This window comes from Streptomyces sp. TRM64462, from assembly GCF_013362995.1.
Taxonomy (GTDB): domain Bacteria; phylum Actinomycetota; class Actinomycetes; order Streptomycetales; family Streptomycetaceae; genus Streptomyces.
Genome location: NZ_JABWDV010000011.1, coordinates 1 through 57,507 on the forward strand (window position 1 = coordinate 1; position 57,507 = coordinate 57,507).

A 57,507-nucleotide genomic window follows, 5' to 3' on the forward strand; every position below is an offset into this window, starting at 1 on the left:
GGTGGCGGGAGCCGGAGCGGAAGCCGGCCATCCGCCAGATGCGCACCTCACGCACCAGCCCGGGTGCCTCCCTGACGAGGATCGCCAGCATGAGGCCGCCCAGCAGAGCCGCCTCGGCGATCAGCACGTTTCTGGCCGTCAACATCGCTGTCTCTCCTCGCTGTCGGTCGTGTCCGCCGCTCCCGCGCGGCTCATCCCGGCGGGATGTTGGGCATGATGCCCATGATCGCGTTGTGCCGTCTGACGTGGATGCCGGTGGACCGGCGAGCGTCGGCGGTGCCGTCCTTGTGGTGGCCCGGCTGCTTGTCATACGGGCCCTTGTTGCCCTGGTGGAGGCCGGCCACATGGCTCGGCGTATCGGGCTTCACCTGGGGCCTGCCCACTCTGATCCTGCCCATCGTCCGCTCCTCTCGTCCGCTCCTCATGTGCGTTCGGTCAGTTCCGCGAAGAACCGCTCGACGGCCGGCCACACCGTGCCGCCGCCGGACAGTCCCCGCCACTCCCGGCGGACGACCGCGACCATCCGGAAGCAGTCGTCGACCGGGGTGATCCAGTGGTGCCGCCCGCCGCGCGCCGTGTTGACGAGCAGCGCCTCGACGTCGGGGGCGAGGGTGCCGAGCGGCGGGCAGGCCGCCACCACGTCCTGCCAGGCCCCGGGGTCGGTCTCCCAGCGGGTCGCGCCCGCGGGGCTGGGGTAGTGCGCGGTGACCGTGCCGTCGGTGTGCGGCACGAAGAAGGCCAGCCCGACGGGGACGCCGAGCGGCGTCGTGTCGACCGGCGGCAGCCTGACCCGGCGGCGGGGCACCAGCCGGTAGTGGCCATCGCCGGCCTTTCCCCGCACGAAGAGCAGGGAGCAGGGGCGGCATGCGCACAGCACCTCGTCCCTCTCCGTGTCGTACAGGTGCCGGTGCTCGCCGGGCGCGCACTCGGCGGGCGTGTCCTCGACGGGCAGTTCCTCACCGCACAGCTCGCAGCGCTCGCCGCCGCCGGGCCGGCGGCGGTCGCCGGCCGCCTCGCCGATGATCCGGGCGAGCGCGCCGGGGGTCACGCCGGCTCCCCGGACCGGGCGGCGCGGTGCGTGAGCGCGTCGAGCGGGACGAACGCGGGGGGCCGCGCATCGGCGGGCGCCTGGGCCCGTTCGACACCGGACAGTTCGGGGGCGGCGGCGAGCAGTGTCTCGCGGACGGCGTCCTCGACGCCGGCCCACGTCGAGCCGCAGCCCGTGGTCGTGAGGCTGACACGTGCCACGCCCCCGTCGACGCCGTCCAGCGCGATGTCGCCGCCGCGTTCCCTCAGCACGGGCCGCAGCCCGTCGACGGCGCGGGCGACCCTGCGCTCCACCGGCTCGGGGTGGAGGCCGTGCAGCACCAGGAGGTGGCCGACGAGGTCGTCGTCGGCCATACGGGCGGTCAGTTCGCCGTCCGCGTGGTCCAGGACGCGGGCGAGCGCCTCTCCGTAGAGCGCGGTCAGGTCGCGCACCGCCTCGATCGCCGCCCGTGCGGTGGGTCCGGGCGCGGCCTCGACCTGTTCGAGGAGTTCGTCGGCGCGGGACAGGTGTGCGGCGACCGCCGCGTCGTCGAGCCGCGTGCTGCCGTCAGCCATGGCCGGCTCCGTACGTCGGGGTGTGGAACGTCTGGAGGGTGTTGCCGGGGCCGAGGTACATGTGCACGCCGCAGGGCAGGCACGGGTCGAAGCTGCGGACGGTGCGCATGATGTCGACGCCCTTGAAGTCGTCGGGCCCGTTCTCCTCGAAGACGGGCTGGCCCTGGACTGCGTCCTCGTACGGTCCGGGGGTGCCGTAGCTGTCGCGGGGGCTGGCGTTCCAGGGGGTGGGCGGGTAGGGGTGGTAGTTCGCGATCTTCTTGTCCTTGATGACCAGGTGGTGGGAGAGGACACCGCGGACCGCCTCGTGGAAGCCGCAGCCGATCGCCTCGTCGGGGACCTCGTAGTTCTCGAAGATCTTGGTGTCGCCGGCCCGCACCAGTCCCATGGCCTTCTCGGCGAACTCCAGGGCCATGGCGGCCGCGTAGGCGACGAAGTAGGGGCGGGCGCGGTCCCGTTCGATGGTGTTGCTCCACCGGGGGATGTGCCATTCCAGCGTGGTCTCGGGCAGCTTCTCGCTCCTCGGCAGGGTGATCCGCACGCTGCGGCCGGTGGCCTTGACGTAGGAGGTGTCGACGCGTCCGTTGAGGGCGGTTGACCACAGCCGGGCGAGGGGGCCGCCGCCGGTGTCGAGTGCCAGGTGGTCGCCGCTGGTCTTGTCGTACCAGCGGGGGCTCATCACCCAGCTGTACTTGGCGTCGAACTCCCGCTTCTGCGGCACGGGCACGGTGGTCTGGTTCCAGGGGTGCCGCATGTCGACGGGGTTGCCGAGCGGGTCGTGGGTGACGAAGGGCTCCTCGGTGGCCCAGTCCTCGTAGAACGAACTGCCCAGCAGGATGCGCATGCCGAGGTTGATGTCGACGAGGTCGTCGGTGACGAGCTCGCCGTCCACGATGACGCCGGGGGTGACGTACATGGCCCTGCCCCAGTCGCCCATCGTCTCGTAGCGGTAGTCGCATACGTCGGGGTCCTGCCAGGAGCCCCAGCAGCCGAGCAGGACACGGCGGCGGCCGACCTCCTCGTAGCCGGGCAGGGCTTCGTAGAAGAAGTCGAAGACGTCGTCGTTCATCGCCACGGACTGTTTGACGAAGTCGAGGATCCTCATCAGGCGGGACAGGTAGTCGGTGAACGCGGTCGGGCTGGGCATGGTGCCGACGCCGCCGGGATACATCGTGGAGGGGTGGACGTGGCGGCCCTCCATCAGGCAGAACATCTCGCGCGTGATCCGGCTGACCTTGAGGGCGCGCTTGTACACCTCCCCCTCGAAGGGGTTGAAACCGCGCATGATGTCGGCGATGGTGCGGTAGCCGTGGATGTCCCCGCGGGGTGCCGGGGTGCGCTCCGCCCTGGCCAGGACGCCGGGGTTGGTGGCCTTGACCATGGCCTCGCAGAAGTCGACGAACACCATGTTGTCCTGGAAGATGGTGTGGTCGAACATGTACTCGGCCGCTTCGCCGAGGTTGACGATGTGTTCGGCGAGGGGCGGCGGCTTGACGCCGTAGGCCATCTGCTGCGCGTAGTCGGAGCAGGTGGTGTGGTTGTCCCCGCAGATGCCGCAGATCCGTGAGGTGATGAAGCCCGCGTCGCGCGGGTCCTTGCCCTTCATGAACACGGAGTAGCCGCGGAAGAGCGACGAGGTGCTGTGGCACTCGGCCACTTCGCGGTTGGCGAAGTCGATCTTCGTGTAGATGCCGAGGTTGCCGATGATCCGGGTGATCGGGTCCCAGGACATGTCCACGAGCTGCGCGGGTTTGCGCTCCGTGGTGCCGGCCCGGTCCTCGGTGTACGTCATGTGGGGTCCCTGTCTCGGTGCTCGCTGCGGTCGCGGTCGGGTGTCTCAGGGGCGCCAGTACGGGTCGTAACCGCTGGTCAGCTCCGGTTTGTTGTGGTGCCACCGGGGTTCGCGGTTGACCGCGACGTTGGTGATGGCGCGCATCCGGCGGATGAAGCCGCCGTACGGCCGGATGAGCATCGACGACAGCCGGCCGCCGGTGGGTTCGTCCATGAACGGCATGAAGGAGTCGGGGAAGCCGGGCATGGTGCAGCCGATGCAGATGCCGCCGACGTTCGGGCAGCCGCCCACGCCGGACATCCAGCCGCGCTTGGGCACGTTGCAGTTGACGACCGGGCCCCAGCAGCCGACCTTCACCTGGCACTTGGGAGAGTTGTAGTCCTTGGCGAAGTCGCCCTGCTCGTAGTAGGCGGCGCGGTCGCAGCCCTCGTGCACGGTCTTGCCGAAGAGCCACTGGGGGCGCAGCATGTGGTCCAGCGGCGGCGGTGGTGCCGACCCGGCCGCGTGGTACAGCACCCACAGCAGGGTCTCCATGAAGTTCTCGGGCTGGATGGGGCAGCCCGGCACGTTGACGACCGGGAGCGCGCCCTGGGACTTGAAGTCCCAGCCCAGGTAGTCGGCGAGGCCCATGGATCCGGTGGGGTTCCCGGCCATCGCGTGGATGCCGCCGTAGGCGGCGCAGGTGCCGGCCGCGACCACGGCCCACGCCTTGGGGGCGAGGCGGTCGATCCACCAGTTGAGCGTGAGGGGTTCGCCGGTGTCCGGGTCGTTGCCGAAGGACGTCCAGTAGCCGTCGCCCTCGATGATGTTCTGATTGGGGACGGAGCCCTCGATGACGAGGATGAACGGCGCCAGTTCCCCGCGCGCCGCCGCGCGATAGGGGGCGAGGAAGTCCTCGCCGCCCTCGCTGGGCGAGAGCACCTTGTTGTGGAGGTGGATCTTCGGTACGCCGGGGACGAGCCCCAGCACGAGGTCCTCGAGGGCGGGCTGGTCGGCGGCCGTCAGGGAGACGGTGTCGCCGTCGCAGCTCATGCCCTCGGAGATCCAGAGGATGTGGATCTCGTCGAAGCCGTTCCGCGGGGGGCGTTCGGGCGCTCGCGCCTCGTCCTCGGTGCCGCTGTCGATGGTCATGTCTTCGGCCTCCGTTGCAGTCGGTCGCGGAGTCGGTCGTAGGCCGCCGCGAGCGGCGCGGCGAGGGCGAGGGCGGGCGGCTCGTCGGGGGCGTGCGGGTGGGGCCGGGTGGGTGCCGTCTGCTTGGCCTTGTCGAGGAGCCGCCCGAGCTCGTCCAGGTCCTGCTGCGGGACCGCGTCGCGCAGGCGGGGCAGCAGGTCGTCCTCGTCGTCCTGCACGTGCTGTTCCACCTCGTGGCGCAGCTCGTCCATGAGTCGGTCGGCCCGCTCGTCGCCCGGCGGCAGCCGGTCCAGTTCCAGGAGCGTCTTCTTGACGGCCGTGTGCGCGCCGAGACGGTCGTCGATGTCCTCGCTGCCGTCCGGCAGGACGCGCTTGGCCAGCGGGTAGACCATCAGCTCCTCCAGGGCCGCGTGCTTGGACAGCTCGCGGACCATGACCTCGACCACCGCCCGGCGCTGGTCCACGGAGGCCGCCGCGTGGTAGTCGCGGAAGAGCTGCTCCACCATCCGGTGGTCATGCGTCAGCAGTTCGAGGGCGTCCATCGCACCTTTCCTCGTCCGGGTGGCCGTCCAGCGGCTGGAGTTCGTCGGGGCGGAAGTAGAGGAACCGGCCGTACCAGCTGTTCAGCTCGGCCGCGGGGTCGTCGTCGAGCGTGACCGCGAGGTGCACGCTGCCGTCGACGTCGTGGAAGACGGCCTCCACCAGGGCGTCGCGTCCGGTGAGGAACATGTCCTGGGCGTCGGCGCCACGGCCGCGCGGCCGCAGCCGTACCCGGCTGCCGCCCGCCACGGGCACGCCGTCGACGAGGACGGCGTCCGTCGTGGGCGACAGCCCGTCGTCGCCGCCCTCCCGCCACCAGGGGGCGGCGGGCCGCGGTGTGGCAGGCCGCGCGGCGGTGCCGTCGGCGGTTGCGGGCACGTACGTCGGCGGCTCGGGCCCCGGTTCCGGGGAGCGGAGGGTGCCGTGCAGCCGGGCGAAGACCTCCGGCGGCATGGTCTCGACGCGGTCGATGATCTCGGCGGCGCGCCGGTCGGTCGCCCGCGCCTCGCGCTTCTCCCGGTCGGTCAGGAGCAGGGTCCGCAGGGTGAGGATCTCGTCGATCTCGGCGGCGTCGTGCAGGTCCCCCGGGCTCTCCGGCGCCACCTGCGGGTGGTCGGACAGGATGATCGGCGACGACAGCACCGTGTCGCCGGAGCCCGGCGCGCCCGCCAGCACGGGGAAGGTGTACAGGTTGCGGCACCCCCGGGCGTGTTCCGCGCAGTCGTCCGGCGGGTCGATGAGCGAGAGGAACTCCAGGCCGTCGCCGCCGACGAGGGTGTGCGTGGCGATGAGCGCCGAGCGCAGCGCCTCGTCGCGTGAGGCCCCGGCGGCGGTGTCGCCGGTGTTGCGGGTGTGCACCCGGAGCCGGTGCAGGCCGGGGACGCCGGGGAGTTCCTCGGCCCGTAGCGCCGTCTCCGCCTCGACCGGCCACCGGCTGCGTACGGCCCGGACCGTGCCGTCGCCGAGCGGTTCGGTCTCCGCGCCGCCGGGGCTGCCCACCGGGAAGGAGCGTTCGCCCGCGAGCAGGTCCGCGAGCGGGACGACGAGGTCGGCTTCGCGGGGCACCGCCTCGTCGAAGCTCAGGTGCACGGTGCCGCCGGTCTCGGCGGACTCCACGGGCACGTGGCCGGCTCCGGGCTCGTGCCGCTCCAGTTGCTTGCGCTGCGCCTGGAGGTACCGCACCCGCACGTGCACCGTCGCGGTGGGCCGAGCCTGTACCAGGCACTCGGTCTGCTGGTACCAGGAGTCCACGGACCCGGAGAGCCCGGGCGGCACGGGGCCGTCGGCCTCGGCCCAGGGCCGGGGCGTGAGCACGCCGAACTGCCAGCGCACCCGGTTCTTCGGGGAGGACCTGCGGTACGGGTACAGGAGGTAGCCCTCGTACAGGATCGCGTCGGCCACCGCCCGTACCTGCCCGAAGGCGCGGCCGGAACCCGGTGTGCCGCCGCTGCGCGGGTGGCCCGGATCGTCCCGCATCGGTTCTCCTCACCTGGAGGGTCGTGGGTACGTGCTCCCTTCCACCAGGCTCACACCGCTCAAGCACCCTCGCCCCCTCACCAGCGGGTGCGAGCCGCGCCCCGGCCCTGTGGCCTGCGCAGACGGGCGGTGGGGGCCACGGGGCGGCGGGCATTCGGGGGAAAACGCGGGCCACGCACGGCGGGAGCCCGCGCGGGTGACGGCCGGTCCGGGCACCGGCCGCGTACGCTGACGGCCCCCATCACCGTCCCGAACTGCGGTGCGTCATGCTCCAGGGCCATCTGACACGCGGTCTCCGGGCCTCCCTGCGCAACAACGGGCAGGCTTACGGGTTCTCCGTGTCCATCACCGCCGGCATGGCGGTGCTCAACACGGAGACGGACGTCTCCGCGGGTGCCGCCGTCCTCTTCTTCGCCCTCGGCGCGGCGGCCGCCTTCAGCGTCCTGGAGGCGGTGGCGTCGCACGGCTTCCGCAAGCCCATGGACGAGGAGCCGAGCACGGTCACCGCGCTCGGCATCTCGCTGAGTCTCGTCTCTGTCGGGACGGCCAGCGGGCTGGCGTGGGTCATCGCCCATTTCGTGGGCGGCACGGTGGCCTGGCCCCTGACGGGTTTCGTGGTCTCGACCGTGTACCCCCTGGCCGCGGGGGTGGAACTCGCCATCGCGCAGCAGGCGAGGGAGTCGTCGGAGTCGGAGACGTCCGAGGAGAAGAAGCAGGAGGAGAAGGACGAGAAGGAGGAGAAGGAGAAGGGGAAGGAGGAGGAGTAGGGGCTCACCCGCCGGCCGGGAGCCCGGGCGCGGTCGGAAGTCCCGTCGCGGTCGGCGTCGGCGTCGGCGTCGGCGTCGGCGTCGGCGTCGGCGGGACGGTGTCGGCGCGGCGGGCGCGGGGTGGCGCCGGCGGGGCGGTGGCGGGTACGCCGGCGGGCACCGCCGTCTTGCGGACGAACGCCGCACGCAGGGCGTGGTAGGGCGCCTCGGGGTCGAAGAAGATGCGGCGCATGTGCTCCAGCTCGGCCTGCCGGTACTCCGCGAGGGACCGCTCGGCCTCGTCACGCGCCCGGGCCGCCCGCTTGGCGGCGATCCGCTCCCGCAGCGCCCACGCGCCGGCGAGTTCGCCCGCCATCCGGCCGGCCTCACGGGCGAACCCCTGCGCCGGGGCGGCGACCAGCCGGTCGGCCAGGCCCATGCGGCAGGCCGCGGCGGCGCTCACCGGCCGGGCCTCCTCCACGAGCCGCTCAGCGGCGGCGGCGCCGATACGGCGGGGCAGGGTGTACGTCCAGAACTCGGAGCCGTACAGGCCCATACGCCGGTAGTGCGGGTTCAGCACGGCACCGGTGCGGCACCAGACCTCGTCGGCGGCGAGGGCCAGCATCACGCCGCCCGCGGCCGCGTTGCCGCCGAGCGCGGCCACGACCAGGCGGTCGTCGGTGCGCAGGACGGCCTCGACGAGGTCGTCCATGGCGTTGATGTTCGCCCAGGACTCGGCGGCCGGGTCCGGGGAGCCCTCGATGACGTTCAGGTGGATGCCGTTCGAGAAGAAGTCGCGGCGCCCGCCCAGGACGAGCACCTTGGTGGGCCGCTCCAGCGCGTAGCGGTAGGCCTCCAGGACACGGCGGCACTGGGCGGTGCTCATGGCGCCGCCGGGGAAGCCGAACTCGACGAACCCGACGCCACCCTCCTGGCGGTACCGGATGTCGCTCCAGGTGTGCTTCTGGTCGTCGGCCTCCAGGGGGGCGGGAATCTCCGGGACCCCGGCGAGCCGCTCCCCCAGGACGTCCGCCGCCGGCAGCCGGAAGGTGGGCGGCGCCCCGGGGCGGCGGCGTTCCCGCAGCTCGGGGATCCACACGGCGCCGTCCTGGGTGGCGCGGCAGATCGCCCCCGCCCGCCGGGCGACGACCTCGCCGGGGCGGCCGCGCAGCTCGCCCTCCGGGTGGCCGCCGTGCAGGAACACCTCGGCGCCGAGTACCTCGTCGCGCACGCCGGGCCGGGAGTCGGCGGCGCGCAGCTTGCGCAGCACGGTCTCCGTGGTGTCGTGCGCCCAGTCGACGCGCCGCCGCTCCTGCCGCAGGGCGTTGCGCCACACGACGCGTACCCCGGGGTCCTGCTGCGACCGCGGCGCGTATCCGCCGGCGGCGAAGCGCTCGACGGCCCGGTGCACGGCGGCCGCCGCCGCGTCGGACACCTCGTTGCGGTAGAGGTCGCTCTTGCCGACGGGTGCCACCGGGAAGGCGGCGGAGGCCCAGATGGGGCCCGCGTCCATGGCGGCCTCGGCCTGGAGGACCGTCACGCCCCATTCGGCGGTGCCGGAGTCGATCGCCCAGTCGAGGGACGACGGGCCGCGGTCGCCGGGCGGGCCGGGATGGACGACGAGGCAGGTGTACGCCGACCAGATGTCCTCCGGGACGGCGGTTCTGAGCATGGGCGCGACGATCAGGCCGGGGCGTCTCGCGTGCACCGCGCGCCGTACGTCCTCGTCGTCACCTCCGGCGGCGACGACGATGTCCACGCGGTGCCCGGCGTCGGTCAGTTCGGCGTGGAGGCGCTGGGAGAGGCTGTTGTAGGCGCTGGCGAGCAGCAGGATGTCCATGGGGGTTCCTCTCTATGGGACGAGGCGTGCGGCCGACGCGTAGCGGCAGGCTGTACGTGACCGGTGAACGGCCGTCAGGTCCGCTCCTAGGTCCGGAGGGAGTCGCGCAGCAGGATGCAGAATGGCGCGGCGCCGGTGAGGTGCGACGCGTTTTCGGCGAACTGGTCGACGCGGCCGCGCCGGGCGGGATGCTGGACGGTCATGCCGTGTGCCGTACCCGCCGGCCGGCGCTCGGGCCCGCTCGGCGGCGCCGCGTCACCGGATGGGGCGCCCGGGGTGTGGGCCGTGCGGACGGCGCCCCTGATCTGCCTAATGGCCGGTACCCGTGTGTACGGCGGCCGATAGTGCCGTAGACACCGGCGACACCGTCGACACCGGCGAAGAGGGAGCGTGCGGATGCTGTTCCGGAAGCGGAGGGAGCACCTCAGGGAGCGGGCGCGGAGGGCGGCCGTCGGGGGGTACGTCGCCGTCGACCGGCGGGCGCCGCTCTCCGAGGCCGGCCGGGAGCTGCTGCGCAAGGCGTTCCCGGACCACTGGTCCTTCCTGCTCGGTGAGCTGGCCCTGTACAGCTTCGTGGTGCTCGTCCTGACGGGCAGCTATCTGACGCTGTTCTTCGACCCGGGCATGGACATCGCCCCGTACGACGGCTCGTACGCGCCGCTCCGCGGGGTTCCGGTGTCGGACGCGTACGCGTCGACGCTGCGGCTCAGCTTCGACGTGCGCGGCGGTCTTCTGATCCGCCAGGTCCACCACTGGGCGGCGCTGGTGTTCGTGGCGGCGCTGGCCGTGCACATGCTGCGGGTGTTCTTCACGGGCGCGTTCCGGCGGCCGCGCGAGCTGAACTGGATGATCGGCGTGACGCTGTTCATGCTGGCGATGCTGGAGGGCTTCGCCGGCTACTCGCTCCCGGACGACCTGCTGTCGGGTACGGGGCTGCGGACGGCCAACTCGATCGTTCAGTCGGTGCCGGTCGTCGGCACGTATCTGAGCTGGTTCGTGTGGGGCGGCGAGTACCCGGGCGACATCATCATCCCGCGGCTGTACATCGTGCACGTGCTGTTCGTGCCGGGGCTGCTGATCGCGCTGATCACGGTGCATCTGCTGATGGTGGTGTATCTGAAGCACACCCATTGGGCGGTGCCGGGCAGGACCAACAGGAACGCCGTGGGGCAGCCGATGTTCCCGCACTTCGTCACCAAGACGACGGGCCTGATGCTGCTGGTGTCCGCCGTGCTCGTGCTGATGGGCGCGATCGCCCAGATCAACCCGGTGTGGGCCTTCGGCCCGTACCGCGCCGACCAGGTGTCCACGGACGTGCAGCCCGACTGGTACGTGGGGTTCCTGGAGGGTGCGCTGCGGCTGATGCCGCCGTGGGAGGACGTCGTGGCGGGCCACACCCTCATGTGGAACGTGTTCCTCCCCACGATCGTGCTGCCGGGGCTGCTCTTCATGGTGCTGTACGTGTATCCGTACGCCGAGAAGTGGATCACCGGGGACCTGGCGGAGCACCATCTGTGCGACCGGCCGCGTGACCGGCCGGTGCGCACCGGGCTCGGGGTGGCGGCGATCGTGTTCTACGCGGTGCTGCTGGCGGCCGGCGGCAACGATGTGATGGCCCTGGTGTTCCGGGTGTCGGTGGAGGCGCTGACCTGGACGTTCCGGGTGGCGCTGATCGTGGGCCCGGTGCTGGCGTTCTTCGTGACGAAGCGGATCTGCCTGGGCCTCCAGGCGCACGACCGGCGGCTGCTGGAGGAGGGCGAGGAGACCGGCGACGTGAGCCAGAGCGTGTCCGGCGGGCTCGGCGAGAGCCACCGGCCGCTGGACCCCGAGCGGCGGTACCGGCTGCTCGTCAAGGACGTCCCGCGGCCCCTGGAGCGCCCGCCGGGTGACGCGCCGCTGCGGCACCGGGCGCGGGCGGCGCTGAACTCCTGGTTCTACGGCGACCGGGTGGACCTCCCGGCCACGGAGGCGGAACGCCGCCACATCGAGGCCCGGACGCTGGACCCGGCGACGGCGGCGGAGCAGGAGGAGCAGCGGGCGGAGGGGGCGGAGGGGCAGACGGAGGGGCGGGCCGGGGCCGGGCCGGCGCCGCGCAGGAAGGCGGCGCCCGACCGTCAGTCGTGACGCCCGGCGAACTCGAACACCATGCCGAACACGCCGGCCGCCAGCACCCCCACCCCGATCAGCGCGAGCCACAGCCCGAACACGACCCCCACGGCGAGCACGGTCGCGCCGAGCGCGACCATCGGCGGGTACGGGCTGTGCGGCGGGAAGAAGTCGACGGGGCCGCTGCGCTCACGGATCTCGGAGTCCTTGCGGTCCTCGGGGCGCGACCCCTTGCGGCGCTGGTTCACCGCGCAGAAGAACGCGATGAGGGCGGACATCAGGAACGACACGGTGAGAGCGGCCGCCCCGGCCGGCTCGCGCGCGAACCAGATGTAGGCCACGTCCGTGACGAGGAAGAACGCGGCCACGCCGGCGAACAGATACGCCTCGGTCTTCACCGGCGCACCTCCGGGCGATGCAGGTCGAGGGCGGGCGAGTCGGAGCGGATACGGGGCAGGGCGTGGAAGTTGTGCCGCGGCGGCGGGCAGGAGGTGGCCCACTCCAGGGACCTGCCGAACCCCCACGGGTCGTCGACCTCGACCTTCTTCCCGTACCGCGCGGTCTTCCAGACGTTGTAGAGGAACGGCAGCGTGGACGCGCCGAGCAGGAACGAGCCGATGGACGACAGGGCGTTGAGGACGGTGAAGCCGTCGGCGGCGAGGTAGTCGGCGTACCGCCGCGGCATGCCCGCCTCGCCGAGCCAGTGGTGGACGAGGAACGTCAGCTGGAAGCCGACGAAGAGCGTCCAGAAGTGGATCTTCCCGAGCCGTTCGTCGAGCAGCTTGCCCGTCAGCTTCGGCCACCACAGGTAGAACCCGCCGAACATGGCGAACACGATGGTGCCGAACAGGACGTAGTGGAGATGGGCCACGACGAAGTACGAGTCGGTGAGGTGGAAGTCCAGCGGCGGTGAGGCGACGAGGACCCCGCTGAGCCCGCCGAGCAGGAAGGTGACGAGGAAGCCGATCGCCCAGACCATCGGCGTCTCGAAGGAGATGCTGCCGCGCCACATGGTGCCGATCCAGTTGAAGAACTTCACCCCCGTGGGCACGGCGATCAGGAAGGACATGAAGGAGAAGAACGGCAGCAGGACGGCGCCGGTGGCGAACATGTGGTGCGCCCAGACGACCGCCGACAGCATGGTGATGGCGATGGTCGCGCCGACCATCCCGATGTACCCGAAGACGGGTCTGCGGCTGAAGATCGTGATGATCTCGGTGACGATGCCGAAGAACGGCAGGGCGACGATGTACACCTCGGGGTGGCCGAAGAACCAGAACATGTGCTGCCACAGCAGCGCGCCGCCGTTGGCCGGGTCGTACACGTGCGCACCGAACTTCCGGTCCGCCTCCAGGGCCAGCAGCGCCGCCGTCAGGACGGGGAAGGCGAGCAGCGCGAGGATGGAGGTGAACAGGATGTTCCAGGTGAACATCGGCATGCGGAACATGGTCATGCCGGGGGCGCGCAGGCAGATGATGGTGGCGATGAAGTTGACCGAGCCGAGCGTGGTGCTGAGCCCGGCCACGACAAGACCCATGGCCCACAGGTCGCCGCCGGCGCCGGGCGAGTGCACGGACCCGTTGAGCGGCGCGTAGGCGAACCACCCGAAGGCCGCGGCGCCTCCGGGCAGGAGCAGCCCGGAGACCACGACCAGGCCGCCGAACAGGAACAGCCAGTACGTGAGGGCGTTCAGCCGCGGGAACGCGACGTCGGGCGCCCCGATCTGCAGCGGCATGATGGCGTTGGCGAACCCGGCGAACGTGGGCGTCGCGAACAGCAGCATCATCACGGTGCCGTGGATCGTGAGGAACTGGTTGTACTGGTGGTTGCCGAAGATCTGGGTACCCGGCTGCGCCAGCTCCGCCCGCATCAGCATCGCGAGCACCCCGCCGAGCAGGAAGAACGCGAACGCGGTCGCCAGGTACATGTTGCCGATCGTCTTGTGATCGGTCGTGGTCAGATAGTTCCGGAGCCGGCTGCCTGCCTGGACGCGCGGGTTGTCGGGGGGTTCCTGCGGTTGTGGGCGCTGGCGCTGCCCCAGCTGCGGCATGGGCCCCTCCGGAGCGCTGAAGGCGGATGCGCGTGTTTCGTCCGGCCACGCGCGTCCTGTGTAGCCCTCCGAAGGGAGCGCCAAACCTCCCTTACGCCCGTTCGGCGGCCCGTGCACGCCGCAACCGGTGGGGCGTACGGGACGTCTTCGTCTGCGTCCGGCCGCCCGCACCCGGACGGCACCATGGAAGAGAAGAACGGAAAAGAGGAAGCACTGTGCGCTTTTCGTCTGTACGGCCCTCCCGCCGCGCCTTACTGACCACCGGAGGCGCCGCCGCCCTGGCCGCCGTCGCGGCCGGTGCCGGTACCGCACACGCGGCGGCCGCCGCGGCGGCGCGCTCGCGCGGGGACCGTGTCACCCGGGAGTTGCGCACGCTGGAGCGGGAGCACGGGGCGCGGCTCGGGGTGTTCGCCCTCGACACCGGGACGGGCCGGACCGTCGCGCACCGCGCGGACGAGCGCTTCCCCATGTGCTCGGTGTTCAAGACCCTCGCCGTGGCCGCCGTCCTGCGCGACCTCGACCGGAACGGCGAGTTCCTCTCGCGGCGCCTGCGCTACTCCGAGGCGTACGTCGAGAAGTCCGGCTACTCCCCCGTCACCGAGCTACGCGAGAACCTCCGCCACGGCATGACGGTCGCCGCCCTGTCCGACGCGGCCATCCGCCACAGCGACAACACGGCCGCCAACCTGCTGCTGCGCGAGCTGGGCGGGCCCACCGCCGTCACCCGGTTCTGCCGCTCCGTCGGCGACGGCGTGACCCGCCTCGACCGCTGGGAGCCCGAGCTGAACTCGGCGGAGCCCTGGCGCGAGACCGACACCACCACGCCCGGCGCCATCGGCAGGACCTACGGGCGTCTGGTCCTGGGCAACGCCCTGGCCCCGCACGACCGCGAGCGGCTGACCGGCTGGCTCCTCGGCAACACCACGAGCACCGAGCGCTTCCGCAAGGGGCTGCCCGCGGACTGGGTCCTCGCGGACAAGACGGGCGGCGGCGCGTACGGAAGCAACAACGACGTCGGCATCGCCTGGCCGCCCGGCCGGCCGCCCGTCGTCCTGGCCGTCCTGACGACGAAGCCCGCACCCGACGCGCCCGCCGACAACCCGCTCATCGCGAGGACGGCCGAAGTCCTGGCGGCCGCCCTGACCTGACCCGGCGCCCGGAGACGGGAGGCGGGTTCGTGGGGGCGGGCTCGTGGGGGGGGGTTGGTGGTTACTCCGCCGGCTCCACGCCCGGTGGCAGCGGTTCGGGCTCGTCGGGGTGGGCGCGGAGTCGCAGGATGGCCGCGCACAGCCCGCCCCACACGATCGCGATGGCGATGATCATCATGACGACGGCGCCCGCGGACATCACGGCTCCTTCCGGTCGGCGGCCCGTTCTGCCGGGGCCTCCATGTCGAGGTCGATGTCCTCGCCCCCCGCCTTCCACGGCAACAGGCTGAGGAGGATGCCCACGAGCAGCGCGAAGATCGCGACGCCCCAGCCGGACACGAGGAGGAAGCCCGTCGAGTAGCCCTCGTAGTTCTCGTCGAACTCCGCGCGCAGGCTGTCCACCATCATCCAGCCCAGCACCAGCGGTGTGATGACGCCGAGGCAGATGCGCCACCAGTGTCCGAGCCGGATCGCGGACGTCTCGTCCGCGTGCGCCTGGAGCCCGGGCAGCGCCCGCAGGAACCAGGCGATGACGACGAGGGCGACCAGCGCGGCGAGGGCGATGCCGTACTGGTTGATGAAGTGGTCGGAGGCGTCCAGCAGATAGAGCCCGCCGTCCGTCGGGTAGAGCAGGATCGACACGATCGCGACCAGGCCGCCGACGCCGAACACGGCCGGGAGGCGGCGCATGCCCGTACGGTCCTGCACGGCGGACACGACGACCTGCACGATGGAGATGAGCGACGACAGGCCGGCGATCACCAGCGACACGAAGAACACCACACCGAACAGACCGCCGAGCGGCATCTGCGAGATGACCGTCGGGAAGGCGACGAACGCCAGGCCGAGCCCGGAGGTGGCGACCTCGCCGACCGGGACGCCGGCGCTGGTGGCCATGAAGCCGAGCGTCGCGAAGACCCCGATGCCCGCCAGGATCTCGAACGAGCTGTTCGCGAAGCCCGCGACCATCGCCGACCCGGTGAGGTCGGCGCGCCGCCGCAGGTAGGAGGCGTAGGTGACCATGATGCCGAAGCCGATGGACAGCGAGAAGAAGATCTGCCCGTAGGCCGCCACCCACACACTGCCGTTGCCCAGTTCGGACCAGTCCGGCGAGAACAGCGCGTCCAGGCCCGCGCTCGCCCCGTCGAGGGTGAGGGAGCGGATCACCAGGGCGGTGAAGAACACCACGAGCAGCGGGATGAAGATCTTGTTGGCGCGTTCGATGCCGCGCCGGATGCCGAAGGCGAGGATGACGAGGACGACGGCCCACACGGCGATCAGCGGCCACAGCACCCCCGGCACGTACGAGGAGACGGTCCCGGGCGACGGCGCGACCTTGAGGAACGTGCCGAACAGGAAGCCCTCAGGGTCGTCGCCCCACTGCTGGCCGACCGAGAAGCCGACGTACCGCACGGCCCAGGCGAGGATGACGGCGTAGTACGTGGCGATGACGAAGCTCACCATGACCTGCCACCAGCCGAGCGCCTCGGCGGGGCGGGCCATGCGGCGCAGCGCCGCCGGCGGTGACATGCGGTACTTGCGGCCGATCGTGTACTCCATGATCAGCAGCGGGATGCCCGCGGTGAGCAGGGCGACCAGATACGGCAGGAGGAACGCGCCGCCGCCGTTCTCGAAGGCGACGGCGGGGAAGCGCCAGATGTTGCCGAGTCCGATGGCGGAACCGATCGCGGCCAGCAGGAATCCGGCGCGGGTGGCCCACTGCTCGCGGGGCTGCTCGGTCATGTCGTGTCCTTGGGGTCGCAGAACTGACCTGATGGCACGTTAGCGCGGGAAGCCGTACCCGGCGCGGCGGGAGACGACTCCCGGGCGCCGGGCGGGTGGCCGAAAGCGGACGGGTAGGGTGACCGGAACGCAGTTGGTCCCCGGGGAGGGTTCCGCGGCGGGGTGTCCGCTACATTGCCGGGTCGCGGCAGCATGCGGACCGGGCCCCGGTCGGCGGGCCGCGTGAGAACCGTCTTCGCTGATCGGGGGATGTCCCACCCATGGTGCTGGTCGCTGTCTTCGGTGCCGCACTGCTCATCGCGGTGCTGTTGTCCGGGCTCGCCGCCCGGACCGTTCTGTCCACGTCCTTCCTGTTCCTCGTCGGTGGCGCGCTCGTCAGCGACGGGTTCCTCGGGCTGATCCACATCACCCCGGACAGCGACATCGTGCGCGTGACCGCCGATCTGGCGCTGTTCGCGGTGCTGTTCACGGACGGCATGCACGTGTCGTTCCCGAAGCTGCGGGAGAACTGGAGGAACCCGGCACGCGCCCTGGGGCTCGGGATGCCGCTGGCGCTGGTCGGCATGGCGCTGATCACGCACTACGTGGTGGGTCTCGACTGGACGACGTCGTTCCTCGTCGGTGCGGTGCTGGCGCCCACCGACCCGGTGTTCGCCTCGGCGATCATCGGCAAGAAGGAGGTGCCGTCGAAGCTGCGGCAGCTCCTCAACGTGGAGAGCGGTATCAACGACGGCCTCGCGCTGCCGGTGGTGCTGGTGCTCATCGCCGCCGCCGGGCCGACGGCGGGCGGGCACACGGACACGTCGTACGGGGCGATCGCCCTGGAGCTCGGGCTCGGACTGGCGTTCGGTGTGCTGGTGCCGCTGCTGGTCAACGGGCTCGTACGGTTCCGGCTGCTGGGCGCGGAGCCGAAGCTGCAGCCGCTGCTGCCGCTGGCCATCGGCGTCATCCTCTACGCGGGCTGCCATCTGACGCACGCCAACCCGTACCTGGCGGCGTTTTCGGCGGGCGCGGTGCTCACGGCGGTGTCGCCGGAGGCGAAGAACGCGTTCGAGCCGCTGGGCGAGGCGCTGGCGGAACTGGCGAAGTTCGCGGCGCTGCTGGTGTTCGGGGCGCTGCTGACGCCGCAGCTGTTCGGCGACTTGTCGTTCGGCGGGTATGTGGCGGTGGTCCTGGCGATCGTGCTGATCCGGCCCGCGTCCATGCTGATCTCGCTGATCGGTACGCGGTTCGACCGGCGCGAGCGGCTGGTGGCGGCGTGGTTCGGGCCGAAGGGCTTCGCGTCGGTGGTGTACGGACTGCTGGTCCTCCAGGCAGGCATCCCGCAGGGGCAGGAGGCGTACACGCTGATCGCCGTGTGCATCGCCTTCTCGATCATCGCCCACAGCAGCACGGACGTCCCGATCGCCAAGGTCTTCCACGTGGAGAGGCTCGCGGGCATCCCGACGGACGAGGACGAGCACGCGGCCGCCGACCGCGACACCGCTGTTCCGGCCGGCCCGGCCGGGGGCGGCGACGCCTCCGTCGCGGCCAACGCGGTCGGCGCCCGGAGGGACGCCTGACGGCGTACGCGCCGTGCCCCTCATGGCCCTCCCGGCCCACCCCCCGGGGCCTGCCCGGGCCATGATGGACGGTGGAGCCCGGCGCGACGCCCGCCGCACGGTGTGACCCGGAGGTTTCCGGGCACCCGGGCGGGCGACGACGGAAGGAGACGCCGCCATGGACCCACGCACGGCCCGCAGCACGGTGGTACCCGCGCTGCGGGCCGTGCGCGCTGTCGTCCTCGACACCGACGGCGTCGTCACCGACTCGGCCCGGCTCCACGCGGCGGCCTGGAAGGCGGCGTTCGACGCCTACCTGCGGGACCTCGCCGCGACGACCGCCGAGGGCGGAGGGATCGCCTGGGCCGGCGGGGTCGGCGGGACCGGCACGGCGGGCGTGACCGGTGCGGTCGGCGAGGACGGCGGGACCGGCGAGGACGCCGGGACCGGTGGAACCATCAAGGACGGCGGGACCGGTGGGACCGGTGCGGTCGGCGCGGACGGCGGGATCGGCGAGGACACCGGGACCGGTGGCGACGGCGGGACCGGCGGCGACGGCGGGACCGGCGGCGACCGCGGGACCGGCGGCGACCGCGGGACCGGTGGCGACGGCCGGACTGGTGGCGACGGCGGGACCGGCGGCGACCGCCGGACCGGTGGCGGCCGCGAGATCGGTGGCGACCGCGAGATCGGTGGCGACCGCGGGGTGGAGCGGGACCTCGGGGCTGAGCGGGATGCGGCGTGGGCGCGGCCGTTTGACGAGGTGGATGACTATCTGCGGTACGTGGACGGGCGGTCGCGGCTGGACGGGGCCGCCGGGTTCCTGGCCTCGCGGGGGCTGCCCGCGACGGAGCGCGTGGTGGCGGCGGTCGCGGCCGACAAGGAGCGGCGGTTCACGGAGCGGCTCCGGGAGCGGGGCGTCGACGCGTACCCGGGGACGGTGCGGCTGCTGCGTGCCCTGCGCGGCGCGGGGGTGCCGCTGGCGGCGGCCTCGGCGTCGCGGCATGCGCGGGAGCTGCTGGAACGGGCCGAGGTACTGGACATGTTCGACGCGCTCGTGGACGGCGACGAGGCGGCGCGGCTGCGGCTGCCCGGGAAGCCGGACCCCGCCCTGTTCCTGGAGGCCGCGCGGCGGCTCGCCGAGCCACCGGAGGCGTGCGCGGTGGTCGAGGACGCCCTCGCGGGGGTGGAGGCGGGGCGGCGCGGGGGCTTCGGGCTCGTCGTGGGCGTCGACCGGACCGGCGGGCCGGGCACCGGGGACGCACTGCGGCGGCACGGCGCCGACGTCGTCGTACGGGATCTGGCCGAGCTGATCGCCGACACCGGCATCGGCGCCGCCGAGGGAGGGCCGTCGTGAGCGACTGGACGTGGGAGTTCGAGGGGTACGCACCCGAACGGGAGAGTCTGCGCGAGGCGCTGTCCACGCTCGGCAACGGCTACTTCGCGACGCGCGGCGCCCTGCCCGAGTGCCGGGCCGACGGCACGCACTACCCGGGCACGTACCAGGCGGGCTGCTACAACCGGCTGGCGTCGGAGGTGGCGGGCCGCCGGGTCGAGAACGAGGACATGGTGAACCTGCCCAACTGGCTGCCGGTGCGCTACCGCGTGGTGCCCGAGGGCCCGGAGGGCGGCCCGGCGCCGGAGCCGGGGCCGTGGCTGACGCCCGCGCACGAGTTCCTCACCGACCACTCCGGCACCCTCGACCTGCGCGGCGGCACGCTGGAGCGCCGCTCCCGGTACGAGGACGACGACGGGCGGCGGCTCGCGGTTCGGCAGCTGCGGCTGGTCCACATGGGTGACCCGCACCTGGCGGCGCTGCGTACCGAGTTCACGGCCGAGAACTGGGCGGGGACGCTGGAGGTGGAGGCCGAGCTGGACGGCTCGGTCGCCAACACGGGCGTGGCCCGCTACCGGCAGCTGTCGTCGCGGCATCTGGTGCAGCTCGGCACGGGCGAGGCGACGGACGGACGCGTGTGGCTGTTCTGCCGGACGTCGACGTCGGAGATCCGGATCGCGATGGCGGCGCGGACCACGGTCCCGGAGGACACCGAGGTGGTCCACGCCGAGCGACGCGTGACACAGCGGTTCCGGCTGACGCTGCTGCCGGGCGCGACGGTCACGGTCGACAAGACGGTGGCGCTGCACACCTCGCACGACCCGGCGATCTCCGATCCGCTGCACGCGGCCGTGGACCGCGTCGGCCGGGCGCCCGGCTTCGACACGCTGCTGGCCTCGCACCGTACGGCGTGGCAGCAGCTCTGGCGGCGGGCCGAGCTGGAGGTGCCGAACGAGGCGGGCCGTATCCTGCGGCTGCACCTGTTCCACGTGCTGCAGACGCTGTCGCCGCACACGGCGGACCTCGATGTGGGCGTGCCGGCGCGCGGGCTGCACGGCGAGGCGTACCGGGGCCACATCTTCTGGGACGAGCTGTTCGTCCTGCCGTACCTCAACCTGCACTTCCCTGAGGTGTCACGGGCGCTGCTCACCTACCGTCACCGGCGCCTGGAGCGTGCCCGTTTCTCGGCGCGTGACATCGGCAGGTCGGGCGCGCTCTATCCGTGGCAGAGCGGCAGCGACGGCCGCGAGGAGGCCCAGCAGCTGCATCTGAACCCGCGGTCGGGCCGCTGGCTGCCGGACCACTCGCACCTCCAGCACCACGTGGGCTCGGCCGTCGCGTACAACGTGTGGCGGTACTGGGAGGCGACCGGGGACGACGAGTTCCTGCACACCAAGGGCGCGGAGATGCTGCTGGAGATCGCCCGGTTCTGGGCGGACTCGGCGGCGTACGACGATGCGATCGACCGCTACCGGATCCGCGGTGTGATGGGCCCGGACGAGTACCACGACGCGTACCGGGGGGCGCGGCGGCCCGGCCTGGACGACAACGCGTACACGAACGTGACGGCGGCGTGGGTGCTGGCGCGGGCGCTGGAGCTGATGCGGGCGCTGCCGGAGCCGCGCCGCCGGGAGCTGGAGGAGCGCATCGGGCTGCACCACGCCGAGCTGGCGCTGTGGGAGGACGTGTCGCGCAGGCTGTACGTACCGTTCCACGAGGGCGTGATCAGCCAGTTCCACGGATACGGGGAGCTGGCCGAGCTGGACTGGGACGGGCTGCGCCACAAGTACGGGGACATCAGGCGGCTCGACCGGATCCTGGAGGCGGAGGGCGACACGGTCAACCGGTACCAGGCGTCCAAACAGGCGGACGTGCTGATGCTGGGCTACCTGTTCTCGCCGGGCGAGCTGCGCGGGCTGTTCCAGCGGCTGGGGCACGCGCTGGACGACGAGACGTGGTGGCGGACCGTCGACTACTACCTGCGGCGCACCAGCCACGGTTCGACGCTGAGCGTCCTGGCGCACGGGTGGGTGCTGGCGCGGGTACGGCGGTCGGAGGCGTGGGAGTTCTGCCAGGAGGCCCTGGCGGCGGACATCGCGGACGTGCACGGCGGCACGACCGCCGAGGGCATCCATCTGGGGGCGATGGCGGGCACCCTGGACCTGGTGCAGCGGGGGCTGACGGGGCTCGACACGCGGGGCGGGGTGCTGCGGCTCGACCCGGTGCCGCTGCCGGAGCTGTCCGAGTACGACCTCACGCTGCGCTTCCACGGGCACTGGGGGGTGCGGCTGCGGATGAAGCCGGGGAGCCTGCACGTCTCAGTGCCGGACTCGGGTGTGCTGCCGCTCGACATCGAGCTGCCGGGGCGCGCCGTGTCGATCGAGCCGGGGCGCGCGGCGGAGCTGCCGCTCCCGGACTGAGGCACCGCCCGGGCGGGCGGCCCGGATGTCGGCGGAACCGCCGGGTGGACAGGCGTTCGCGCGGGGTACAGATGTACGTGACACGGCACCACTCCACCGTCGAACCGGGCGTGAGGGGGCGTAACCAGGGGCGTACGGCGCACAGTTGGCGACCACGGAGCGGATCACCACTCCCCGACCTCGCTGATCTGATGGAAGGTCAGGCCAGCCTGACTTCTCGTGGGCCGGTGGTGAGCACCCTCACCGGGCGCCTGCTGTGCACGCGCCTCATGCGCCACCCTCCGCAACACGACCGAAGGGCATCCGCCATGCCGAACGGTGCGCTGCGCGCCGAGCTTCTGGAGCGCCAGGAGCGACGCGAGTCCTCCGCCCGTACCTACGCCAGCTCCCTGCCAGTCGCGCCCGTCCACGCCGCCGGCGCGGTCGTCACCGGCGCCGACGGTCGCACCTATCTGGACTGCCTGTCCGGCGCGGGCACCCTGGTACTCGGCCACAACCACCCGGCCACCATCGCGGCACTCCAGGCGGTCCTCGCGTCCGGCGCACCGCTGCACACCCTCGACATGATCACCCCTCAGAAGGACGCGTTCTCGGGCGAGTTGCTCCGCCGGCTGCCCGGCACCCTGCGGGGCGACGCGCGGCTGCACTTCTGCAGCCCGGCCGGTACGGACGCGGTCGAGGCCGCGCTCAAACTGGCCCGGCACGCCACGGGGCGGCGCGGCGTCGTCGCCTTCACGGGCGCGTACCACGGGATGACCCTCGGGGCGTCCGCCGTGTCCGGGCCGCCGCGGATGAGCGGCACGGTCGGCGCGGACGGTGTTCCGGTGACCCGGCTGCCCTACCCGTACGGGCTGCGCTGCCCGTTCGGGACCGGGAGCGGCGAGCGGTCGGGGGAGCTGTCGGCGCGGCTGCTGGAGAGCCTGGTCACCGACCCGAGCAGCGGCGTGGGGCTCCCGGCGGCCGTCATCCTGGAGGTCGTGCAGGGCGAGGGCGGCGTCGTGGAGGGCCCGGACGCGTGGCTGCGCGAGATCCGCCGGATCACCGCCGAGCACGGCATCGTCCTCGTCGTCGACGAGGTGCAGACCGGAGTGGGCCGCACCGGCCACTACTGGGCATGCGAACGCGCCGGCGTCACCCCGGACGTGCTGGTCACATCGAAGGCGGTCGGCGGCGGGCTGCCGCTCGCCCTCATCGCGTACCGCCCCGACCTCGACACCTGGCTCCCCGGCCACCACACCGGGACGTTCCGCGGCAACACGCTCGCCATGGTCGCCGGGGAGATCGCCCTGCGGACCGTCGCCGACGAGCAGCTCACCGAACGGGCCCTGAAACTGGGCGAGCGGCTGCGGCGCGGGCTGCGGGACATCGCCGCCCACCGGCCGGAGTTCGGCGAGGTACGGGGACGGGGTCTGATGACCGGCGTCGAACTCGTCGACCCGGACGGCACCCCGGACCGCGACGGCGTACCGCCCGGCCACCCCGCACTCGCCCACGCCCTGCGCGCGGCCTGCCTGGACCGCGGCCTCCTCCTCGAACTGGGCGGCCGCGACGACACGGTGCTGCGGCTGCTGCCGCCGCTGGTCCTCACCGACGACCAGGCCGACTCGGTCGTCGAACGCATCGCCGCGGCGCTGGAAGCCGCCCTGGAGGCCGCCCTGGAGACCGGCCGGTGAGCCCCGACGACAGCCTGGCGGGCGGCGCCGAAGGACCGGACGCGCTCGGCAAGCTGACCTCCGTCGTCCTCGACGCGCTCGCCGAGGGCGCCGCCGCGCGCGGCGGCCCGCTCCCGGCGGGCGGCCCCGACGCGGTGGCCGAGCGGGTGCGAGCGGCCTGCCGCCCCGTGCTCCCCGAGTACGGCACGGGCGCCGATGAGGCCCTGCGCACCGTCGTACGCGCCGTCACGGAGGGCGCCGCCGACCCGGCCGACCCGCGCTGCACGGCGCACCTCCACTGCCCGCCCCTGGCGGTGGCCGCCGCCGCCGACCTGGCGGCCGCCGCGCTGAACCCGTCCCTGGACTCCTGGGACCAGGCGCCCGCGGCGACGGCGCTGGAAGCGGAGGTGACGGCCGCGCTGGCGGCGCTGGTGTTCCCGTCCTGGACCGCCACCCGCTCCGCCGTTCCCTCCGACGCGCCCGGGGCGCCCGGTGCAGAGCCCTCGGGCCGGGTGGCCGTCCCGGCTGTGCCCACCCTCCCCCAAGCTCTCGACTCCGCTCGAGCAGGGGGCACCCCCATCGGCCCAGCGGAACGCCTGCCCACAGCCGGGACGGCGGACGCGCTCGTCACCACCGGTGGGACCGAGTCGAACCTCGTCGCGCTGCTGCTGGCCCGCGAGCGGGCCCGCGCCGCCGGGGCCGCCACCGTGCAGGTCGTCTGCGGCGACAACGCCCACCACAGCGTCCGCCGCGCCGCCTGGGTGCTGGGGCTCCCGGCCCCCGTCACCGTCCCGTGCCGGGACGGCCGCATGGACCCGGACGCCCTGGACAGGGCCCTGGCCGGCGTCGCCGCCCCGGCCCTGGTCGTCGCCACGGCGGGCACCACCGACGAGGGCGCCGTCGACCCGCTCCCCGCCCTCGCGGACGTGGCCGACCGCCACGGCGCCGCACTCCACGTCGACGCCGCCTACGGCGGGCCCCTCCTCTTCAGCGACCGCCTCGCCCCCCGGCTCGACGGGCTGTCACGTGCCGTCTCCGTCACCCTCGACCTGCACAAGCTCGGCTGGCAGCCGGTCGCCGCCGGACTCCTCGCCGTCCCCGACAGCTCCCTCCTCGCCCCGCTCGCCCTCCGCGCCGACTACCTGAACGCCGACGACGACACCGAGGCGGGCCTGCCCGACCTGCTCGGCCGCTCCCTCCGTACGACCCGCCGCCCCGACGTGCTCAAGATCGCCGCGACCCTGCGCGCCCTCGGCCGCACCGGCATCGGCGCCCTCGTCGAGCACTGTGTGGACACCGCCAAGGAGTTCGCCGCGCTCGTCGACGCCCACCCGGCGCTGCGCCGCCGCCCCGGCGAACCCGGCATCAGCACCGTGCTGTTCCGGCCCCTGGCCGCCGACGCGCTCCCGCCCGGCGACGGCGACGCCCTCGTCGCGGACGTGCGGCGCCGGCTGCTCACCACCGGCGAAGCGGTCGTCGGCCGGGCCGCCGCTGAGGACGCCGACGGCACCCGGCGGCTCTGGCTCAAGGCCACCCTGCTGCACCCCGGGGCGGCGGCCGCCGACCTGGCCGCACTGCTCGACCTGGCCGCCCGGGCCACCGCCGACGCGGCGGCGCCCACGGCGGTCACGGCTCCCACGGCGGCCGCACCGGCGCCGGTACCGCCGCCCCTCATACGCACCGCGAGCGACCCGGAAGGACCACGATGACCGACCACACCGCCGAGGACCCGCAGAACGCGACCCCGATCGTCGATCTGCTCGGCGTGGGCATCGGCCCGTTCAACCTGTCCCTCGCCGCCCTCGCGGACGGCGTGCCCGGGCTCGACGCCGTCTTCCTGGAGCAGCGCGCCGCGTTCCGCTGGCACCCGGGCCTCCTCATCGACGGGGCGACGCTCCAAGTGCCGTTCCTGGCCGACCTGGTGAGCCTCGTCGACCCGACCAGCCGCTGGTCGTTCCTCAACTACATCCGGTCCCAGGAGCGGCTGTTCCCGTTCTACTTCGCGGAGCGGTTCCACATCCCGCGCGCCGAGTACGACGCGTACTGCCGCTGGGTCAGCGAGGAGCTGCCGTCCTGCCGGTTCGGCCACCGCGTCGACACCGTCCACTGGGACGAGGTCCACCAGGCGTACGAGGTGGAGTTCAGCCGCGTCGACGAGCACGGCACCGCCGTCGCCCCGGGCCGCGTCCTGGCCCGGCACCTCGCCCTGGGCCTCGGCACGGCCCCGTACGTTCCGGAGCCGCTGCGCGCCCTGACGGACGACCCGGACGTGCCGGTGCTGCACTCCGCCGACTACCTCACCCACCGGGAGCGGCTGCTGACGGCCGGGCACGTCACGGTCGTCGGCGCCGGCCAGTCGGGCGCCGAGGTGCTGCTCGACCTGCTGCGGGCGCGGCCCCAGGGGCGCGAGGGGCTGACGTGGCTCGCCCGCAGCCCGGCGTTCGCGCCCATGGAGTACAGCAAGCTGGGCCTGGAGCACTTCACTCCCGACTACACGCGCTACTTCCACGACCTGCCGGAGGACGCCCGCGACCGGCTGCTGCCGGGGCAGTGGCAGCTCTACAAGGGCATCAGCGCGGACACGCTCGGCGAGATCCACGACGAGCTGTACCGGCGGGTCCTGCCCGGCGGCTGGCCCGACGTCACGCTCACGCCCGGTGTCGCGGTCACCGGGGCGGAGCGCCGCGACGGGCGCCTCGCGCTGGCCCTTGAGCACACCGAGGAGGGTTCCACGGCCCGGCTGCGCACCGACGCGGTGGTCCTCGCCACCGGGTACGCCGAGCGGCCGGTCGACGCGCTGCTGGAGCCGCTGAGCGAGCACCTCGCCCGTGACGCGGCGGGCCGTCCCCTGGTCGACCGGGACCAGCGGCTCGCCCTGGACGAGAAGGTCGGCGGCTCGGTGTTCGTGCAGAACGCCGAGCGCCACACCCACGGCGTGGGCACCCCGGACCTCGGGCTCGCGGCCTGGCGATCGGCGGTGATCCTCAACGCGCTCACCGGCCGGGAGCCCTACCCGCTGCCCGGCCGCACCGCCTTCACGACCTTCGGCCTGGCGGACACACCCCGCTGAGCCCCGCCGAGTCTCCGGTCGAGCCCCGCTGCCCCACCGCTCCGTACGCCGCTCACGCCTACGAAGAAGGAAGACCGCATGAGCATGACCCAGGAACCGGAACCGCCCCTCGCGGTCGCCGATCGTGCCGCCGTCGACAACCTGCTGCGCTGCTGGGTGCGGGAGACCGGGGTGGAGCGCCCCGCCGACGGGGTGCTGCGCCTGGAGCTTCCCTCGTCCGGTACGGGGATCGAGGCGCCCGTCCTGTACTGGTCGCCGGTCGGCTGGCACCGCTTCGGGCCCGCCCGGCTGCGCTCCGGGGCGCCGGCGTCCGCGACGGTGGTCGCCGCGCTGCTCGGCGTGGAGGCGGCCGACGGCGACCCGGAGTCGGTCGCGGACCTGACCGCGCGGGTCACCGACTCCGTACGGCGGGTCGCGGAGTTCGTACGGGCGCGTTCCGCCGCGCCCGAGGACCCGGAGGGCACGACCGCGTTCCTGGCCGCCGAGCAGGCCCTGATCACCGGGCATCCGCTGCACCCGACGCCGAAGAGCCGCGAGGGCCTGACCGAGACCGAGGCGGCCCGCTACTCGCCCGAGACGCGCGGCGGCTTCCCGCTGCACTGGTTCGCCGCCGACCCGTCCGTCGTCCAGGCCGACTCGTCGCTCGACCGGCCGGCGCAGGACCTCATCGCGTCGTTCGCGGGCGACGCGGTGCAGCCGCCGCCCGGCACGGTCCTGGTGCCGGCGCACCCCTGGCAGGCGCGGGACGCCGTCCACCGGCCGGCCGTGCGGGCGCTGCTGGACGCGGGGCTGCTGCACGACCTGGGCCCCGGGGGCCCCGACTGGTCGCCGACGTCGTCGGTGCGGACGCTGTACCGGGCGGACGCGCCGGTGATGCTGAAGTTCTCGCTGGGCCTGCGGATCACCAACTCGCGGCGCGAGAACACGCGGTCCGAGCTGCACCGGGGCCTGGCCGTGGACCGGCTGCTGACGGCGGGCCTGGGCCGGGCGCTGCACGCCGCGCACCCGGGGTTCGCCGTGGTGCGGGACCCGGCGTGGCTGGCGGTCGACGCGTCGCCCGACGGCGGCGGCGACGGCGACGGCAGCGGCAGCGGCAGCGGCGAAAGCTGCGACAGCGGCCTGGACGTGGTCGTGCGCGCCAACCCGTTCGGGGCGGGCGCCGTGACGCAGGCCGTGTGCGTGGCCGGGCTCGTCGCGCCGCGCCCCGACCTGCCGGGCGGCCGCTCGCATCTGGCGCGGCTGGTGCACGGGCTCGCCGAGCGCACCGGGCGGCCGGTCGCGGAGGCCGGCGAGGAGTGGTTCGCGCGGTACGCGGAGCAGGTGGTCGCGCCGGTGCTGTGGCTGTACGCGACGTACGGGCTCGGTCTGGAGGCGCACCAGCAGAACACGCTCGTCGTGCTCGACGCGGACGGACGGCCGGCCGGCGGGCGGTACCGCGACAACCAGGGCTACTACTTCTCGCCCGCCCGCAGCGGGGCCCTGTACGGCTGGGTGCCGGGCGTCGGCCGGGACCTGGGCACGTACGTCGCGGACGAGGTCATCGACGAGCGGCTCGTCTACTACGTCGGCATCAACAACCTGCTGGGCGTGGCCGGTGCGCTCGGCTCGCAGGGCCTGGCGGACGAGACGCGGCTGCTGCGGCACGCGGACGGGTTTCTGGCGCGGCTCGCCGCCGAGCACGGCGACCGGCTGCGGGTGGCCGCGCTGCTGCGGGACGAGCCGGTCCTGCGCTGCAAGGCGAACCTGCTGACGCGGGTGCGGGGCATGGACGAGCTGAGGGGACCGCTGGAGGCGCAGTCGGTGTACGTGGACATCGCCAACCCGATCGCGGAGGTGCGCAAGTGACGGGCGATGCTCCCCTGTCGGCTGTGTTTCCCGCTCGGCCCGCGGTGGTGGCCGAGACACACCTGGATGTGGGGACGTTCGCGCTGCGCGCGGTCGACCCGGACGGTGACGCGAAGCTGGTGCACGGGTGGATGAACGACCCCGAGGTCGCCGAGTACTGGGAGCTCGCCCAGCCGGTGGAGCGGATCGCCGCCTACCTGCGGGAGCAGATCGCGAGCGCGCACTCCACGCCGTACGTCGGCTGTGTCGACGGCACGCCGATGAGCTACTGGGAGCTGTACCGCGCCGACCTGGACCCGCTGCGGCACCACTACCCGGCCCTGCCCCGGGACGCGGGCGTGCACCTGCTGCTCGGCCCGTCCGCGTACCGGGGGCGGGGGCTCGGGGCGCGGCTGCTGCGTGCCGTGTCGGACTGGCAGATGCGCGCCGACCCGTACGCGCGGCGTGTCGTGGCGGAGCCGGACGTGCGCAACGTCCGCTCGGTGCGGGCGTTCGAGCGGGCCGGGTTCCGGCTGGTCCGGCAGCTCGACCTGCCGGTGAAGCAGGCCGCGTTGATGGTGCGCGTGCGCGACACGACGACGGGGACGCACGGACGCCCGGTGCCGCCGCGTGAAAATCCGGGCGAGTGAGCAGCATCAGGGCGCCACGACCGGCACGACGACCATGACCGGCACCACGAACACCACCACGACGACCAGCACCGCGAACACCACACGCACGGCACCTGCTCCCGCTCTCCAGAAAGGCGTCGCCCGTATGACTGACGAGCGTCATCCCCTCCCCGCCCTCGCCGACCTGTCCCCCGAGTCCTGGCGGGAGGCCAACCGCCGGGTCCTCGCCAAGGCGCTCTCCGAGTTCGCGTTCGAGGCGCTGCTCATACCGGAGCCTCTGGGCCGGGAGGACGGACGGTACCGGGTCGACCTCGACAGCGGGGTCTCCTACGTCTTCTCCGCCGACCGGGGCGCGTTCGGCTCGTGGCGGGTCGACCGGGAGTCCGTCACCCGGGGCGCGACCGGGCAGCCCGGCGACGAGATCGCGAGCCCCGCCTGGGACGCCCAGCAGTTCATGGTGGACTGCGCCGGCACGATCGGCACCGACGCGCCCACCCTCGGCATGTACCTCACCGAGCTGTCCGCGACCCTCGCCGCCGACGCCGCCCGCATCGAGCACGGCGGGCCGAGCGCTGCCGCACTGCGCGAGCTGGGCCACGCCGAGCTGGAGTGCGCCATGACCGGTCACCCCACCCTGGTCGCCAACAAGGGCCGTATGGGCTTCTCCCCGGCCGACGTACGGGCGTACGCACCGGAGTCGCACCAGCCGGTCACCCTCCAGTGGGTGGCCGTGCACCGGGGCCTCGCGGAGTTCCGGGGAACCCCCTCCCTGAGCGAACAGGCGATGCTGGAGCACGAGCTGGACGCCGGGGCGCGAGCCGCCTTCCGGGCGCGCGTCGAAGAGGCGGGCGGTGACCCGGACGCGTACGTGTGGCTGCCGGTCCACCCCTGGCAGTGGGACCACTCGGTGCAGGTGATGTTCGCGGGCGAGATCGCCCGGCGGCGGATCATCCCGCTCGGGCGGAGCGCCGACGCGTACTCGCCGCAGCAGTCCGTACGGACCATGACGAACGTCTCCGTGCGCGACCGGTACGACGTCAAGCTCCCCTTGAAGATCGTCAACACGCTGATCTGGCGCGGCATCCCGCCGCACTGCACCGAGGGTGCCCCGCTCACCACCCAGTGGCTGACGGGCCTGCTGGGCCGGGACCCGCTCCTGCGGGACGAGCTGCGCACCGTGTTCCTGGGCGAGATCGCCTCCGTGACGGTCCGTCACCCTCTGCTGGATCGCGTGTCGGAGATGCCGTACCAGCATCTGGAGACGCTCGGCTGCATCTGGCGCGAGTCGGTGTCGTCGCGGAAGGACCCGGGTGAGCGGGTCCGCACGTTCGCGTCGCTGCTGCACGTCGACGAGCGCGGCAGGTCCTTCGTGGCCGAACTCGCCCGCACCTCCGGGCTGTCCGCCGAGGAGTGGCTGTCGCGGCTGTTCGAGACGGTCATGCACCCGGTGCTGCACGTGATGTACACGTACGGCATCACCTTCAACCCGCACGGCGAGAACACGCTCATCGGATACGACGAGCACGACGTGCCCCGCAGGCTGTTCCTCAAGGACTTCGTGGACGACGCGTGCATGTCGCACACCCCTGTGCCCGAGCGCGAGCCCGAGCCCGACGGCCACGACCACGTGCTGCTCCGCAAGCACCCGGTGGTCATCCGCCAGCACGTCGTCGACGCGTTGCTCGTGGGCCACTTCCGCTATCTGGCGCCGCTGGCCGCCGAGCAGCTCGGCGTGCCGGAGGTGCGGTTCTGGCGCCTGGTGCGGCAGGCGGTCCTGTCGTACCAGAACCGGTTCCCGGAGAAGAAGGAGAGGTTCGCGGAGTACGACATGCTCGCACCGGAGTTCCCGCGCTACGGGCTCAACACCGACCGGCTGGTCGTCACCCGCTATGCCGACCGGTCCGACCGGCAGGTGGTGACCCCGAACGGCACCCTCCCCAACCCGCTGACATGAGTATCGAGATCAGCGCCTCGCCGGCTGGGCACTGTGGGGCGTACAGCTGCGCCGCGGCCACCGGAGCCGACCGGCCGCCGGACATCGGACTCAGAACACGGACAGGCCCGTCAGGGTCGTGAAGCGGTCGAGCGCGGCGACTCCCGCCACCGAGTTGCCGCGCTCGTCCAGGCCGGGGCTCCACACGCACAGGGTGCAGTGGCCGGGGACGACCGCGATGATGCCGCCGCCGACGCCGCTCTTGCCGGGCAGCCCGACGCGGTACGCGAAGTCGCCGGCCGCGTCGTACGTCCCGCACGTCAGCATGACGGCGTTGACCTGCTTGGCCTGGCTGCGCGTGAGCAGCGACGAGCCGTCGGCGCGGATGCCGTGCCGGGCGAGGAACCCGGCCGCGAGGGCCAGGTCCGCGCAGGACGCCTCCAGGGAGCACTGCCGGAAGTACTGGTCGAGGAGGTCCGGCACGGCGTTGCCGATGTTCCGGTACGAGGCCATGAAGTAGCCCAGGGCGGCGTTGCGGTCCCCGTGCGCGGCCTCGGACGCGGCGACCTTCTCGTCGAAGTCCAGGCCGGGGTTGCCGCTCTCGGCGCGCAGGAACTCGCGCAGCGCACCCGACGCGTCACCGGTCAGGGTGTGGAGCCGGTCGGTGACGACGAGGGCGCCCGCGTTGATGAACGGGTTGCGGGGGATGCCGTTCTCGTACTCGAGCTGCACCAGGGAGTTGAACGGGTTGCCCGAGGGCTCCCGGCCCACGTGCTCCCACAGGGCGTCGCCCTCCAGGGAGAGTGCGAGGGCCAGCGTGAACGCCTTGGTGATGGACTGCGCCGAGAACGGCTGCCGCCAGTCGCCCACGCCGTAGACCGTGCCGTCGAGCTCCGCGACGGCCATGCCGAAGCTGCGCGGGTCGGCTTCCGCGAGCGCCGGGATGTAGTCGGCGGGGCGGCCCCGGCCCGGGCGGGCGGCGATGTCGGCCGCGATCTGGTCGAGTACGGACTGGAAGGCGGCGGCCACGGGCGTGCTCACTCCGTCGTGTGCGATGGTGCGTTCGAACGCCCCCATTGTGCACGCTGCGCGCACCCGCGTGGGGGCTCCGCCCCCGGTGTCCTACAGGGCGGGCAGGACCCGGTCCGGGGTGAGGGGCAGCTCGCGGAAGCGGACGCCCGTGGCGTGGTGGACGGCGTTGCCGACCGCCGCGGCCGCGCCGACGATGCCGAGCTCGCCGATGCCCTTGCTGCCCATGGGGTTGAGGAGGCTGTCGTGCTCGTCGATCCAGTGCGCCTCGACGGCGGGCACGTCGGCGTGGACGGGCACGTGGTAGGAGGCGAGGTCGCTCGCCGCGAAGTCGCCGTGGGCGGCGTCCATGGGGCCGTCCTCGGTGAGGGCCATGCCGAGGCCCATGATCATGCCGCCGGTGAGCTGGGAGCGCGCGGTGCGCGGGTTCAGGATGTGCCCGGCGGCGAACACACCGAGCATGCGCCGGACCCGCACTTCGCCGGTGACCGTGTCGACCTGGACCTCCGCGAACTGGGCGCCGAAGGCGTGCCGGGCGTACGGGGGTGTGCGGCGGGCCTCGTCGGTGGTGTCGGCGGCGGCCGTGAGCCCGTCGTCCGGGAGGGGGCCCTCGTGCTTGGCGACGGCGGTCGTCAGGTCGGTGCAGGCCTGGTGGACGGCCCAGCCCCAGGACGCGGTGCCGGACGAGCCGCCGGCGAGCGGGGCGCGCGGCAGCCGGGTGCTGCCGATCTCGATGCGTACGGCGTCGAGGGGCACCTCCAGTGCCTGGGCGGCGATCTGGGCGAGCACGGTGCGGGCGCCGGTGCCGATGTCGGTGGCGTTGACGCGGACGGTGTACGTGCCGTCGGGGTACGCGGTGGCGGTCGCCGTGGAGGGCGACACGTACGCGGGGTAGGTGGCGGCTGCGACGCCGGTGCCGACGAGGAGGGGGCCGTCGCGGTGGGCCCCGGGGCGCGGGTCGCGGTGGTGCCAGCCGAAGCGGCGGGCGCCCTCGCGGAGGCAGTCGACGAGGTGGCGGCTGCTGAAGGGGCGGCCGCTGTCGGGTTCGGCGGCGGGTTCGTTGCGGACGCGCAGTTCGACCGGGTCCATGCCGACGGCGTCGGCCAGTTCGTCCATGGCCGATTCGAGTACGTACATGCCGGGGGTCTCGCCGGGGGCGCGCATCCAGGACGGGCTGGGCACGTCGAGGGGGACGACGCGGTGGGTGGTGAGGCTGTGCGGGGACGCGTACATGACGCGGGCGGGGACGGCGGCCTGCTCGACGAACTCGGTGATGCGGGAGGTGTGCGTGGTGACCTCGTGGCTGACGGAGATGAGGGTGCCGTCGTGTTCGGCGCCGAGCCGCAGCCGGTGGAGGGTGGGGGCGCGGTGCCCGGTGACGGCGGGGAGGTGGCGGCGGGGCAGGGCGAGTTTGACGGGGCGGCCGGTGTGGATGGCGGCCATGGCGGCGAGCACGACGTGCGGGCGCGGGGTGCCCTTGCAGCCGAAGCCGCCGCCGACGTGCTCGGAGACGACGGTGACGCGGTCCTCGGGGAGGCCGAAGAGGGCGGCGAGTACGGCGCGTACGTAGGTGCTGCCCTGGCTGGAGTCGTAGACGGTGAGCCGGCCGCCGGCGAAGTGGGCGGTGGCGGCGTGCGGCTCCATGGGGTGGTTGTGCAGGGGCGGCACGCGGTAGGCGGTGTCGACGCGCACGGGGGCCGCGGCGAAGGCGGCGTCCGCGTCGCCGCGCTCGCGGTGGGCGGGGTAGCCGCCGTTGGCCTCCTCGGGCGTGTACGTGTCGGGGTGGTCCTCGGCGAGTACGACGTCGTGTGGCTCGGGTTCGTCGCCGTGGTCGGCGCAGGTGACGCGGACGGCTGCCGCGGCGGCGCGGGCGTTCTCCAGGGTGTCCGCGACGGCGAGGGCGATGTACCAGCCGCGGTGCGGGACGGTGTCGTACTGGAGGACGTCGAGCTCCGGGTCGTCGGGGGGCACGGCGAAGCGGGGCGCGTCGAACGGGGTGAGGACGGTGTGGACGCCCGGCACGGCGAGGGCGGCCGCGGTGTCGACGGAGGTGATCCGGCCGCAGGTGACGCCTGCGGGGACGGGCCAGGCGTAGGCGCAGCCGGGCGGGGTGTGCTCGGCGGCGTAGCGGGCGGAGCCGGTGACCTTGTCGCGGCCTTCGATGCGCTCGGCGGGTGCGCCTAGTACGGCGTTCGGGCGGGCGGCCATGGGGTCCTCTCTCCGGTCAGGGCTGGTGCGGGGCGGCGGCGAGGCCGGTGAGGACGGCCGCGGCGAGCCGCCGGGCGAGTTCGGTCTTGTACGCGTTGTCGCGGAGCGGCTCGGCGGCGTCCAGCTCATCGCCCAGCGCGCGCGAGATGTTCGCCGGGGTCGGGGCGGCGCCGAGCAGGGCCGCTTCGGCGCCGCGGGCCCGCCAGGGCCGGTGGGCGAGGCCGCCGAACGCGAGCGCCACGTGCCGTACGGAGCCGTGGTCGTCGAGGGCGAGGACGGCGGCCGCAGAGGCGAGCGCGAAGGCGTACGAGGCGCGGTCGCGGGCCTTGCGGAAGGCGGAGGGCAGTCCGGCGGTGGCGGCGGGCAGTGTGACGCCGGTGATCAGCTCGCCGGGCCGGATGACGGTGTCGAGTTCGGGCCGGTCGCCGGGCAGCCGGTGGAACTCGGCCACGGGCACGGTGCGGGGCCCGTCCGGGCCGTGGAGTTCGACGTCGGCGTCGAGGGCGGCGAGGGCGACGGCGAGGTCGGAGGGGTGCGTGGCGATGCAGTGGAGGGAGGCGCCGAGCACGGCGTGGTCGCGGTGGATGCCGTCGCGGGCGCCGCAGCCGGTGCCGGGGGCGCGTTTGTTGCAGGGCTTGGACAGGTCCTGGAAGTAGGGGCAGCGGGTGCGCTGGAGGAGGTTGCCGCCGGTGGTGGCGGTGTTGCGGAGCTGGCCGGACGCGCCGGACAGCAGCGCCCGGGACACGGCGGCGTACCGGGCGCGGACCAGGGGGTGTGCGGCGAGGTCGCTGTTGCGGACGGTGGCGCCGACGCGCAGGCCGCCGTCGGGGAGCTCCTGGATGTCGTCGAGGGGCAGCCGGGTGACGTCGACGAGGACGTCCGGGGTCTCGACGCCGAGCTTCATGAGGTCGACCAGGTTGGTGCCGCCGGCGAGGTAGCGGGCGCCGGGGCGGCCGGCGTGGGCGGCGGTGGCCTCGTCGACGGTGCGGGCGCGTACGTACGTGAAGGGCTTCACCGGATCACGTCCTCGACGGCCTGGACGATGTGGGGGTAGGCGCCGCAGCGGCACAGGTTGCCGCTCATGCGTTCGCGGATCTCGTCGGGCGTCAGCGGGACGGGGCCCTGGGCGGGTGGCGCGCCGGCCTCGGTGGCGAGGGACGGGTGCCCGGCGGCGGCTTCGGCGAGGACGCCGACGGCCGAGCAGAGCTGGCCGGGGGTGCAGTAGCCGCACTGGAAGGCGTCGCGGTCGAGGAAGGCCTGCTGGAGCGGGTGCAGGGCGTCGTCCGTTGCGAGCCCTTCGACGGTGGTGACGTCGGACCCGTCGAGGGCGACGGCGAGGAGCAGGCAGCTGTTGGCGCGGCGCCCGTCGACGAGGACGGTGCAGGCGCCGCACTGGCCGTGGTCGCAGCCCTTCTTGGCGCCGGTGAGGTCCAGCCGCTCCCGCAGCACGTCGAGGAGCGTGGCGCGGTGGTCGACGGTGAGGGACCGGGCGGTGCCGTTCACCCGGAGCGTGACGGGCGAGTGGTACGGGTCCTGCGGCGGGGGCTGGGGGGTGGGCTGCACGGGAGCCTGGCCTTCCGGTACGGCGGGTGGGGGCGGCGTTCGGGACGGCGTTCGGGGCGGCGTCGGCGCGGCGTCGGCGCGGCGTCGGCGCGGCGTCGGCGCGGCGTCGGGGCGGCTGTCAGGTGGGCGGCCGTCACAGGGCCGGCGGCTGTCACAGGGGGCGCGGCCGTCACTGGGTGTATTCGCCGTCGGGCGGGACCTCGTGGACGGCTGCCTCCTCGGCGGACGCGGCGCCGCCGTCGACGCCGACGTCCCGGCCGACGACGTCCTTCTCGCTGTCCTCGCGGACGCCTTCGTCGGGGGCGACGAGCCGGCCGGAGCGGCGGCGGCCCACCTGGTCGTCGTACGGCTCGCCCATGCCGCCGGGCAGGTCGCCGATGCCGTTGGCGTCCGGGTCGGGGCCGTCCGGGCTCTGGGACGGATCGGGTACCTCCTCGCCGAGCCGCTGGTCGAGCGTCTCGCCCTCCCGCTGCTCGCGGGCCGTGGTGCCGACGTGTTCGGCGCCCAGCGGCCGTTCGGGGGGCGAGTATCCCTCGTCGTACGGGTTGGCGGCCCGGTCCACGAGGGTGTCCTCCGGATCGAGTACGCCGTGGTCCTCCCGGACCTCGCGGTCGTCGGTGCGGTCGGGCTGGTAGACCTCGTCGCCCATCGTCTCTTCGGTACCCATGGCCGGCTCCCGGTGTGCTGCTTCGTCCGCCTCTGTACGCCGCGGCTCGCTTCGCTGCCCGCGTATCCAGCCTGGGCCAGGTCACACCTCCCGGCACCCCGGGCGCCGTGCAAGCGGGCGACGGCGGGGTGCTCGGGAGCGGCCTCTCAGGCCGGGGTCAGGAGGGCTCGGCGTACTCGGGCATGAGCCCGGGCGTGTCCCAGCTCAGCATCCGGTCGGCCTGCTGGTGGGTTATCTCGGCCAGCCGCCTCGCCTCGTTGAGGACGTCGCCGTGCTCCTCGACGAGCTGGTCGTAGATCGGGGACGCGGGGCTCTGGGGACGAGCGGTCATACGGGTGCTCCTTGGTGCGCTGTACGGGAGGGGGACGGGTCGCGCACCGGCGTCTGCCCGGAACCATGGATTCCATACGGATTCCCCGCAGTGTTCCGGATCACGTCGGGCCGGCGGGGCTCAGCGGACTCCCTCCTGGGCTCAGCGGACTCCCTCCTGGGTGCGGCGGACGCACTCCGCCACCACCGCCGCGAGGCTGCCGTGGCGGCGGAGCAGACGGCGCTGGACGTGGGCGCCGTTGCCGCTGCTCAGGAGGTCGTCGAGGGCCTTGCGGGCATGGGCGAGGTCGCCGTTCTCGTCGAGGGCGTCCTCGACGTGGTGGAAGAGGGCCTGGACGACGCGTTCCGCGGCGGTGGGGCGCATCGTGAGGGGGTGCAGGAGGTCGGCCTCCAGGCCCGAGCGTCCCGCCCGCCAGGCCGCGGCGCGCAGGACGCCGATGCCGTGGCCGGCCGGGGGCCTGCCCTCCCGCCATTCGCGGGCGGCGGTGTCGACGAGGGCGCGGGCGAGGGTCGCGACGAGGACCGTCGTGGAGGCGTCCAGGCAGACGTCGGCGGCGCGGATCTCGACCGTCGGGTAGCGGCTCGACAGCCGGGCGTCGAAGTAGATCATGCCCTCGTCCTGGACGACCCCGGTGTCCACCAGGTCGCGGACCTGGGCGTGGTAGCGGTCGGCGGAGCCGAACAGCTCTACGGGCCCGGCCGAGGGCCAGCGGCCCCACACCCGGCTGCGGTAGCTGTGGTAGCCGCTGTCGTGCCCTTGCCAGAAGGGCGAGTTGGCGCTCAGTGCGAGCAGCACCGACAGCCACGGCCGGATCCGGTCGAGTACGGCGACTCCTTCCTCGTCCGATGTGACCGACACATGGACGTGGCATCCGCAGGTGAGCTGTTCGAGCGCGGTGAGCCCGAAGTGCTCCTGGATCCACCGGTAGCGTTTGCCGTCGTTGAGCGCGGGCCCCACCGGGAGCGGCGACGTCGCGAGCGCGACGACGGCGGCGCCCGCCTCCTCGGCGAGCTGCCCGGCCTCCGCGCGGCAGCGCTCGATCTCGGCGGCGAGCTCGCCCATCGCGGTGCGGGGACAGGTCCCGAACTCCAGCTGCTGGCTCTGCAACTCCTTCGTGAAGGCGTGCGGCCTGCCCTGGCTCTGCTTGGCCGCGATGGCCAGTACGGCTGCGGAGAGCGCGCGTGGCTCCCCCGTCCGCGGGTCCACGAGGAGGAGTTCCTCCTCCACTCCTACGCTGCGCAAAAGAACCCGCCTTTCCGGTCACATCCTGAAGGGACAACTGACGGAACTGCCGGACTTGCTGACGGATCGGAACTGATCTGAACTGAGCGGCACGGAACGGGACTTCTGGACGCACCATCATCCCTGGTCCGGCCGCCCCGCGCACCGCCCCGGAGGCCCCCCGCCGGTATCTGGCGAGTTCCCGCCGCCCGCGCCGCCCGCGGCCCCGGCCCTCCGCTCCCTGACGCCTCCGCCGTGCGGCGCCGCCCCTCCTCCCCCGCCGCCGCACCGGCCCGACCAGCGGTAAATCCCCAGGAGGGCCCGGCAGGCCGCGTGGCAGACTCCCTCCGCATGACCCTGCGATACCCCCGCCCCCTGCGTCCCGGCGACCGCGTCGCCGTCACCTCCCCGTCCAGCGGCGTCGACAAGGAGCTGCGCGCCCGCCTCGACGTGGCCGTACGCACCGTCGAGGCGCGTGGTTACGACGTCGTCGTCGGCGCCTGCATGGACGGCAGCGGCCATGTCAGCGCGCCCGCCGCCGACCGTGCGGCGGAGCTGACGGCGATGCTGACCGACCCGGACATCCGGGCCGTGGTCCCGCCGTGGAGCGGCGAGACGGCGATCGACCTGATCCCGCTGCTCGACTGGGACCGGCTGCGGGCCGCCGAACCCACCTGGCTCGTCGGCTACTCGGACCTGTCGACGCTCCTCACGCCCCTGACGCTGCTCACCGGCACGGCGACGCTGCACGGCAACAACCTCATGGACACGCCGTACGCGGTGCCGGACGGCCTGCTCTCGTGGCTGGACGTCGTCGCGCTGCCGCGCGGCGCCGGCTTCACGCAGACCCCGCCAGGACGCCACCGCTCCTCCGGCTGGGACGACTACCGCGCCCACCCGGAGGTGGACACCTGGACGCTGGACACGCCCGGCACGTGGACGCGCCTGGACGGCGAGGGGGACGTGGACGTCGAGGGGCGGCTCGTCGGCGGCTGCGTCGAGACGCTGAGCCACGTGGTGGGGAGCCCGTACGGGGACGTCTCCGCCTTCGCCCGTACGCACGCGCCCGAGGCGCTGCTGGTGTACGTCGAGGCGGCGGAGGCCGACGCGTTCGCCGTCTGCCGCGCCCTGCACGGCATGCGCCTCGCCGGGTTCTTCGACGCCGCTAACGCGGTTCTCGTCGGCCGTACGTCGGCGCCCGGGCGGCCGTCGCTGTCGCAGCACGAGGCGGTCCTGGACGCCCTCGGACCGCTGGGCGTGCCCATCGTCGCGGACGTCGAGTGCGGCCACGTGCCGCCGTACATGCCGCTCGTCAACGGCGCACGCGCCCGCGTCGTGCGCACGGCGACACGGCAGGAGCTGACCCAGACGCTGGACTGACCCCCGCCACAGGCCCGGGGCACCCGGTTCAGGCGACCGACTCCACGGGGCCGGCCGGGGCGTCCGGGCCGTCGTGGTGGATGGGGGTGTGGGCGCCGGTCAGCGAGACGCCGGTGCCGCCGCGGCGGTCGGCGACGATCTCTGCGGCGATGGAGAGGGCGGTCTCCTCCGGGGTGCGGGCGCCCAGGTCGAGGCCGATGGGCGAGCGGAGCCGGGCGAGTTCGAGCTCGGTGACGCCGACCTCGCGCAGCCGGCGGTTGCGGTCCTCGTGGGTGCGGCGGGAGCCCATCGCGCCGACGTACGCCACGGGGAGGCGCAGGGCCCGCTGGAGGAGCGGTACGTCGAACTTGGCGTCGTGCGTCAGGACGCACAGCACCGTACGGGCGTCGACCCGCGTCGACTCCAGGTACTCGTGGGGCCAGCCGACGACGATCTCGTCGGCGTCCGGGAAGCGGGCGGCGGTCGCGAACACGGGCCGCGCGTCGCAGACCGTGACGTGGTAGCCGAGGAACCTGCCGACCCGTACCAGGGCCGACGCGAAGTCGATGGCGCCGAAGACGATCATGCGCGGGGGCGGGACGCTGGACTCGACCAGCAGCGTCAGCGGCTGCCCGCAGCGGGAGCCGTCCTCGCCGATGGTGACCGTGCCGGTGCGGCCGGCGTCCAGCAGGGCGCGGGCCTCGGCGGCGGCGGTGCGGTCCAGCTCCGGGTGGCCGCCGAGCCCGCCCTCGTACGAGCCGTCGGCGTGGACGAGGAGGGCGGTGCCCATCAGGTCTGCAGGGCCGTCGGTGAGCCTGGCGAGGGCCGCCGCCTCCCCTCCGGCGGCGGCCGCCAGGGCGGCGGGGTAGACCCCGCCGCGGACCGGGGTGACGAGGACGTCGATGACGCCGCCGCAGGTGAGGCCGACGGCGAAGGCGTCCTCGTCGCTGTAGCCGAAGCGTTCGCGTACGGTCAGACCGTCCTCGATCGCCTGCTGGCACAGTTCGTACACGGCCCCCTCCACACATCCGCCGGAGACCGAGCCGATCGCCGTGCCGTCGCGGTCGACGGCGAGCGCGGCCCCCGGCTGGCGGGGCGCGCTGCCGCTGACCGCCACGACGGTGGCGACGGCGAAGTCACGCCCCTGCTCGACCCACCGGCCGAGCTCTTCGGCGATGTCCAGCATGTCGGCCTCCTTGGGGCTTCTCGTGGATGTGCGGAGGGGTTCCGTTGTGGCGTGGTGGAGCCGTCAGTGTCCGGTGCCGGTGGCGAAGTAGAAGACGAACACCGCCGAGAGGATCCACATGAGGACGCTCGGCTCCCGCCACTTGCCCTGTGCCGCCTTGATGGCGCAGAAGGCGATGACACCGGCGCCGACACCCGTGGTGATGGTGTAGGTGAACGGCATCAGCACGACCGTCAGGAAGACCGGCACGGCGACGGACCAGTCGCTCCAGTCGACGTGGCGGGCGTTCTGCAGCATCATCGCGCCGATCACGACGAGGGCGGCGGACGCCACCTGGCCCGGTACGAGCTGGGTGAGCGGCGTGAAGAACAGGCACGCGGCGAAGAACAGGCCGGTGACCGATGCCGACAGGCCCGTACGGGCGCCTTCGCCGACGCCCGTGGCGGACTCGATGAAGACGGTCTGGCCGGAGGCGCTCGTGGCGCCGCCTATCGCGCCGCCCGCGCCGTCGATGAACAGCGCCTTGTTGAGTCCGGGCATCCGGCCGGCCCCGTCGGCCAGCTTGGCCTCCTGGCCGACGGCGATGATGGTGGCCATCGCGTCGAAGAAGCCGGCGAGGACCAGCGTGAAGACGATCATGCCGACGGCGGCGTAGCCGAGCTTCTCCCAGCCGCCGAACTCGACCTGCCCGAAGAGCGAGAAGTCGGGCATGGACACGACGCTGCCGTGCAGGATGGGCGCGCTGCCGCCCCAGGCCTCTTCCTTGATCCAGCCGGCGGCGGTGGCGATCACGGAGATGACCGTGCCGGCGATGATGCCGAGGAGGATGGCGCCGGGCACCTTGCGTGCCTGGAGCATGAAGATCAGCAGCAGGGTGACGGTGAAGAGGACGACCGGCCAGCCGGTGAGCGAGCCGCCGACACCGAGCGTGACGGGTCCGCCGCCCTCGCTCTTGCCGACGAAGCCGGCGTTGACGAAGCCGATCATCGCGATGAACAGGCCGATGCCGATCGTGATGCCGTGCTTCAGGGCCAGCGGGATCGCGTTCATGATGACTTCACGGACGCCGGTGACCACCAGGAGGCAGATCACCGCGCCGTAGATGACACACATGCCCATGGCCTGCGGCCACGTCATGTTGGGGGCGACCTGTGTGGACAGGACGCCCGCGACGCTGAGGCCCGCCGCCAGCGCGAGCGGGACCTTGCCGATGATGCCCATCGCCAGGGTGGTGACCGCCGCCGCGAGGGCCGTGGCGGTGATGAGGGCGGGCTGGCTCAGCTTGTCTCCGAGCGCGTCCTCTCCCCCGAGCAGCAGCGGGTTGAGCAGGAGGATGTACGCCATCGCCATGAAGGTGGTGATGCCGCCACGCACCTCGCGGGAGATGGTGGATCCTCTGTGCGTGATGTGAAAGTACCGATCGAGCCAAGATCGTCCGGCGGGGATGCGCGTGCCTTCGCCCGCGTCTTCCGAGACGGTCTTCGGCTCCACTGACGACTGGGTCATGGTGCCTACTCCCAAGGTTCAAAGGGGCACCCGCGGACTCCGGTTCCGGGTCTTGTGTGCGGGATTTGGGATGGTGCTTGGCTGCACGACCCGGGGGACGGCCCGAGACGAACTGGGTACTGCTGGTACTGCTGGTACTGCCGGGTACTGCCTGTGGGGGGTGGGGCTGTGGGGGATGTGGGGGGGTTGCTCCGGGCGGGGGCGGGCCGCGGACTTGTGACGTTCCTGGGAGGCACGCTCCCGCCCGGAGGGTTCGGGGTCCCGGGGGACGAAGCCCCCCGGGGACCTAGTTCGTGCCGGTGAGGTGCTCGGGGCGCACCGGCGTCCTGTCGAGTTCCAGCCCCGTCGCGTTCCGGATCGCCGCGAGGACGGCCGGCGTGGACGACAGGGTCGGGGCCTCGCCGATGCCGCGCAGCCCGTACGGGGCGTGCTCGTCGGCGAGTTCGAGCACGTCGACCGGGATGGTCGGCGTGTCGAGGATCGTGGGGATGAGGTAGTCCGTGAAGGACGGGTTGCGCACCTTCGCGGTCTTCGGGTCGACGACGATCTCCTCCATGACCGCCACGCCCAGGCCCTGGGTCGTACCGCCCTGGATCTGGCCGATGACGGACAGCGGGTTGAGCGCCTTGCCGACGTCCTGGGCGCAGGCCAGCTCGATGACCTTGACCAGGCCGAGCTCGGTGTCCACCTCGACGACGGCGCGGTGCGCGGCGAACGAGTACTGGACGTGGCCGTTGCCCTGGCCGGTGCGCAGGTCGAACGCCTCGGTGGGGCGGTGCCGCCACTCGGCCTCGATCTCGACGACCTCGTTCTCCAGGACGTCCGTCAGGTCGGCGAGGACCTCGCCGCCGTCGGTGACGACCTTGCCGCCCTCCAGGAGCAGCTCGGCGGTGGCCCAGGCCGGGTGGTAGGTGCCGAACTTGCGGCGGCCCAGCTCCAGGACCTTCTCGCGGACCAGCTCGCAGGAGTTCTTCACGGCGCCGCCGGTGACGTACGTCTGGCGGGACGCGGAGGTGGAGCCGGCGGAGCCGACCTGGGTGTCGGCCGGGTGGATGGTCACCTGGGTAACGCCCAGCTCCGTGCGGGCGATCTGGGCGTGCACGGTGACGCCGCCCTGGCCGACCTCGGCCATCGCGGTGTGCACGGTGGCCACGGCCTCGCCGTTGATGACCTCCATGCGCACCTTGGCGGTGGAGTAGTCGTCGAAGCCCTCGGAGAAGCCGACGTTCTTGATGCCGACCGCGTAGCCGACACCGCGGACGACGCCCTCGCCGTGCGTGGTGTTGGACAGGCCGCCGGGCAGCGCGCGTACGTCGGCGCCCTCCGTGGTCTCCCACTGGCGCTCCGGCGGCAGCGGGCGGGCCTTGACGCGGCGCAGCAGCTCCGCGACCGGGGCCGGGGAGTCGACCGGCTGCCCGGTCGGCATGATCGTGCCCTGCTCCATGGCGTTGAGCTGCCGGAACTCGACCGGGTCCATGCCGAGCTTCTTGGCGAGCTTGTCCATCTGCGCCTCGTACGCGAAGCACGCCTGGACCGCGCCGAAGCCGCGCATGGCGCCGCAGGGCGGGTTGTTGGTGTAGAGGGCGATCGCCTCGATGTCGACGTCGTCGACGACGTACGGGCCGACGCTCAGCGAGGAGGCGTTGCCGACGACGGCCGGGGACGCGGAGGCGTAGGCGCCGCCGTCCAGGACGATCCGGCACTTCATGTGGGTGAGCTTGCCGTCCTTGGTGGCGCCGTGCTCGTAGTAGAGCTTCGCCGGGTGCCGGTGGACGTGCCCGAAGAACGACTCGAAGCGGTTGTAGACGATCTTGACGGGCTTGCCGGTGCGCAGCGCCAGCAGGCAGGCGTGGATCTGCATGGACAGGTCCTCGCGGCCGCCGAAGGCGCCGCCGACGCCGGAGAGCGTCATCCGGACCTTCTCCTCGGGCAGGCCGAGGACGGGGGCGATCTGGCGCAGGTCGGAGTGCAGCCACTGGGTGGCGACGTACAGGTCGACCCCGCCGTCCTCGGACGGCACGGCGAGACCGGACTCGGGGCCGAGGAACGCCTGGTCCTGCATGCCGAAGGTGTACTCGCCCTCGACGATCACGTCGGCCCGCTTGCGGGCCTCCGCCACGTCGCCGCGGACGATCGGCTGGCGGTGCACGATGTTCGGGTGCGGGACGTGTCCGGCGTGGTGGTCGTCGCGGCCCGGGTGGAGCAGGGGCGCGTCGGGGGCGGTCGCGGAGGCCTCGTCGGTGACGACGGGCAGCTCCCTGTACTCGACCTTGATCTTGGCGGCTGCGCGCCGCGCGGTCTCCGGGTGGTCGGCGGCGACGAGGGCGACGGGCTCGCCGTGGTGGCGTACGACGCCGTTGGCGAGGACCGGGGTGTCCTGGATCTCCAGGCCGTAGTTCTTCACGTCGGTGGGCAGGTCGTCGTACGTGAGGACGGCGTACACACCGGCCTGGGCGAGGGCCTCGGAGGTGTCGATGGAGACGATCTCGGCGTGGGCGACGGTGGAGCGGAGGATCTGGCCCCACAGCATGTCCTCGTGCCACATGTCCGAGGAGTAGGCGAACTCGCCGGTGACCTTCAGGGTGCCGTCGGGGCGGAGCGTGGACTCGCCGATGCCGCCCTTGGTGCCCTGGGAGCTCTGAGTGACCTTGGTGGGGGTGCCCGCCGGGGCGGACGCGACCCGGGTGTGCTGAACCATCAGACTGCCTCCCCCTGGCGGGCGGCCGCCAGGCGGACCGCGTCGAGGATCTTCTCGTAACCGGTGCAGCGGCAGAGGTTGCCGGAGAGCGCCTCGCGGATGTCCTCGTCCGTCGGGGACGGGTTGTTCTCCAGCATCTCGTCGGCCGCGACGAGCAGGCCCGGGGTGCAGAAGCCGCACTGGACGGCGCCGGCGTCGATGAAGGCCTGCTGGATCGGCGAGAGCTCGGCGCCCTCGCCGGTCTGGGAGTCGGTGCCCTTGGCGGACCACTGCTTCGCCTCGTCGAGCGAGGTGCCGGACGCGCCGGCCGAACCGCAGGCGCCGGTGGCGCAGCCGCCGCCGTTCTCGGCGCGCTGCCTGGCGTAGTCGGCGAGGCCCTCGACGGTGACGACCTCGCGGCCCTCGACCTGGCCGGCGGCGACCAGGCAGGAACAGACCGGCACGCCGTCGAGGCGGACCGTGCAGGAGCCGCACTCGCCCTGCTCGCAGGCGTTCTTGGAGCCGGGCAGGCCCAGGCGCTCACGCAGGACGTAGAGGAGCGACTCGCCCTCCCACACGTCGTCGGCCTGCTGGGGGCGTCCGTTGACCGTGAAATTGACACGCATGGTTATGCAGCTCCTTCAAGCGTGCGGGCGCTGCCGCGGTACTGCTCCCAGGTCCAGCCGAGGGTGCGGCGGGCCATGATGCCGACGGCGTGCCGGCGGTACTTGGCGGTGCCTCGTACGTCGTCGATCGGGTTGCAGGCGCCGGAGGCCAGCTCCGCGAACTGCTTGGCGATCGACGGGGTGATGATCTTGCCGTTGTCCCAGAAGCCGCCCTCTTCCAGCGCGGCGTTCAGGAAGTCCTCGGCCTCCTTGGCGCGGACCGGGGTGGGGGCGGCGGAGCCGATGCCGGTCCGTACGGTGCGGGTCTCGGGGTGCAGGGCGAGACCGAAGGCGCAGACCGCGATGACCATGGCGTTGCGGGTGCCCACCTTGGAGTACTGCTGCGGGCCGCCGGCCTTCTTGATGTGGACGGTCTTGATCAGCTCATCGGGCTGGAGCGCGTTGCGCTTGACGCCCGTGTAGAACTCGTCGATGGGGATGAACCGGGTGCCGCGCACCGACTCGACCTCGACCTCGGCGCCCGCGGCCAGCAGGGCCGGGTGGGCGTCGCCGGCGGGGGACGCGGTGCCGAGGTTGCCGCCGACGCCGCCGCGGTTGCGGATCTGCGGGGACGCGACGGTGTGGGAGGCGAGGGCGAGACCGGGCAGCTCGGCCCGGAGGTGCTCCATGATCCGGGTGTACGGGACGGAGGCGCCCAGCTGGACGTTCTCCTCGCCGACCTCCCACTCACGGAGCAGCTCGATGCGGTTGAGGTCGAGGAGGTACTCGGGCCGCCGGTGGTCGAAGTTGATCTCGACCATGACATCGGTGCCACCCGCGATGGGCACAGCCGTGGGGTGCTCGGCCTTGGCGGCGAGCGCCTCCTCCCAGCTTGCGGGGCGAAGGAAGTCCATGAGTGGCTCTCTTCATTCGTGATGACGTGATCCACGCCTTTTGCCGGATTCTCCCGCCGGACCCTGACTCAGGGGCCGGTGAGACGCCGGTTCGGCGTGATCTGTGCGATCGGGCTCTTCAGCTGGGGCGCGGGGACGGCCGGCCCTGGACAAGGTGTTCATCTGGTGTTCACGCGTTGTGGAGCCAGTACACCCACCGGTGCTCCACCCGAGGCAGTCACCGAAACCATGAAGGAGTTGGCTGGTCTCCCTCCTCGTCTTGTAGATTCGAACGAAAGGCGAGGACCAGTAACCTCTCCGTTTCCCCCCGGAAACGGTGGCCACAGGTCACCGACGACAACGAGACACCACGAGAAGGATCGGCGGCGACGACATGCGGCTGCGCGCACTGCTGGAGACCGACGCGCTGGGGTTGCGGCTGCTCGGCGGAGAAGACGAGCTCGACCGCACCGTGCGCGGCGTGATGACGACGGACCTGAGGGACCCGAGCCGGTACCTGTCGGGCGGCGAGCTGGTGCTCACCGGCCTGGCGTGGCGGCGGACGTCGGCGGACTCGGAGCCGTTCGTCCGGATCCTGGCGTCGGCGGGCGTCGCGGGGCTTGCGGCGGGCGAGGCGGAGCTCGGCGACATCCCGGACGATCTCGTCGAGGCGTGTTTGCGCCACCGGCTCCCGCTCTTCGCAGTGAACGAATCCGTTGCATTCGCAACGATCACTGAGTATGTCGTTCGACAGGTCTCGGGTGAGCGTGCGGGCGATCTCGCGGCTGTGGTGGATCGCCACAGGCGGCTGATGACCTCGGGTCCCACGGGCGGCGGCCCGGAGGTCGTCCTGGACCTTCTCGGCTCCGACCTGGACCTTCACGCCTGGGTGCTGTCCCCGACGGGACGGCAGATCGCGGGGGCCGGCGCACCGCTGCCGACCGAGGTCGGGGCGGTGCTGGCCGGTGAGCACCTGGCCGCGACCCGCACCGGGCGGCGCGGCCCGCACCGCGCGGTCGTCGGCGGAACCACCTACTCACTCTTCCCGATCCGTAACACCGGCCGTGGGGCGACCCCGGCGGCCAGGGACGTCCGCGAGACGGTGCTGTCCGACTGGCTCCTCGCGGTCGAGGCGGACGCGGGCGACTGGCCGGCCGCGCGGCTGGATCTGCTCCAGGGCGTCACCCAGTTGATCGCCGTGGAACGGGACCGCAGGGACGCGGCCCGTACGGTGCGCCGCCGCCTGGCGCAGGAGGTGCTGGAGCTGGTGCAGACCGGCGCGGCCCCGGCCGAGATCGCCGCCCGGCTGCGCGTCGCGGCCCCGGTGCTGCTGCCGGGCCTGGGCACCGCCCCGCACTGGCAGGTCGTCGTGGCGCGCGTCGAATGGGGCGAGGACGGCGCCGTCGAGGCGGGCCCGGTCGCGCAGGCGCTCCTGGAGGAGGTCCTGGTCGACCCGGCGACGACGGGCCCGGACTCGGCGGACCGCATCGCGGTGGCCCACACGGGCGACGAGGCGATCGCCCTCGTACCGCTGCCCGCGGTACCGCAGGCCGGTGCGGGCTCGGGCGGCGCGGGCACGGTTGCTGCGGGCACGGTTGCTGCGGGCGCGGGCGGTGCGGCGTCGGCGGAGGCCGCGGACGCGACGGACGCCGAGAGCCCGGACGGTACGGGCACGGGCGGGGCCGACGCGGTGTCCGGCGCCCCGGGGCTGCACGCCGAGACGCTGCTGGCCGCCGTGCGCGCCCCCCTGTCGGCGGGGCTCGACGGCGACGGGCGGCTCACCCTCGGCGTCAGCGCCGCCGTGCACTCGGCGGACGGCCTGCGCGGCGCCCTGGAGGAGGCCCGGCACGCCCGCCGCGTCGCCGCGGCGCGCCCCGGCCGGGTCTGCGCGGCGGGCCACCACGAACTGGCGTCGCACGTCCTGCTGCTGCCGTTCGTCCCGGACGACGTACGACGCGCGTTCACGGCCCGCCTCCTGGACCCGCTGCGCGACTACGACCGGCGGCACCGCGCGGAGCTGATCCCCACCCTGGAGGCGTTCCTGGACTCCGACGGCTCCTGGACCCGCTGCGCGAGCCGGCTCCACCTCCACGTGAACACGCTGCGCTACCGGGTGGGCCGCATCGAACAGCTGACGGGCCGTGACCTGTCCCGGCTGGAGGACAAGCTGGACTTCTTCCTGGCCCTGCGGATGTCGTGAGGTGGCTACATTCCTCGGATGAGCACTCATGGATCCCGCGGCCCGTACGCCAAGACCGCCGCCAGGCGGCAGCAGATCCTCGACGCCGCCCTCGCCGCCTACGCCGAGGCGGGCAGCCGGGGCGTGTCCGTCCGGGACATCGCCCAGCGGGTGGGAATGACCGACGCCGGTGTACTGCACCACTTCGGCAGCCGGGAGGCTCTGCTCACGGCCGTGATCGAAGCCCGTGACACGGCCGCCGCCGAGGTATACACGCCGGAGACCGTGCTCTGGCGCACGGAGCTGCTGGCCCAGAACGCCGCCACGCCGGGTCTGGTGAAGCTGTTCCTCGACATCGCGGCGGCCTCCGCCGACCCGGACCACCCGGGTCATGTGTTCTTCACGGAGCGGTACCGGTCGCTGCGGCGGCAGATCGCGGCGCTGCTGCTCGCCGGTCCTCCGCCGGGGCTGAGGGAGGCCGGGCCGGTGTCGGGCTGTGACGCCGACTGGGCGGCCCGGGTCCTGCTGGCCGCGACCGACGGTCTGCAGCTCCAGTGGCTGCTGGAGCCGTCGATCGACATGGCCGAGGACATCGGGCGGCTGCGCGATGTCCTGCTGGACGCCGTGGAGCGGGAGCGGGCCGATGGCGAGGCCGGCGCGCGGGACGGGGCCCAGGGCGGCGACCCTGCCGGCGACCAGGACGGCGACCAGGGGCGCTCCGGTCACGCGGGGCCCTAGTACGCGCCCGGTGCTTCCGGCGCGGTCTCGTCCCCCGGCGCCAGGGTCGCCGTCACGCGCGTGCCACGCGCCGACCGCACGATGCGGCAGTCCACGGCGTACGCGCGCACCAGCCGCAGACCGCGGCCGCAGCACGCCTCGGTGTCGTCGCCCGGCAGGCGGGGCCGCCGGGGCCGCCACCGGCCGGTGTCCTGGACGTGGAGGGTGACGGATCGTCCGGTGGTCGTCAGCAGCACGGCCACGTCGAGGCTGCCGCTGTGCCGTACGACGTTGGTGACGAGCTCGGTCACGATGACGGCGAGGCCCTCGCCGGACTGTTCGCCGACCCCCCAGCGGTGGGCCGTGTCCAGGGCGAAGCGCCGCAGCAGGGGCACCGCCTCGACGGTCGCGGGCATGACGCACCCGGCCCGGTGGATCCCGCGCGGGCGTGCGTCCGGTTGTGAGGCGGTGGACATGGCGGCCGTGAACATGGGGGGCTCCTTTGCGCCTGGGGGACGGGGCGCGGTGGGCGGCGGGGGAGAATCGCCCGGTTGTTCCGCGGTAGGTTCGAAAACCTTGGATGTCTAGGCTTTCAAAGCCGGTGCGCCTCCGGCTGTGGGCCGCACGGCCGGAGGCGCAGGTCAGGGCTCGGTCAGGGCTCGCTCAGGGCCCGGTCAGCCGGTGGGGGTCCACCGCTGGGCCGCCGAGGCCGAGCAGGTGGCGAGTTCCAGCTTGGTGCCGTTGGCGGTGCCCGAGCGGACGGGGGCGAGGCAGCGGCCGCCGCTGGTCACGCTCGACTCGGCGCCGAGCTGCCACTTCTGGCCCGCCGAGCCGTCGCACGACCGGACGGTGACCGTCGTGCCGGAGCCGTCGAGGCAGACACCGTCCTTGCCGGTGAGCGTGCCGCCGGACGTGAACGTCCAGCGCTGGTTGGTGCCGCCGTGGCAGGTGTAGAGCGTGGGCTCGGTGCCTGCCGTCGTCGCGCCGTACGGGAGGTCGGCGCAGGACGAGGACGCGGCGTTGACCAGCGTCGCGTTCGACGGCAGCGGTGTGGCGCGGCCGGTCGCGGAGATCTCCGCCGCGCTGGTCCACGGGCCGCTGTCGCCCGCCTCGGTGAGGGCCTTGAGGCGTAGGTAGCGCCCGGTCTTCGGCGCGAAGGTGACCTTCTTCTCGGCCGCGGTGTCCGCGAAGGCGCCCGTGGCGACGGGACTGCCCCAGGCCGCCGTCGTGTCGGAGACGTACACCTCGTAGGACCCGATGTTGCCGTTGCTGCCACCGTCCTGGCGCGGCAGGTAGGACAGGCTGTCGACGTCGTACCGCGCCCCGAGGTCGATCTGGATCTCGTGCGGGAGCTGCGCGGCGGTGCCGCCGGAGTAGGCGGTGTGCCACGTGGTCGCCGGGTCGCCGTCGATGGCGTTGGCGGCGGCGCCGTTCTCGGCCGATGTCTCCTGGCTGTCGGCGTACGCGACCTTCCAGGCGGCCTTGGAGATCGGCGCGCCCGTGCTGGGCACCTCCGTGGCCGGCGGCAGCGTCACCCCGGACGCGGTGACGGTGAACGCGCCCGACTTGCCGCCCGTCTTGACCCACAGGGTGCCGGAGCGGTCGGCGGCGTCGAAGTACCAGCCGGTGGCGGCGGAGTCGTACGCGGCCTTCGACGTCAGCGCCGGCAGGGCGGTGCCGTCGACGGTGACGCCGCTGGGGGCGGCGGCCGCGTGGACGGTGAACTCGTAGCCGCGCGACGCGGGCTTGCCGGCGTACGTGCCGGTGGCGGCGCCGACGGCGATGCGGACGTCGCCGGTGCCGGAGGCGGGGGCGGTGACGTCGACCTTCTGCTCGGCGTACGCGCCGTTCTTGTACTGGCGGGTGATGCCGTCGTCCTCGTACAGGGTGAAGGTCGAGGAGCCGCGCGGGTAGATGTCGTAGGTGAGCGTGTCGACCGGCTTCTCACCGGTGTAGTTCATCTGCGGCCACATCGGCACGATGCCGCCGCCCTTCACGAACAGCGGAAGGGTGTCGAGCGGGGCGGAGTAGCCGTTGAGCCAGCCCGGACCGGCGTACGTCCTGCCCGTCCAGTAGTCGGTCCACGTCCCGGCGGGCAGGTAGATGCCGTCGCGGGTGGTGGTGTCGGTGACGACGGGCGCCACCAGCAGCGAGTCGCCGGACATGAACTGGCCGCTCGTCTGGTTGCCGCGTGCCACGGGGTCGTCGGGGTATTCGAGGACCATGGCGCGGACGGTGGGCGTGCCGGTCTCGGTGGCGACGCGGCTCGCCGAGTACAGGTACGGCATCAGCCGCATCTTCAGCTTGAGGTACTTGCGGTTGATGGACAGGTACGGGTCGGAGAACCGCCACGGCTGCTTGTCCTGGTAGCCGGTGGAGGGGTTGGTGGCGCCCCAGCCGGACATCGTCATGAACGCCGGGGTGAACGCCTTCCACTGCAGGTCGCGGACGTACGTCTTGGGGCTGCCCTGGAAGATGCCGTCGACGTCGCCCGCGGCGTAGTTGAGTGCGGACAGGCCCGCGCCGGCGATGGCGGGGACGTGCCAGCGCATGGCGTCCCAGGTGCCGGGGGTGTCGCCGGTCCACACGACCGCGTTGCGCTGGGTGCCGGCCCAGCCGTCGACGGTCCACACGTAGCGGCGGGCGTCGGAGTTGCGCTCGATGCCGTCCACGGCCTGCTGCACCCCGTCGAACGCGTACTTGTAGCCGGGGCCGATCCACGCCACGTCCGTCTTCACACCGCGGCTGCCGGCGGTGCCGACCTCGGTGTCGATGTCCGCCAGGCCGGTGGAGGTCCACAGACCCGTCTGGAATCCCTTCGCCTTCAGGCCGTCGACGGTCGCCTTGAGGTCGGTGTAGCCGCAGCCGTAGCCGTCGTTGGGCAGGAACCAGCCGGACGGCATGTCGGCGGCGCGGGCGTCGGCCGCGTAGCCGAGGACGTCCTTGGTGGTCTGGTGGCGCAGCCGGTCGTGGTCGCCCTGGTAGTCGGGGTTGGAGGCGTTCCAGCAGTCGGCGTTGCCGAGCTCGAAGCCCCACATCGGCGCCAGGAACGGCTTGCCGCTGACGTCCGTGTACGCGTCCAGCACGCCCTTGAGGGAGTCGCCGACGAAGTACCAGGCGTCGAAGCGGCTCTCGTTGTGCGTGAACGTGCCGGGCGCGCCGAAGGTGTACGTGCCGGGCGCCCAGGTGTTGCGCATCACGCCGTAGCCGTTGGTCGACATGTAGAAGGGCGCCGGGCTGGCGTTGGTGTTCTCCTTCCAGGTGTTGGCCACCGACACCGGGACGGTCTTGCCGCGCAGTGCCCATTCACCCAGCCGCAGGCCCGTGCCGTAGAACTGCTCGTCGGCGCCCTGCGTGAGGTACTGGGTGGCCTGGCTGCCGGTCCAGGACAGGGGCTGGGACTCCGCCCAGACGAGCGTGGTGTTGTCGGCGCGGTACAGGGAGAAGCGCAGCGGGGACTTGTGGACCCGGATGTTCAGGGACGGGGTGCTGATCCGGTAGTAGGTGCCGGCGTCCGTGACGCTCGCCGTCACCGGCCCGAAGTCGGTGTCGACGGCGAGGGCGTTGCCCGCCGGGTCGTCGGTGAAGCCGCCGTCGGGCGACAGCCAGATCCGGAAGATGTCCGACCGGGCGATCACCACGCGGGCCTTCGCCGCCGTCGAGGTGCTGACGGTGAAGGTGTTCCCGGACCGGCTGACCCCGGTGGCGTCTCCCGCGCTCGCCGCGGCCGCGGGGGTCGCCGGGCCGGCGACGGAGAGGACGGCCGCCACCATGGCCGCCACCAGGCCCAGGATCGCCGGGCGTCTGCCGCGGGCCCGGACTCCTCCCCGTGGACGCGGGGTTCTTATGGAACTTCGTTGCATCGCAGCCGCCTTTCCGGCCATGCGGGCGCCGCCTCCGGCGGTGCTCGCGGACTCCACGTGCCGAGTACTGCGCGTCATGAGAACAGCCCCTCCGAATGACGTCAAGTGATTGATACGCCACTCCTCCGCGCAAAAACGCGCATCGCCGCTCATGGGGAGCCTTGGGGCTCCGGGGCGGTCACAACTCCATAACTCACCTCGGTACGCGGGTGACAGCCCCCAGCATGTCTGCTCTAAGTTGAGCGCTACGCGCCATACCTGCTCAGCTTCGCGCGCATTCGTTCTCTTCTTCGCAGGCCGGGTCCGAGAGCCGGTCCTCGTGTACCAAAAGGCGGTAGTTGCCATGAAGCGACGTCTCTTCGCCCTGTCCGCCGCCGGAGTCGCCGGTGCGCTCGCCCTCTCGCTGTCGGCGTGCGGGAGCGGCGGGTCCGGCGCCTCGGCCGACGGGGTCACCACGATCAAGTTCGTCGCGGCCGACTACGGCTCCAACGGCGACAATCCCAGCCAGGCGTACTGGCAGGGCGTGATCGAGGCGTTCGAGAAGAAGAACCCCACGATCAAGGTGGACCTCCAGGTCATCAACTGGAACGACATCGACGCCCAGGTCAAGACCATGGTCCAGAACGGTGACCAGCCGGACGTCCTCCAGACCGGGGGCTACGCGGACTTCGCCGAGAGCGGCTTGCTGTACTCCGTCCCGGAGGTGCTCTCGGTGGCCACCGAAGGGGACCTCATCCCCGCCATGGCCGACGCCGGCCGCCAGGACGGCACCGCCTACGGCATCCCGTTCGTCTCCAGTGCGCGGATGTTCCTGATCAACAACGAGCTGTTCCGCAAGGCCGGCCTGGACCCGGAGAAGCCGCCGAAGACCTGGGCCGAGGTCACGGCCGCGGCGACCGCCCTCAAGAAGGCCGGCGTGGAAGTGCCCCTCGGCATCCCGCTCGGCAAGGAGGAGGCCCAGGCCGAGGCGTTCATCTGGATGATGGGCAACCGCGGCGGCTACCAGGACTCCGGTGGCGCGTACACCCTCAACTCCACCGCCAACGTGGAGACGTTCACCCAGCTCAAGAGCTGGGTCGACGCGGGCCTCACCCAGCAGAGCCCCGCGTCCGTCAACCGCACCGACCTGACGAAGAACTTCGCGTCCGGCAAGGTCGGCATGCTCAACGGCTTCCCGGGCCAGCTCTCCGAGCTCAAGGGCATGGACGTCACCTGGACCGCCATGCCCGGCAGGAACGAGCAGAGCCCCACCACACTCGGCGTCGCCGACTGGGTCATGGCCTTCAAGAAAGGCGGCCACAAGAAGGAGATCAAGGCGTTCCTGGACTTCGCCTACCAGAAGGAGCACACGGTTCGGTTCGCCAAGACCTACAACCTGCTGCCCGTGACCCAGTCCGCGCGCACGGCACTCCAGGACGACCCCGCCCAGAAGGCGCTCAAGCCGTTCCTCGACATCCTGCCGACCGCGACCTTCTACCCGCTCAGCGACCCGACCTGGCCCGGTGTCTCCGCACAGATCAAGACGCAGATCGGCAGCGCCGTCAGCGAACCGCAGAAGACCCTGGACGCGCTCCAGCAGGCCGCGCAGCAGGCAGGACAGTGACGGCCGGCGGCCGTAGCCCGAAACGAGAGCTCACCGTGTCCAGCAGCACCACTCCGACCGCCGACGCCGCGAACCGGCCCGGCCGGCCGTCCCGGCCCACCCGGTCGGCCGGGCCCCGCCCGCGTCCGCGTCCGCGTCCCCGTTCCGGTCCGCGTTCCCTTCCGCGTCCGCGTTCCCGTCCGCGTCCCCGATCCGGCTCCCGGCTGCCGCGTCTCGGCGCCCTGCCGTGGATCTCCCCCGCCGTCCTGCTCATCCTGGGCGTCGTCGTCTGGCCGGTCGTCGAGATGGTCCGCACCTCGCTGCGGAGGATCGACACCTCCGGCATCGACCAGGGGCCCGCCGGACTCGGCAAGTACCGCAAGCTGTTCGCCGACCCCCGCCTCCCCGACGTCCTGACCTGGACGGCCCTGTGGACGGTCGCCGTGGTGGCGCTCACCATGCTGATCTCGCTGGCGCTGGCCCAGCTCTTCAACCAGAGCTTCCCCGGCCGCCGCGTCACGCGCTGGGCGCTCATCGCCCCCTGGGCGGCCTCCGTCCTGATGACCGCGATCGGCTTCCGCTGGATGCTCGACCAGGTCGCGGGCGTCCTCAACCGGCTGCTCCTCGACCTCGGCCTCATCGACTCGGCCCAGGCGTGGACCGGGGACGCCGCCCACGCCAAGCCCTGGCTCGTGGCCGTCGCCGTCTTCGTGTCGCTCCCCTTCACCACGTACACCCTCCTCGCCGGGCTCCAGACCGTCCCGGCGGAGGTGTACGAGGCGGCCCGCGTGGACGGTGCCTCGCGCCTCCAGACGTATCTGCTGATCACCCTGCCGCTGCTGCGGCCGGCGTTCCTGGTCGCCCTGGTGATCAACCTGATCAACGTCTTCAACTCGTTCCCCGTGATCTGGGGCATGACCCAGGGCGGTCCCAACGCCGACACCGCCACCACCACGGTCTTCATGTACATGCTGCGCAGCCACGACGTGGCCGAGTCGGCCGCCCTGTCGGTGGTCAACTTCGCGGCCGTCATCGCGATGGTGCTGGTCTTCCTGAAGGTCAGCGGCTGGAAGGAGGACGTGAACCGATGAGTACCGCCCCGACCGCGCGGCCCCGGCCCCGGCCGCGCACCAGGACCGTTCTGCTCACCGCGACGGCGTGGGCGCTGGCCGCGCTCTTCCTCCTGCCGTACGCCCAGATGGTGATCACCGCCGCACGCCCGGCCGGCGAACTGCGGGACAACGGCTATCTGCCGTCCCGCTTCGACTGGTCCGCGTTCACCCGGGTGTGGACGGACACCACGCTCGGCCAGAACCTGTCCAACACCCTGCTGATCGCGGCCGGTTCGACGCTCCTGGTGCTGCTGGTGGCACTGCCCGCCGCCTACTGCACCGCACGGATGCGCTTCCGGGGGCGCGGCGCCTTCCTGCTGCTGGTCCTGGTCACGCAGATGTTCCAGCCGACGGCCCTTCAGGTGGGCCTCTACCGGGAGTTCCACGCCCTCGGGCTGCTCGACACCGTCACGGTGCTGATGGTCGCCAACGCGGCGTTCAACCTGGCCTTCGCGGTGTGGATCATCAGCGCCTACATCGGCTCGATCCCCGTGGAGCTGGAGGAGGCCGCGATGACGGACGGCAGCAGCCGGGCCGGCGCCCTCTTCCGGGTGACCCTGCCGCTGGCGATGCCCGGCATCGTCACCGCCGTGATCTTCACATTCATCGCGGCGTGGAACGAGTTCATCATGGGCCTGACGCTCACCACCTCGCCCGAACGCCAGCCCCTGACCGTCGGCATCAACAACATGATCGGCGCCTACAGCGTGCAGTGGAACCAGGTCTTCGCGGCGTCGCTGGTCGCCATCGTGCCGGTGGTGGTCCTGTTCGCCGTCATCGAGCGCCATGTGGTCTCGGGCCTCACGGCGGGCTCCGTCAAATGACGCGTCGGCAACGCCGGACGTTCAGACGCAGTGGACGTCCACGCCCTGGCTGGTGAGCTGCTCGACGACGTCGTCGGGGGCGTCGTGGTCGGTGATCAGGACGTCGATCTCGGGGATCGTGCAGACCCTGGCGAAGGCACGCTGCCCGAGCTTGCTGGAGTCGGCGACCACGACGACCTTGTCGGCGCGCTCCGCCATGGCCCGGTTGGCACTCGCCTCGCCCTCGTCGTGGGTGGCCGCGCCGAAGCGCGGGTCCACGGCGTTGACGCCGAGGACGGCGAAGTCCAGCGACAGCCCCTGGAGCACGGCGGCGGCGAGCGGGCCGGTCAGCTCGTACGACTGGGGGCGGGCGACACCGCCCGTCACCACGGTCTTCACGTACGGGCGGACGGCCAGCTCGTTGGCGATGTTCACGGCGTTCGTGACGATCGTCAGGGCCGTCGTCCCCGCGTGCTCGGCGAGGTCGGACCGGGTGGCCAGTTCGCGGGCCACCTCGGAGGTCGTCGTCCCGCCGTTCAGCCCGACGACGGAGCCCGGCGGGACGAGGGCGGCGGCGGCCCTGGCGATGCGCTGCTTCTCGTCGGCCCTGCGCGCGGTCTTGTAGCGCAGCGGCAGGTCGTACGTGACGCCCGACAGGACGGCGCCGCCGCGGGTGCGGGTGAGCAACTGCTGGCGGGCCAGCTCCTCCAGATCGCGGCGGACCGTGGCGGGGGAGACGGCGAGCAGCTCGGCGGCCTCGCCGACCTCGATGCTGCCCTTCTCACCCAGAGCGTCGAGCAGCCGTGTCCACCGCTCGTGCGTGCCCATCACCGTTCTCCTCACCTCGGGACCTTCGGGAGCCGAGCGTAACCCGCACCACGCTCCCGCCTGATCAATCCTGCACGGCATTGCTCAAACATGAGCGTAACCCGTATAAAGAAGTCATCTTCAATCATGCGAGCGGTTCTGCGCCGCACGCCCCTGGGAGGCACCCGTGAGTCATGTCGACCTCGAAATCACCGGTCAGCCCGCGTGCTGGCGCCGGGCGCTGGAGGCCCGCCCGGCCGGACTGCCGCAGGCCGGTGAGCGCGTCGCCGTCGTCGGCTGCGGCACATCGCTCTACATCGCGCAGGCCTACGCCGCTCTGCGCGAGTCGGCCGGCCTCGGCGAGACCGACGCCTTCGCCGCCTCCACGTTCCCGGCGGCCCGCCACTACGACCGGGTCCTCGCCCTCACCCGCTCCGGCACCACGACGGAGGTCCTCACCGCCCTGCGGCGCGCCGCCGCCACGGGCATCCCGACGGTCGCGGTCACCGGCGACCCCGACACGCCCGTACGGGACGCCGCCGACACGGTCGTGGACCTGTCCTTCGCCGACGAGCGGTCCGTCGTGCAGACCCGGTTCGCCACCACCGCGCTCGTCC

At 72.8% G+C, this 57,507-nt stretch carries 46 protein-coding genes (1 of these 46 only partly in view); 19 read left to right on the top strand and 27 right to left on the bottom strand.

Annotation, left to right across the window (positions count from 1 at the left end; translation table 11 throughout):
* Window positions 1-191: 191 nt before the first annotated feature.
* Genes HTZ82_RS00345 through HTZ82_RS00375 form a run of 7 tightly spaced genes read right to left on the bottom strand, consistent with a single transcriptional unit; the run spans window position 192 to window position 6,541 of the window.
* Complete coding sequence (locus tag HTZ82_RS00345; protein ID WP_175407200.1) at window positions 192-398, bottom strand: hypothetical protein; 207 nt, start codon at window positions 396-398, stop codon at window positions 192-194.
* Window positions 399-421: 23 nt separating this feature from the next.
* Window positions 422-1,048: a DUF5947 family protein gene (locus tag HTZ82_RS00350; RefSeq protein WP_175407201.1), complete on the bottom strand. Its 627-nt coding sequence runs from the start codon at window positions 1,046-1,048 to the stop codon at window positions 422-424.
* Entirely contained in the window at window positions 1,045-1,602 is a 558-nt protein-coding gene (locus HTZ82_RS00355; RefSeq protein ID WP_175407202.1) for a NifU family protein, read from the bottom strand. The genes HTZ82_RS00350 and HTZ82_RS00355 overlap by 4 nt, the downstream gene beginning before the upstream one ends.
* Complete coding sequence (locus tag HTZ82_RS00360) at window positions 1,595-3,394, bottom strand: nickel-dependent hydrogenase large subunit (RefSeq protein ID WP_175407203.1); 1,800 nt, start codon at window positions 3,392-3,394, stop codon at window positions 1,595-1,597. Before HTZ82_RS00360 ends, HTZ82_RS00355 begins: the two co-directional genes overlap by 8 nt.
* 45 nt (window positions 3,395-3,439) lie before the next feature.
* Window positions 3,440-4,525 carry a hydrogenase expression protein HypE gene (locus HTZ82_RS00365; protein WP_175407204.1) on the bottom strand — a complete coding sequence of 362 codons (1,086 nt, stop codon included), beginning with the start codon at window positions 4,523-4,525 and terminating at the stop codon, window positions 3,440-3,442.
* Window positions 4,522-5,067 (bottom strand): hemerythrin domain-containing protein, encoded by a 546-nt coding sequence (locus tag HTZ82_RS00370; RefSeq protein WP_175407205.1) that lies wholly within the window; start codon window positions 5,065-5,067, stop codon window positions 4,522-4,524. The genes HTZ82_RS00365 and HTZ82_RS00370 overlap by 4 nt, the downstream gene beginning before the upstream one ends.
* Entirely contained in the window at window positions 5,039-6,541 is a 1,503-nt protein-coding gene (locus HTZ82_RS00375) for a hypothetical protein (RefSeq protein WP_254711527.1), read from the bottom strand. Before HTZ82_RS00375 ends, HTZ82_RS00370 begins: the two co-directional genes overlap by 29 nt.
* 338 nt (window positions 6,542-6,879) lie before the next feature.
* Between HTZ82_RS00375 and HTZ82_RS00380 the strand changes: the two genes are divergently transcribed.
* Complete coding sequence (locus HTZ82_RS00380; protein WP_175407206.1) at window positions 6,880-7,308, top strand: hypothetical protein; 429 nt, start codon at window positions 6,880-6,882, stop codon at window positions 7,306-7,308.
* Window positions 7,309-7,312: 4 nt separating this feature from the next.
* Here the strand turns inward: HTZ82_RS00380 and HTZ82_RS00385 are convergent, their stop codons facing one another.
* Window positions 7,313-9,127 (bottom strand): hydrogenase maturation protein, encoded by a 1,815-nt coding sequence (locus HTZ82_RS00385; protein ID WP_254711528.1) that lies wholly within the window; start codon window positions 9,125-9,127, stop codon window positions 7,313-7,315.
* Between the two features lie 396 nt (window positions 9,128-9,523).
* Here HTZ82_RS00385 and HTZ82_RS00390 point away from each other — a divergent pair, with 396 nt between their 5' ends.
* Window positions 9,524-11,251, top strand: a complete 1,728-nt coding sequence (locus HTZ82_RS00390) for a cytochrome b N-terminal domain-containing protein (protein ID WP_175407207.1) — start codon at window positions 9,524-9,526, stop codon at window positions 11,249-11,251.
* Here the strand turns inward: HTZ82_RS00390 and HTZ82_RS00395 are convergent.
* Together HTZ82_RS00395 and ctaD are read right to left on the bottom strand one after the other, a co-directional pair.
* Entirely contained in the window at window positions 11,242-11,631 is a 390-nt protein-coding gene (locus HTZ82_RS00395) for a cytochrome c oxidase subunit 4 (RefSeq protein ID WP_175407208.1), read from the bottom strand. The genes HTZ82_RS00390 and HTZ82_RS00395 overlap by 10 nt on opposite strands.
* Window positions 11,628-13,283 (bottom strand): cytochrome c oxidase subunit I, encoded by a 1,656-nt coding sequence (gene ctaD / locus HTZ82_RS00400; RefSeq protein WP_175407209.1) that lies wholly within the window; start codon window positions 13,281-13,283, stop codon window positions 11,628-11,630. Before ctaD ends, HTZ82_RS00395 begins: the two co-directional genes overlap by 4 nt.
* Window positions 13,284-13,498: 215 nt before the next feature.
* On the opposite strand from ctaD, the gene bla reads away from it, so the two are divergent.
* Window positions 13,499-14,431, top strand: coding sequence for a class A beta-lactamase (bla, locus tag HTZ82_RS00405; RefSeq protein WP_309235249.1), 933 nt, complete (start codon window positions 13,499-13,501; stop codon window positions 14,429-14,431).
* A 61-nt stretch (window positions 14,432-14,492) separates the two neighbouring features.
* On the opposite strand, the gene HTZ82_RS00410 is transcribed toward bla, so the two are convergent.
* Window positions 14,493-14,630, bottom strand: coding sequence for a methionine/alanine import family NSS transporter small subunit (locus tag HTZ82_RS00410; RefSeq protein ID WP_175407211.1), 138 nt, complete (start codon window positions 14,628-14,630; stop codon window positions 14,493-14,495).
* On the bottom strand, window positions 14,630-16,174 hold the full coding sequence (locus HTZ82_RS00415; protein ID WP_175407212.1) for a sodium-dependent transporter: 1,545 nt from the start codon (window positions 16,172-16,174) through the stop codon (window positions 14,630-14,632). The genes HTZ82_RS00410 and HTZ82_RS00415 overlap by 1 nt, the downstream gene beginning before the upstream one ends.
* Before the next feature lie 260 nt (window positions 16,175-16,434).
* Between HTZ82_RS00415 and HTZ82_RS00420 the strand changes: the two genes are divergently transcribed.
* The 9 genes from HTZ82_RS00420 (at window position 16,435) to HTZ82_RS00465 (ending at window position 30,603) form a co-directional block, all read left to right on the top strand.
* Entirely contained in the window at window positions 16,435-17,736 is a 1,302-nt protein-coding gene (locus HTZ82_RS00420) for a sodium:proton antiporter (RefSeq protein ID WP_175407213.1), read from the top strand.
* Between the two features lie 649 nt (window positions 17,737-18,385).
* Complete coding sequence (locus HTZ82_RS00430) at window positions 18,386-19,072, top strand: HAD-IA family hydrolase (protein ID WP_175407245.1); 687 nt, start codon at window positions 18,386-18,388, stop codon at window positions 19,070-19,072.
* Complete coding sequence (locus HTZ82_RS00435) at window positions 19,069-21,471, top strand: glycoside hydrolase family 65 protein (RefSeq protein ID WP_175407214.1); 2,403 nt, start codon at window positions 19,069-19,071, stop codon at window positions 21,469-21,471. The genes HTZ82_RS00430 and HTZ82_RS00435 overlap by 4 nt, the downstream gene beginning before the upstream one ends.
* 308 nt (window positions 21,472-21,779) lie before the next feature.
* Window positions 21,780-23,144 (top strand): diaminobutyrate--2-oxoglutarate transaminase family protein, encoded by a 1,365-nt coding sequence (locus HTZ82_RS00440; RefSeq protein ID WP_217623519.1) that lies wholly within the window; start codon window positions 21,780-21,782, stop codon window positions 23,142-23,144.
* Window positions 23,141-24,832 (top strand): aminotransferase class V-fold PLP-dependent enzyme, encoded by a 1,692-nt coding sequence (locus tag HTZ82_RS00445; protein ID WP_175407215.1) that lies wholly within the window; start codon window positions 23,141-23,143, stop codon window positions 24,830-24,832. Before HTZ82_RS00440 ends, HTZ82_RS00445 begins: the two co-directional genes overlap by 4 nt.
* On the top strand, window positions 24,829-26,193 hold the full coding sequence (locus HTZ82_RS00450) for a lysine N(6)-hydroxylase/L-ornithine N(5)-oxygenase family protein (protein ID WP_175407216.1): 1,365 nt from the start codon (window positions 24,829-24,831) through the stop codon (window positions 26,191-26,193). Before HTZ82_RS00445 ends, HTZ82_RS00450 begins: the two co-directional genes overlap by 4 nt.
* 78 nt (window positions 26,194-26,271) lie before the next feature.
* Entirely contained in the window at window positions 26,272-28,038 is a 1,767-nt protein-coding gene (locus HTZ82_RS00455) for an IucA/IucC family siderophore biosynthesis protein (RefSeq protein WP_175407217.1), read from the top strand.
* A 47-nt stretch (window positions 28,039-28,085) separates the two neighbouring features.
* Entirely contained in the window at window positions 28,086-28,667 is a 582-nt protein-coding gene (locus tag HTZ82_RS00460; protein WP_309235251.1) for a GNAT family N-acetyltransferase, read from the top strand.
* A 127-nt stretch (window positions 28,668-28,794) separates the two neighbouring features.
* Complete coding sequence (locus tag HTZ82_RS00465; RefSeq protein WP_175407218.1) at window positions 28,795-30,603, top strand: IucA/IucC family siderophore biosynthesis protein; 1,809 nt, start codon at window positions 28,795-28,797, stop codon at window positions 30,601-30,603.
* A 90-nt stretch (window positions 30,604-30,693) separates the two neighbouring features.
* Here HTZ82_RS00465 and HTZ82_RS00470 read toward each other — a convergent pair whose 3' ends face one another.
* From HTZ82_RS00470 to HTZ82_RS00500, 7 genes are all read right to left on the bottom strand, one after another.
* Window positions 30,694-31,611, bottom strand: coding sequence for a glutaminase (locus HTZ82_RS00470; protein WP_375540762.1), 918 nt, complete (start codon window positions 31,609-31,611; stop codon window positions 30,694-30,696).
* A 93-nt stretch (window positions 31,612-31,704) separates the two neighbouring features.
* Window positions 31,705-33,819, bottom strand: a complete 2,115-nt coding sequence (locus HTZ82_RS00475) for a xanthine dehydrogenase family protein molybdopterin-binding subunit (RefSeq protein ID WP_175407220.1) — start codon at window positions 33,817-33,819, stop codon at window positions 31,705-31,707.
* Between the two features lie 16 nt (window positions 33,820-33,835).
* Window positions 33,836-34,834, bottom strand: a complete 999-nt coding sequence (locus HTZ82_RS00480; RefSeq protein WP_175407221.1) for a xanthine dehydrogenase family protein subunit M — start codon at window positions 34,832-34,834, stop codon at window positions 33,836-33,838.
* Complete coding sequence (locus HTZ82_RS00485) at window positions 34,831-35,382, bottom strand: (2Fe-2S)-binding protein (RefSeq protein WP_175407222.1); 552 nt, start codon at window positions 35,380-35,382, stop codon at window positions 34,831-34,833. Before HTZ82_RS00485 ends, HTZ82_RS00480 begins: the two co-directional genes overlap by 4 nt.
* A gap of 169 nt (window positions 35,383-35,551) precedes the next feature.
* Window positions 35,552-36,049 carry a DUF5709 domain-containing protein gene (locus tag HTZ82_RS00490; protein WP_175407223.1) on the bottom strand — a complete coding sequence of 166 codons (498 nt, stop codon included), beginning with the start codon at window positions 36,047-36,049 and terminating at the stop codon, window positions 35,552-35,554.
* Between the two features lie 157 nt (window positions 36,050-36,206).
* Window positions 36,207-36,380 carry a hypothetical protein gene (locus HTZ82_RS00495; RefSeq protein ID WP_175407224.1) on the bottom strand — a complete coding sequence of 58 codons (174 nt, stop codon included), beginning with the start codon at window positions 36,378-36,380 and terminating at the stop codon, window positions 36,207-36,209.
* 141 nt (window positions 36,381-36,521) lie between these two features.
* On the bottom strand, window positions 36,522-37,622 hold the full coding sequence (locus tag HTZ82_RS00500) for a glutamate--cysteine ligase (RefSeq protein WP_175407225.1): 1,101 nt from the start codon (window positions 37,620-37,622) through the stop codon (window positions 36,522-36,524).
* 330 nt (window positions 37,623-37,952) lie between these two features.
* Here HTZ82_RS00500 and HTZ82_RS00505 point away from each other — a divergent pair, with 330 nt between their 5' ends.
* Entirely contained in the window at window positions 37,953-38,981 is a 1,029-nt protein-coding gene (locus tag HTZ82_RS00505; protein ID WP_175407226.1) for a S66 peptidase family protein, read from the top strand.
* Between the two features lie 28 nt (window positions 38,982-39,009).
* Here HTZ82_RS00505 and HTZ82_RS00510 read toward each other — a convergent pair whose 3' ends face one another.
* The 5 genes from HTZ82_RS00510 to HTZ82_RS00530 form a co-directional block, all read right to left on the bottom strand.
* On the bottom strand, window positions 39,010-40,146 hold the full coding sequence (locus HTZ82_RS00510) for an XdhC family protein (protein WP_175407227.1): 1,137 nt from the start codon (window positions 40,144-40,146) through the stop codon (window positions 39,010-39,012).
* A gap of 63 nt (window positions 40,147-40,209) precedes the next feature.
* Entirely contained in the window at window positions 40,210-41,652 is a 1,443-nt protein-coding gene (locus HTZ82_RS00515; RefSeq protein WP_175407228.1) for an NCS2 family permease, read from the bottom strand.
* Window positions 41,653-41,938: 286 nt separating this feature from the next.
* Window positions 41,939-44,350 (bottom strand): xanthine dehydrogenase family protein molybdopterin-binding subunit, encoded by a 2,412-nt coding sequence (locus HTZ82_RS00520; protein ID WP_175407229.1) that lies wholly within the window; start codon window positions 44,348-44,350, stop codon window positions 41,939-41,941.
* Window positions 44,350-44,955 carry a (2Fe-2S)-binding protein gene (locus tag HTZ82_RS00525; protein ID WP_175407230.1) on the bottom strand — a complete coding sequence of 202 codons (606 nt, stop codon included), beginning with the start codon at window positions 44,953-44,955 and terminating at the stop codon, window positions 44,350-44,352. Before HTZ82_RS00525 ends, HTZ82_RS00520 begins: the two co-directional genes overlap by 1 nt.
* A gap of 2 nt (window positions 44,956-44,957) precedes the next feature.
* Window positions 44,958-45,848, bottom strand: a complete 891-nt coding sequence (locus tag HTZ82_RS00530) for a xanthine dehydrogenase family protein subunit M (RefSeq protein ID WP_175407231.1) — start codon at window positions 45,846-45,848, stop codon at window positions 44,958-44,960.
* A 373-nt stretch (window positions 45,849-46,221) separates the two neighbouring features.
* Here HTZ82_RS00530 and HTZ82_RS00535 point away from each other — a divergent pair, with 373 nt between their 5' ends.
* Together HTZ82_RS00535 and HTZ82_RS00540 are read left to right on the top strand one after the other, a co-directional pair.
* On the top strand, window positions 46,222-48,027 hold the full coding sequence (locus tag HTZ82_RS00535; protein ID WP_175407232.1) for a PucR family transcriptional regulator ligand-binding domain-containing protein: 1,806 nt from the start codon (window positions 46,222-46,224) through the stop codon (window positions 48,025-48,027).
* 18 nt (window positions 48,028-48,045) lie between these two features.
* A complete protein-coding gene (locus tag HTZ82_RS00540; protein ID WP_175407233.1) occupies window positions 48,046-48,744 on the top strand; it encodes a TetR/AcrR family transcriptional regulator in 699 nt (232 codons plus the stop codon).
* Here HTZ82_RS00540 and HTZ82_RS00545 read toward each other — a convergent pair.
* Together HTZ82_RS00545 and HTZ82_RS00550 are read right to left on the bottom strand one after the other, a co-directional pair.
* Window positions 48,741-49,214 carry an ATP-binding protein gene (locus HTZ82_RS00545; protein WP_254711529.1) on the bottom strand — a complete coding sequence of 158 codons (474 nt, stop codon included), beginning with the start codon at window positions 49,212-49,214 and terminating at the stop codon, window positions 48,741-48,743. The genes HTZ82_RS00540 and HTZ82_RS00545 overlap by 4 nt on opposite strands.
* A 183-nt stretch (window positions 49,215-49,397) precedes the next feature.
* Entirely contained in the window at window positions 49,398-52,496 is a 3,099-nt protein-coding gene (locus HTZ82_RS00550) for a TIM-barrel domain-containing protein (RefSeq protein WP_175407249.1), read from the bottom strand.
* Window positions 52,497-52,929: 433 nt separating this feature from the next.
* Here HTZ82_RS00550 and HTZ82_RS00555 point away from each other — a divergent pair, with 433 nt between their 5' ends.
* The 3 genes from HTZ82_RS00555 to HTZ82_RS00565 are packed head-to-tail and all read left to right on the top strand — an operon-like array spanning window position 52,930 to window position 56,104.
* Window positions 52,930-54,189 carry an extracellular solute-binding protein gene (locus tag HTZ82_RS00555; RefSeq protein WP_175407234.1) on the top strand — a complete coding sequence of 420 codons (1,260 nt, stop codon included), beginning with the start codon at window positions 52,930-52,932 and terminating at the stop codon, window positions 54,187-54,189.
* 35 nt (window positions 54,190-54,224) lie between these two features.
* Window positions 54,225-55,259 carry a carbohydrate ABC transporter permease gene (locus HTZ82_RS00560; RefSeq protein ID WP_375540760.1) on the top strand — a complete coding sequence of 345 codons (1,035 nt, stop codon included), beginning with the start codon at window positions 54,225-54,227 and terminating at the stop codon, window positions 55,257-55,259.
* The gene (locus tag HTZ82_RS00565) at window positions 55,256-56,104 is read left to right on the top strand and encodes a carbohydrate ABC transporter permease (RefSeq protein ID WP_175407235.1); all 849 of its coding nucleotides are present in this window, start codon (window positions 55,256-55,258) and stop codon (window positions 56,102-56,104) included. The genes HTZ82_RS00560 and HTZ82_RS00565 overlap by 4 nt, the downstream gene beginning before the upstream one ends.
* A 21-nt stretch (window positions 56,105-56,125) precedes the next feature.
* Here HTZ82_RS00565 and HTZ82_RS00570 read toward each other — a convergent pair whose 3' ends face one another.
* Window positions 56,126-56,911, bottom strand: a complete 786-nt coding sequence (locus HTZ82_RS00570) for a DeoR/GlpR family DNA-binding transcription regulator (protein WP_175407236.1) — start codon at window positions 56,909-56,911, stop codon at window positions 56,126-56,128.
* 166 nt (window positions 56,912-57,077) lie between these two features.
* Between HTZ82_RS00570 and HTZ82_RS00575 the strand changes: the two genes are divergently transcribed.
* On the top strand, window positions 57,078-57,507 hold the start of the coding sequence (locus HTZ82_RS00575; RefSeq protein WP_175407237.1) for an SIS domain-containing protein. It continues 449 nt past the right edge of the window; 430 of the gene's 879 nt are visible here — the first part of the coding sequence; its start codon is at window positions 57,078-57,080; its stop codon lies beyond the right edge, outside the window.

What these genes read in the sequence shown, in the direction of transcription:
- HTZ82_RS00455 (WP_175407217.1), top strand. Translation starts at nt 26,272, where the DNA reads ATGAGCATGACCCAGGAACCGGAACCGCCCCTCGCGGTCGCCGATCGT.
- HTZ82_RS00465 (WP_175407218.1), top strand. Translation starts at nt 28,795, where the DNA reads ATGACTGACGAGCGTCATCCCCTCCCCGCCCTCGCCGACCTGTCCCCC.
- HTZ82_RS00475 (WP_175407220.1), bottom strand. Translation starts at nt 33,819, where the DNA reads ATGGCCGCCCGCCCGAACGCCGTACTAGGCGCACCCGCCGAGCGCATC.
- HTZ82_RS00570 (WP_175407236.1), bottom strand. Translation starts at nt 56,911, where the DNA reads ATGGGCACGCACGAGCGGTGGACACGGCTGCTCGACGCTCTGGGTGAG.
- HTZ82_RS00565 (WP_175407235.1), top strand. Translation starts at nt 55,256, where the DNA reads ATGAGTACCGCCCCGACCGCGCGGCCCCGGCCCCGGCCGCGCACCAGG.
- HTZ82_RS00355 (WP_175407202.1), bottom strand. Translation starts at nt 1,602, where the DNA reads ATGGCTGACGGCAGCACGCGGCTCGACGACGCGGCGGTCGCCGCACAC.
- HTZ82_RS00505 (WP_175407226.1), top strand. Translation starts at nt 37,953, where the DNA reads ATGACCCTGCGATACCCCCGCCCCCTGCGTCCCGGCGACCGCGTCGCC.
- HTZ82_RS00385 (WP_254711528.1), bottom strand. Translation starts at nt 9,127, where the DNA reads ATGGACATCCTGCTGCTCGCCAGCGCCTACAACAGCCTCTCCCAGCGC.
- HTZ82_RS00520 (WP_175407229.1), bottom strand. Translation starts at nt 44,350, where the DNA reads ATGGTTCAGCACACCCGGGTCGCGTCCGCCCCGGCGGGCACCCCCACC.
- HTZ82_RS00415 (WP_175407212.1), bottom strand. Translation starts at nt 16,174, where the DNA reads ATGACCGAGCAGCCCCGCGAGCAGTGGGCCACCCGCGCCGGATTCCTG.
- HTZ82_RS00390 (WP_175407207.1), top strand. Translation starts at nt 9,524, where the DNA reads ATGCTGTTCCGGAAGCGGAGGGAGCACCTCAGGGAGCGGGCGCGGAGG.
- HTZ82_RS00370 (WP_175407205.1), bottom strand. Translation starts at nt 5,067, where the DNA reads ATGGACGCCCTCGAACTGCTGACGCATGACCACCGGATGGTGGAGCAG.
- HTZ82_RS00525 (WP_175407230.1), bottom strand. Translation starts at nt 44,955, where the DNA reads ATGCGTGTCAATTTCACGGTCAACGGACGCCCCCAGCAGGCCGACGAC.
- HTZ82_RS00490 (WP_175407223.1), bottom strand. Translation starts at nt 36,049, where the DNA reads ATGGGTACCGAAGAGACGATGGGCGACGAGGTCTACCAGCCCGACCGC.
- HTZ82_RS00345 (WP_175407200.1), bottom strand. Translation starts at nt 398, where the DNA reads ATGGGCAGGATCAGAGTGGGCAGGCCCCAGGTGAAGCCCGATACGCCG.
- HTZ82_RS00550 (WP_175407249.1), bottom strand. Translation starts at nt 52,496, where the DNA reads ATGGTGGCGGCCGTCCTCTCCGTCGCCGGCCCGGCGACCCCCGCGGCC.
- ctaD (WP_175407209.1), bottom strand. Translation starts at nt 13,283, where the DNA reads ATGCCGCAGCTGGGGCAGCGCCAGCGCCCACAACCGCAGGAACCCCCC.
- HTZ82_RS00360 (WP_175407203.1), bottom strand. Translation starts at nt 3,394, where the DNA reads ATGACGTACACCGAGGACCGGGCCGGCACCACGGAGCGCAAACCCGCG.
- HTZ82_RS00540 (WP_175407233.1), top strand. Translation starts at nt 48,046, where the DNA reads ATGAGCACTCATGGATCCCGCGGCCCGTACGCCAAGACCGCCGCCAGG.
- HTZ82_RS00450 (WP_175407216.1), top strand. Translation starts at nt 24,829, where the DNA reads ATGACCGACCACACCGCCGAGGACCCGCAGAACGCGACCCCGATCGTC.
- HTZ82_RS00515 (WP_175407228.1), bottom strand. Translation starts at nt 41,652, where the DNA reads ATGACCCAGTCGTCAGTGGAGCCGAAGACCGTCTCGGAAGACGCGGGC.
- HTZ82_RS00510 (WP_175407227.1), bottom strand. Translation starts at nt 40,146, where the DNA reads ATGCTGGACATCGCCGAAGAGCTCGGCCGGTGGGTCGAGCAGGGGCGT.
- HTZ82_RS00495 (WP_175407224.1), bottom strand. Translation starts at nt 36,380, where the DNA reads ATGACCGCTCGTCCCCAGAGCCCCGCGTCCCCGATCTACGACCAGCTC.
- HTZ82_RS00440 (WP_217623519.1), top strand. Translation starts at nt 21,780, where the DNA reads ATGCCGAACGGTGCGCTGCGCGCCGAGCTTCTGGAGCGCCAGGAGCGA.
- HTZ82_RS00530 (WP_175407231.1), bottom strand. Translation starts at nt 45,848, where the DNA reads ATGGACTTCCTTCGCCCCGCAAGCTGGGAGGAGGCGCTCGCCGCCAAG.
- HTZ82_RS00375 (WP_254711527.1), bottom strand. Translation starts at nt 6,541, where the DNA reads ATGCGGGACGATCCGGGCCACCCGCGCAGCGGCGGCACACCGGGTTCC.
- HTZ82_RS00545 (WP_254711529.1), bottom strand. Translation starts at nt 49,214, where the DNA reads ATGTTCACGGCCGCCATGTCCACCGCCTCACAACCGGACGCACGCCCG.
- HTZ82_RS00535 (WP_175407232.1), top strand. Translation starts at nt 46,222, where the DNA reads ATGCGGCTGCGCGCACTGCTGGAGACCGACGCGCTGGGGTTGCGGCTG.
- HTZ82_RS00555 (WP_175407234.1), top strand. Translation starts at nt 52,930, where the DNA reads ATGAAGCGACGTCTCTTCGCCCTGTCCGCCGCCGGAGTCGCCGGTGCG.
- HTZ82_RS00365 (WP_175407204.1), bottom strand. Translation starts at nt 4,525, where the DNA reads ATGACCATCGACAGCGGCACCGAGGACGAGGCGCGAGCGCCCGAACGC.
- HTZ82_RS00410 (WP_175407211.1), bottom strand. Translation starts at nt 14,630, where the DNA reads ATGTCCGCGGGCGCCGTCGTCATGATGATCATCGCCATCGCGATCGTG.
- HTZ82_RS00420 (WP_175407213.1), top strand. Translation starts at nt 16,435, where the DNA reads ATGGTGCTGGTCGCTGTCTTCGGTGCCGCACTGCTCATCGCGGTGCTG.